Origin of the sequence: Bradyrhizobium liaoningense (assembly GCF_018130955.1) — a bacterium.
GTDB lineage: Bacteria > Pseudomonadota > Alphaproteobacteria > Rhizobiales > Xanthobacteraceae > Bradyrhizobium > Bradyrhizobium liaoningense_C.
In genome coordinates this window covers 1-45,444 of sequence record NZ_JAFCJM010000053.1, presented here as the reverse complement: position 1 = coordinate 45,444, position 45,444 = coordinate 1, and the positions used below count along the sequence as shown (strand labels likewise).

At 64.3% G+C, this 45,444-nt stretch carries 59 protein-coding genes; 22 read left to right on the top strand and 37 right to left on the bottom strand.

What is annotated here, in order from left to right; translation table 11 throughout:
* The first annotated feature begins 161 nt into the window (after positions 1 to 161).
* Both JQ632_RS30360 and JQ632_RS30355 read left to right on the top strand, forming a co-directional pair.
* Positions 162 to 851: a lectin gene (locus JQ632_RS30360; RefSeq protein ID WP_212406328.1), complete on the top strand. Its 690-nt coding sequence runs from the start codon at positions 162 to 164 to the stop codon at positions 849 to 851.
* Positions 852 to 980: 129 nt separating this feature from the next.
* On the top strand, positions 981 to 1,685 hold the full coding sequence (locus tag JQ632_RS30355) for a glutathione S-transferase (protein ID WP_212406323.1): 705 nt from the start codon (positions 981 to 983) through the stop codon (positions 1,683 to 1,685).
* Between the two features lie 76 nt (positions 1,686 to 1,761).
* On the opposite strand, the gene JQ632_RS30350 is transcribed toward JQ632_RS30355, so the two are convergent.
* Entirely contained in the window at positions 1,762 to 1,938 is a 177-nt protein-coding gene (locus JQ632_RS30350) for a hypothetical protein (RefSeq protein WP_212406322.1), read from the bottom strand.
* Between the two features lie 156 nt (positions 1,939 to 2,094).
* Positions 2,095 to 2,574, bottom strand: coding sequence for a hypothetical protein (locus JQ632_RS30345; RefSeq protein WP_212406321.1), 480 nt, complete (start codon positions 2,572 to 2,574; stop codon positions 2,095 to 2,097).
* Between the two features lie 242 nt (positions 2,575 to 2,816).
* On the opposite strand from JQ632_RS30345, the gene JQ632_RS30340 reads away from it, so the two are divergent.
* Positions 2,817 to 4,472 carry a fumarate hydratase gene (locus tag JQ632_RS30340; RefSeq protein ID WP_212406320.1) on the top strand — a complete coding sequence of 552 codons (1,656 nt, stop codon included), beginning with the start codon at positions 2,817 to 2,819 and terminating at the stop codon, positions 4,470 to 4,472.
* A gap of 97 nt (positions 4,473 to 4,569) precedes the next feature.
* Here the strand turns inward: JQ632_RS30340 and JQ632_RS30335 are convergent, their stop codons facing one another.
* From JQ632_RS30335 to JQ632_RS30305, 7 genes are all read right to left on the bottom strand, one after another.
* Entirely contained in the window at positions 4,570 to 5,565 is a 996-nt protein-coding gene (locus tag JQ632_RS30335; RefSeq protein ID WP_212406319.1) for a DUF3616 domain-containing protein, read from the bottom strand.
* A 143-nt stretch (positions 5,566 to 5,708) separates the two neighbouring features.
* Complete coding sequence (locus JQ632_RS30330; protein ID WP_212406318.1) at positions 5,709 to 6,644, bottom strand: SH3 domain-containing protein; 936 nt, start codon at positions 6,642 to 6,644, stop codon at positions 5,709 to 5,711.
* A 24-nt stretch (positions 6,645 to 6,668) separates the two neighbouring features.
* A complete protein-coding gene (locus JQ632_RS30325) occupies positions 6,669 to 6,965 on the bottom strand; it encodes a hypothetical protein (protein WP_212406317.1) in 297 nt (98 codons plus the stop codon).
* 197 nt (positions 6,966 to 7,162) lie between these two features.
* Positions 7,163 to 7,717: an inner membrane-spanning protein YciB gene (locus JQ632_RS30320; protein ID WP_212406316.1), complete on the bottom strand. Its 555-nt coding sequence runs from the start codon at positions 7,715 to 7,717 to the stop codon at positions 7,163 to 7,165.
* An 11-nt stretch (positions 7,718 to 7,728) separates the two neighbouring features.
* Positions 7,729 to 8,304, bottom strand: a complete 576-nt coding sequence (locus JQ632_RS30315) for a hypothetical protein (protein ID WP_212406315.1) — start codon at positions 8,302 to 8,304, stop codon at positions 7,729 to 7,731.
* 148 nt (positions 8,305 to 8,452) lie between these two features.
* Positions 8,453 to 8,866, bottom strand: coding sequence for an MAPEG family protein (locus JQ632_RS30310; RefSeq protein ID WP_212406314.1), 414 nt, complete (start codon positions 8,864 to 8,866; stop codon positions 8,453 to 8,455).
* A 97-nt stretch (positions 8,867 to 8,963) separates the two neighbouring features.
* Positions 8,964 to 10,361, bottom strand: coding sequence for a carotenoid oxygenase family protein (locus JQ632_RS30305; RefSeq protein WP_212406313.1), 1,398 nt, complete (start codon positions 10,359 to 10,361; stop codon positions 8,964 to 8,966).
* A 108-nt stretch (positions 10,362 to 10,469) separates the two neighbouring features.
* Between JQ632_RS30305 and JQ632_RS30300 the strand changes: the two genes are divergently transcribed.
* On the top strand, positions 10,470 to 11,219 hold the full coding sequence (locus JQ632_RS30300) for a TetR/AcrR family transcriptional regulator (protein WP_212406312.1): 750 nt from the start codon (positions 10,470 to 10,472) through the stop codon (positions 11,217 to 11,219).
* Between the two features lie 10 nt (positions 11,220 to 11,229).
* Here the strand turns inward: JQ632_RS30300 and JQ632_RS30295 are convergent, their stop codons facing one another.
* A complete protein-coding gene (locus JQ632_RS30295; protein WP_212406311.1) occupies positions 11,230 to 11,832 on the bottom strand; it encodes a hypothetical protein in 603 nt (200 codons plus the stop codon).
* 165 nt (positions 11,833 to 11,997) lie between these two features.
* Here JQ632_RS30295 and JQ632_RS30290 point away from each other — a divergent pair, with 165 nt between their 5' ends.
* On the top strand, positions 11,998 to 12,552 hold the full coding sequence (locus tag JQ632_RS30290; RefSeq protein ID WP_212406310.1) for an SET domain-containing protein: 555 nt from the start codon (positions 11,998 to 12,000) through the stop codon (positions 12,550 to 12,552).
* A gap of 11 nt (positions 12,553 to 12,563) precedes the next feature.
* Here the strand turns inward: JQ632_RS30290 and JQ632_RS30285 are convergent, their stop codons facing one another.
* The 4 genes from JQ632_RS30285 to JQ632_RS30270 all read right to left on the bottom strand — a co-directional run bounded on the left by JQ632_RS30285 (position 12,564) and on the right by JQ632_RS30270 (position 15,879).
* Positions 12,564 to 13,505, bottom strand: coding sequence for an ABC transporter substrate-binding protein (locus tag JQ632_RS30285; protein ID WP_212406309.1), 942 nt, complete (start codon positions 13,503 to 13,505; stop codon positions 12,564 to 12,566).
* 188 nt (positions 13,506 to 13,693) lie between these two features.
* The gene (locus tag JQ632_RS30280) at positions 13,694 to 14,935 is read right to left on the bottom strand and encodes an MFS transporter (protein WP_312015679.1); all 1,242 of its coding nucleotides are present in this window, start codon (positions 14,933 to 14,935) and stop codon (positions 13,694 to 13,696) included.
* 280 nt (positions 14,936 to 15,215) lie between these two features.
* Positions 15,216 to 15,614 carry a hypothetical protein gene (locus JQ632_RS30275; RefSeq protein WP_212406308.1) on the bottom strand — a complete coding sequence of 133 codons (399 nt, stop codon included), beginning with the start codon at positions 15,612 to 15,614 and terminating at the stop codon, positions 15,216 to 15,218.
* Between the two features lie 34 nt (positions 15,615 to 15,648).
* Positions 15,649 to 15,879 carry a hypothetical protein gene (locus tag JQ632_RS30270; RefSeq protein WP_212406307.1) on the bottom strand — a complete coding sequence of 77 codons (231 nt, stop codon included), beginning with the start codon at positions 15,877 to 15,879 and terminating at the stop codon, positions 15,649 to 15,651.
* Positions 15,880 to 15,979: 100 nt separating this feature from the next.
* Between JQ632_RS30270 and JQ632_RS30265 the strand changes: the two genes are divergently transcribed.
* Both JQ632_RS30265 and JQ632_RS30260 read left to right on the top strand, forming a co-directional pair.
* Positions 15,980 to 16,795: a helix-turn-helix domain-containing protein gene (locus JQ632_RS30265; RefSeq protein ID WP_212406306.1), complete on the top strand. Its 816-nt coding sequence runs from the start codon at positions 15,980 to 15,982 to the stop codon at positions 16,793 to 16,795.
* A gap of 44 nt (positions 16,796 to 16,839) precedes the next feature.
* Entirely contained in the window at positions 16,840 to 17,664 is an 825-nt protein-coding gene (locus tag JQ632_RS30260; protein WP_212406305.1) for a helix-turn-helix domain-containing protein, read from the top strand.
* Here the strand turns inward: JQ632_RS30260 and JQ632_RS30255 are convergent.
* Entirely contained in the window at positions 17,652 to 18,449 is a 798-nt protein-coding gene (locus tag JQ632_RS30255) for a thioesterase family protein (RefSeq protein ID WP_212406304.1), read from the bottom strand. The two genes, JQ632_RS30260 and JQ632_RS30255, sit on opposite strands and share 13 nt — an antisense overlap.
* Before the next feature lie 176 nt (positions 18,450 to 18,625).
* Here JQ632_RS30255 and JQ632_RS30250 point away from each other — a divergent pair, with 176 nt between their 5' ends.
* Positions 18,626 to 19,291 carry a DsbA family oxidoreductase gene (locus tag JQ632_RS30250; protein WP_212406303.1) on the top strand — a complete coding sequence of 222 codons (666 nt, stop codon included), beginning with the start codon at positions 18,626 to 18,628 and terminating at the stop codon, positions 19,289 to 19,291.
* Between the two features lie 6 nt (positions 19,292 to 19,297).
* Here the strand turns inward: JQ632_RS30250 and JQ632_RS30245 are convergent, their stop codons facing one another.
* The 7 genes from JQ632_RS30245 to JQ632_RS30215 form a co-directional block, all read right to left on the bottom strand.
* Positions 19,298 to 20,491: a GNAT family N-acetyltransferase gene (locus JQ632_RS30245; RefSeq protein WP_212406302.1), complete on the bottom strand. Its 1,194-nt coding sequence runs from the start codon at positions 20,489 to 20,491 to the stop codon at positions 19,298 to 19,300.
* 117 nt (positions 20,492 to 20,608) lie between these two features.
* Positions 20,609 to 21,106 (bottom strand): DUF6789 family protein, encoded by a 498-nt coding sequence (locus JQ632_RS30240; protein WP_249152638.1) that lies wholly within the window; start codon positions 21,104 to 21,106, stop codon positions 20,609 to 20,611.
* The gene (gene ccoG, locus JQ632_RS30235) at positions 21,103 to 22,542 is read right to left on the bottom strand and encodes a cytochrome c oxidase accessory protein CcoG (protein WP_212406301.1); all 1,440 of its coding nucleotides are present in this window, start codon (positions 22,540 to 22,542) and stop codon (positions 21,103 to 21,105) included. Before ccoG ends, JQ632_RS30240 begins: the two co-directional genes overlap by 4 nt.
* Positions 22,543 to 22,575: 33 nt before the next feature.
* Positions 22,576 to 22,965: a DUF302 domain-containing protein gene (locus tag JQ632_RS30230; RefSeq protein WP_212406300.1), complete on the bottom strand. Its 390-nt coding sequence runs from the start codon at positions 22,963 to 22,965 to the stop codon at positions 22,576 to 22,578.
* Between the two features lie 24 nt (positions 22,966 to 22,989).
* Positions 22,990 to 23,193, bottom strand: a complete 204-nt coding sequence (locus JQ632_RS30225; RefSeq protein WP_212406299.1) for a DUF2892 domain-containing protein — start codon at positions 23,191 to 23,193, stop codon at positions 22,990 to 22,992.
* Between the two features lie 19 nt (positions 23,194 to 23,212).
* Positions 23,213 to 23,665 carry a thioredoxin TrxC gene (gene trxC / locus JQ632_RS30220; RefSeq protein ID WP_212406298.1) on the bottom strand — a complete coding sequence of 151 codons (453 nt, stop codon included), beginning with the start codon at positions 23,663 to 23,665 and terminating at the stop codon, positions 23,213 to 23,215.
* On the bottom strand, positions 23,662 to 24,948 hold the full coding sequence (locus JQ632_RS30215) for an NAD(P)/FAD-dependent oxidoreductase (RefSeq protein WP_212406297.1): 1,287 nt from the start codon (positions 24,946 to 24,948) through the stop codon (positions 23,662 to 23,664). Before JQ632_RS30215 ends, trxC begins: the two co-directional genes overlap by 4 nt.
* A gap of 119 nt (positions 24,949 to 25,067) precedes the next feature.
* On the opposite strand from JQ632_RS30215, the gene JQ632_RS30210 reads away from it, so the two are divergent.
* The 4 genes from JQ632_RS30210 (at position 25,068) to JQ632_RS30195 (ending at position 30,080) form a co-directional block, all read left to right on the top strand.
* The gene (locus JQ632_RS30210) at positions 25,068 to 25,367 is read left to right on the top strand and encodes an ArsR/SmtB family transcription factor (protein ID WP_409363519.1); all 300 of its coding nucleotides are present in this window, start codon (positions 25,068 to 25,070) and stop codon (positions 25,365 to 25,367) included.
* Positions 25,368 to 25,490: 123 nt separating this feature from the next.
* Positions 25,491 to 26,492, top strand: coding sequence for an efflux RND transporter periplasmic adaptor subunit (locus JQ632_RS30205; RefSeq protein ID WP_212406295.1), 1,002 nt, complete (start codon positions 25,491 to 25,493; stop codon positions 26,490 to 26,492).
* Positions 26,489 to 29,713, top strand: coding sequence for an efflux RND transporter permease subunit (locus tag JQ632_RS30200; protein ID WP_212406294.1), 3,225 nt, complete (start codon positions 26,489 to 26,491; stop codon positions 29,711 to 29,713). The genes JQ632_RS30205 and JQ632_RS30200 overlap by 4 nt, the downstream gene beginning before the upstream one ends.
* A 10-nt stretch (positions 29,714 to 29,723) precedes the next feature.
* A complete protein-coding gene (locus JQ632_RS30195; protein ID WP_212406293.1) occupies positions 29,724 to 30,080 on the top strand; it encodes a carboxymuconolactone decarboxylase family protein in 357 nt (118 codons plus the stop codon).
* Between the two features lie 65 nt (positions 30,081 to 30,145).
* Here the strand turns inward: JQ632_RS30195 and JQ632_RS30190 are convergent, their stop codons facing one another.
* The 7 genes from JQ632_RS30190 to JQ632_RS30160 all read right to left on the bottom strand — a co-directional run bounded on the left by JQ632_RS30190 (position 30,146) and on the right by JQ632_RS30160 (position 35,288).
* On the bottom strand, positions 30,146 to 30,472 hold the full coding sequence (locus JQ632_RS30190; protein ID WP_212406292.1) for a hypothetical protein: 327 nt from the start codon (positions 30,470 to 30,472) through the stop codon (positions 30,146 to 30,148).
* 223 nt (positions 30,473 to 30,695) lie between these two features.
* On the bottom strand, positions 30,696 to 31,109 hold the full coding sequence (locus JQ632_RS30185) for a DUF3830 family protein (RefSeq protein ID WP_212406291.1): 414 nt from the start codon (positions 31,107 to 31,109) through the stop codon (positions 30,696 to 30,698).
* Complete coding sequence (locus JQ632_RS30180; protein ID WP_212406290.1) at positions 31,102 to 32,370, bottom strand: allantoate amidohydrolase; 1,269 nt, start codon at positions 32,368 to 32,370, stop codon at positions 31,102 to 31,104. Before JQ632_RS30180 ends, JQ632_RS30185 begins: the two co-directional genes overlap by 8 nt.
* 55 nt (positions 32,371 to 32,425) lie before the next feature.
* Complete coding sequence (locus JQ632_RS30175) at positions 32,426 to 33,157, bottom strand: amino acid ABC transporter ATP-binding protein (protein WP_212406289.1); 732 nt, start codon at positions 33,155 to 33,157, stop codon at positions 32,426 to 32,428.
* Positions 33,144 to 33,794 (bottom strand): amino acid ABC transporter permease, encoded by a 651-nt coding sequence (locus tag JQ632_RS30170; protein ID WP_212406288.1) that lies wholly within the window; start codon positions 33,792 to 33,794, stop codon positions 33,144 to 33,146. Before JQ632_RS30170 ends, JQ632_RS30175 begins: the two co-directional genes overlap by 14 nt.
* Positions 33,791 to 34,459: an amino acid ABC transporter permease gene (locus JQ632_RS30165; RefSeq protein ID WP_212406287.1), complete on the bottom strand. Its 669-nt coding sequence runs from the start codon at positions 34,457 to 34,459 to the stop codon at positions 33,791 to 33,793. The genes JQ632_RS30170 and JQ632_RS30165 overlap by 4 nt, the downstream gene beginning before the upstream one ends.
* Positions 34,460 to 34,490: 31 nt before the next feature.
* On the bottom strand, positions 34,491 to 35,288 hold the full coding sequence (locus JQ632_RS30160; RefSeq protein ID WP_212406286.1) for a transporter substrate-binding domain-containing protein: 798 nt from the start codon (positions 35,286 to 35,288) through the stop codon (positions 34,491 to 34,493).
* Positions 35,289 to 35,439: 151 nt separating this feature from the next.
* Between JQ632_RS30160 and JQ632_RS30155 the strand changes: the two genes are divergently transcribed.
* Entirely contained in the window at positions 35,440 to 36,339 is a 900-nt protein-coding gene (locus JQ632_RS30155; RefSeq protein ID WP_249152637.1) for a LysR substrate-binding domain-containing protein, read from the top strand.
* Between the two features lie 21 nt (positions 36,340 to 36,360).
* Here the strand turns inward: JQ632_RS30155 and JQ632_RS30150 are convergent, their stop codons facing one another.
* Positions 36,361 to 36,765 (bottom strand): hypothetical protein, encoded by a 405-nt coding sequence (locus JQ632_RS30150; protein WP_212406285.1) that lies wholly within the window; start codon positions 36,763 to 36,765, stop codon positions 36,361 to 36,363.
* Positions 36,766 to 36,924: 159 nt separating this feature from the next.
* Here JQ632_RS30150 and JQ632_RS30145 point away from each other — a divergent pair, with 159 nt between their 5' ends.
* Positions 36,925 to 37,149 carry a hypothetical protein gene (locus tag JQ632_RS30145; RefSeq protein WP_212406284.1) on the top strand — a complete coding sequence of 75 codons (225 nt, stop codon included), beginning with the start codon at positions 36,925 to 36,927 and terminating at the stop codon, positions 37,147 to 37,149.
* 144 nt (positions 37,150 to 37,293) lie between these two features.
* On the top strand, positions 37,294 to 38,715 hold the full coding sequence (locus JQ632_RS30140) for a caspase family protein (RefSeq protein WP_212406283.1): 1,422 nt from the start codon (positions 37,294 to 37,296) through the stop codon (positions 38,713 to 38,715).
* Between the two features lie 112 nt (positions 38,716 to 38,827).
* Here the strand turns inward: JQ632_RS30140 and JQ632_RS30135 are convergent, their stop codons facing one another.
* Positions 38,828 to 39,085 (bottom strand): PilZ domain-containing protein, encoded by a 258-nt coding sequence (locus JQ632_RS30135; protein WP_212406282.1) that lies wholly within the window; start codon positions 39,083 to 39,085, stop codon positions 38,828 to 38,830.
* 186 nt (positions 39,086 to 39,271) lie between these two features.
* Here JQ632_RS30135 and JQ632_RS30130 point away from each other — a divergent pair, with 186 nt between their 5' ends.
* A complete protein-coding gene (locus tag JQ632_RS30130; RefSeq protein ID WP_212406281.1) occupies positions 39,272 to 39,565 on the top strand; it encodes an HdeA/HdeB family chaperone in 294 nt (97 codons plus the stop codon).
* A 93-nt stretch (positions 39,566 to 39,658) separates the two neighbouring features.
* Here JQ632_RS30130 and JQ632_RS30125 read toward each other — a convergent pair whose 3' ends face one another.
* Positions 39,659 to 40,123: a PaaI family thioesterase gene (locus tag JQ632_RS30125; protein WP_212406280.1), complete on the bottom strand. Its 465-nt coding sequence runs from the start codon at positions 40,121 to 40,123 to the stop codon at positions 39,659 to 39,661.
* Between the two features lie 444 nt (positions 40,124 to 40,567).
* On the opposite strand from JQ632_RS30125, the gene JQ632_RS30120 reads away from it, so the two are divergent.
* Both JQ632_RS30120 and JQ632_RS30115 read left to right on the top strand, forming a co-directional pair.
* The gene (locus JQ632_RS30120; RefSeq protein WP_212406279.1) at positions 40,568 to 40,861 is read left to right on the top strand and encodes a hypothetical protein; all 294 of its coding nucleotides are present in this window, start codon (positions 40,568 to 40,570) and stop codon (positions 40,859 to 40,861) included.
* A 293-nt stretch (positions 40,862 to 41,154) separates the two neighbouring features.
* Positions 41,155 to 41,385, top strand: coding sequence for a hypothetical protein (locus tag JQ632_RS30115; RefSeq protein ID WP_212406278.1), 231 nt, complete (start codon positions 41,155 to 41,157; stop codon positions 41,383 to 41,385).
* On the opposite strand, the gene JQ632_RS30110 is transcribed toward JQ632_RS30115, so the two are convergent.
* From JQ632_RS30110 to JQ632_RS30095, 4 genes are all read right to left on the bottom strand, one after another.
* Positions 41,354 to 41,566, bottom strand: coding sequence for a hypothetical protein (locus JQ632_RS30110; RefSeq protein WP_212406277.1), 213 nt, complete (start codon positions 41,564 to 41,566; stop codon positions 41,354 to 41,356). The two genes, JQ632_RS30115 and JQ632_RS30110, sit on opposite strands and share 32 nt — an antisense overlap.
* Positions 41,567 to 41,642: 76 nt before the next feature.
* The gene (locus JQ632_RS30105) at positions 41,643 to 41,876 is read right to left on the bottom strand and encodes a DUF6894 family protein (RefSeq protein WP_212406324.1); all 234 of its coding nucleotides are present in this window, start codon (positions 41,874 to 41,876) and stop codon (positions 41,643 to 41,645) included.
* 215 nt (positions 41,877 to 42,091) lie between these two features.
* Positions 42,092 to 42,280 carry a hypothetical protein gene (locus JQ632_RS30100; RefSeq protein ID WP_212406276.1) on the bottom strand — a complete coding sequence of 63 codons (189 nt, stop codon included), beginning with the start codon at positions 42,278 to 42,280 and terminating at the stop codon, positions 42,092 to 42,094.
* Between the two features lie 274 nt (positions 42,281 to 42,554).
* Positions 42,555 to 42,956, bottom strand: coding sequence for a hypothetical protein (locus JQ632_RS30095; protein WP_212406275.1), 402 nt, complete (start codon positions 42,954 to 42,956; stop codon positions 42,555 to 42,557).
* Between the two features lie 8 nt (positions 42,957 to 42,964).
* On the opposite strand from JQ632_RS30095, the gene JQ632_RS30090 reads away from it, so the two are divergent.
* The 4 genes from JQ632_RS30090 to JQ632_RS30075 all read left to right on the top strand — a co-directional run bounded on the left by JQ632_RS30090 (position 42,965) and on the right by JQ632_RS30075 (position 44,620).
* Complete coding sequence (locus JQ632_RS30090; RefSeq protein ID WP_212406274.1) at positions 42,965 to 43,192, top strand: DUF2798 domain-containing protein; 228 nt, start codon at positions 42,965 to 42,967, stop codon at positions 43,190 to 43,192.
* A 647-nt stretch (positions 43,193 to 43,839) separates the two neighbouring features.
* The gene (locus tag JQ632_RS30085; protein ID WP_212406273.1) at positions 43,840 to 44,004 is read left to right on the top strand and encodes a hypothetical protein; all 165 of its coding nucleotides are present in this window, start codon (positions 43,840 to 43,842) and stop codon (positions 44,002 to 44,004) included.
* A 95-nt stretch (positions 44,005 to 44,099) separates the two neighbouring features.
* On the top strand, positions 44,100 to 44,279 hold the full coding sequence (locus JQ632_RS30080; RefSeq protein ID WP_212406272.1) for a hypothetical protein: 180 nt from the start codon (positions 44,100 to 44,102) through the stop codon (positions 44,277 to 44,279).
* A gap of 44 nt (positions 44,280 to 44,323) precedes the next feature.
* Complete coding sequence (locus tag JQ632_RS30075; protein WP_212406271.1) at positions 44,324 to 44,620, top strand: hypothetical protein; 297 nt, start codon at positions 44,324 to 44,326, stop codon at positions 44,618 to 44,620.
* Between the two features lie 627 nt (positions 44,621 to 45,247).
* Here JQ632_RS30075 and JQ632_RS30070 read toward each other — a convergent pair.
* Positions 45,248 to 45,444, bottom strand: a 197-nt coding sequence (locus JQ632_RS30070; RefSeq protein ID WP_212406329.1) for a hypothetical protein, incomplete at its 5' end; no start/stop codon positions are given.

Sequence of the window (45,444 nt, the reverse complement as noted above, 5' to 3'; positions counted from 1 at the left end):
AGCGAACCGCCGTATACGGACCCGTACGTACGGTGGTGTGGGAGGGGAGGAGCTGCGAGGCTCCCCCCTATCCCGATTCCGTGGAGCCGCAACGGAATAATGCTTGCGGCGGCGGGTTCGTGTCAGGCGGCAATCATGGCGAACAACAACCGGAGGAAGAGATGACCCGCTACGGCAAATTCGTGCAGCCCTTCTGCCTTGCTCTCGCCGTCTCGACGCTTCCCGTGCTGGCCGCTGGCGCGGCGCAGGCGCAGTCGGCCGACATGAGCTTCTTCGTGACCTCGAGCGGGCCCGGCAAGGGCGCTGATCTTGGCGGCCTCGATGGGGCCGACGCACAGTGCCAGAAGCTCGCGCAGTCCGCCGGCGCCGGCGCCAAAACCTGGCACGCCTATCTCTCGACCCAGGCCGCCGACGGCAAGCCTGCCGTGAATGCGCGTGACCGCATCGGCAAGGGACCCTGGCAAAACGCAAAGGGCGTGGTCATCGCCAAGGACGTCGCCGACCTGCACAGCCCGGCCAACAACCTCACCAAGCAGACCGGGCTGAGCGAGAAGGGCGACGTGACCAACGGCGCCGGTGACACGCCGAACCGGCACGACATCCTCACGGGCTCGCGGCCGGACGGTACGGCCTTCCCGGTGGGCGAGGACCGGACTTGCAAGAACTGGACGAGCAGCACGCAAGGCGCTGCGATGCTCGGCCATTTCGATCGGCGGGGCCTGCTCGACGATGAGCCGTCAAAATCCTGGAACAGCTCGCATCCCTCGCGCGGCTCTGAAGGCGGCTGCTCGCAGGCCGACCTCAAGAGCACCGGCGGCGACGGGCTCTTGTATTGTTTTGCAGTGAACTGACCGAAGGCAGCTCTCACCGTCGTCATTGCGAGCCAACGGGTCCGCACTTCGCGCGGACCCGTCTGCTTGCAATGACGGATTCTGTGGCGGCGTGCTACATTTTCGGCAACGCTTTCACGGATGCCCAGCATGAAATACGAACTGTACTACTGGCCCGAAATTCAGGGCCGCGGCGAATATGTCCGTCTCGCGCTGGAGGAAGCAGGCGCCGCCTATGTCGACGTCGCGCGCGGGTCACGCGGCACGGCGGCGATGATGAGGCTGATGGATGGGCGCGGTACGCCGCCCTTCGCGCCGCCGTTCCTGAAAGCCGGCAAGCTCGTCATCGGCCAGACCGCCAACATCCTGCTCTATCTCGGCGCCCGGCATGGCCTCGCACCGAAGACCGAGCCCGGCCGATTATGGCTGCATCAGCTGCAGCTCACGATCGCCGACTTCGTGCTTGAGGTCCACGACACCCATCATCCGCTCGGCCCCTCGCTCTACTACGAGGATGCGCGGCCGGAAGCAAAGAAGCGCACCGTCGAGTTCTGGGACGAGCGCGTGCCGAAATATCTCGGCTATTTCGAGGGGGTGCTCGACAGCAATGGCGGCGCCTACGTCACCGGACGCAAGCTCACCTATGTCGATCTCTCGCTGTTCCAGATCGTCGCCGGCCTGCGCTATGCGTTTCCCAAACGCATGAAGGCGTTCGAAGGCGAGATCCCGGGCCTCGTCGCGCTCCACGACCGCGTCGCGGCGCGGCCGAACATCAAGGCCTATCTGGCAAGCGACCGGCGCATTGCCTTCAACGAACAGGGCATCTTCCGCCGCTACAAGGAGCTCGATCGCTGAACGAGCAAATCCGGCGCGCGGGCTCGCGCCCGCCGGCCGGATTTCAATCCTGTCGTCGAAGCTTGCCTGCGCGACGTCAGGCGATCTGGTCGATCCGTGTGCCCTGTCCGGGCGGCAGCGGCGCGGACGGCGGCGGCTGATAGGCCTTCTCGGCTTCCTTCTGCGCCTGGTCGTTCTGCGCCTGGTTCGTGGTCGTGTCGTAGCTCGGCACCACGACGACGATCGGCGGCGGCGCAACGCTCGAAACACTCATTGGTCAAACCTCACACATTGCAACACGTGAGACTGACCAGAGGGACGCCAACGATCCCTGAAATGAATCGTTAAAATGCCAGCGAATTTGTGCGGCGTGAGAAGCTATGGTGAAGATCAGGTAGGCTCTCACCACCTGTCATTGCGTGGCGGCCCGCTACTCGTCCTTGCCGCGCGTGATCGCGATCGCTGCGTCAGTCTTGGTGCGTGTGCATTCCATGTTGAGCCGGCGATAGCGCATCGAGACCTTGTCGCCGCGCAAAATGCCCATGCGCTTCAGGCAGCGCGTGGCGCCGGTCGTGGTGTCGTCCTTCGTCACCGTGAAGATGATCGCAGCCGCAGCACCCACCAGATCATAGAACTGCTGCGTCGGTCGGCGCTCGCCCTTGGCATAAAGTTCGTTGGAATAGCTTTGGCCGTTGCCGCGGCAGCCGAGCGACAACTCCTTCGCCGCCGGATGCGTGAGGTAGACGATGTTGGCGGCCTTGAAGTTGACCTTCAGCCCGTCGATGTTGTGCGCGAGCTGTTTTGCGATGTCGTCGCACTGATCCGCGCGCGCGGGCGAGACGAGGATTACAAGGCCGGAGATTGCGGCGGCGACGAGGATCGCGCCGCGAGAGTTCAATTTCAAAATCATGATGAGGAGCCCCTTCGGCCGGTATAAAAGCGTCGGCGGGCCAAGAGTGCAAGAGTGTGGGGTGGGCTGGGCAGGGGTCGGATCGGACCGAGATTCGACGGTCATTGCGGGGCAGGGGGCATTCGCGAATTCGATTGCTGGAGGGCGTCCGAATACCTTCCCTTTGTGGGAAAAGGGCTTAGAAGGGTTCAAAGATTGGCGCCTTTTGCCGCGCCTTGACGGCTCCAACCCGAGACCAGACCATGAACGCTCCGACCGCCTTTCCCGACCAGTCAAAGCCCGTTCCGCCCTACAAGCACACCCCGCTGTTCCCGCTCGGCAAGGACGAGACGCCCTACAAGAAGATCTCGAGCGAAGGCGTGCGGGTCGAAAAGGTGCTCGGCAAGGACATGCTGGTGGTGTCGCGCGAGGCGCTGCGGGCGCTGTCGGAAGCGGCTTTCGGCGACATCAACCACTATCTGCGTCCCGGCCACCTCAAGCAACTCCGTGCGATCCTGGAGGACGGCGAGGCGAGTCCGAACGACAAGTTCGTCGCGCTGGACTTTTTGAAGAACGCCAACATCGCCGCCGGCGGCGTGCTGCCGATGTGCCAGGACACCGGCACCGCGATCATCATGGGCAAGAAGGGCTGCAACGTCATCACCGACGGCGACGACGAAGCCGCGCTGTCAGAGGGCGCGCGCGACGCCTATTTGCGCCGTAACCTGCGCTATTCGCAGGTCGCGCCACTCTCGATGTTCGAGGAGAGGAACACCGCCAACAACATGCCGGCGCAGTGCGAGATCTACGCCGAGGGCGATGACGCCTACAAGTTCATGTTCATGGCGAAGGGCGGCGGAAGCGCCAACAAGAGCTTTTTGTTCCAGGCAACGCCGTCCGTGCTCACAAAGGACCGGCTGCTTGCGTTCCTGAAGGAAAAGGTGCTGACGCTCGGCACCGCGGCGTGCCCGCCCTATCACCTTGCGATCGTGATCGGCGGCACCTCGGCCGAGCTGTGCATGAAGACGGTAAAGCTGGCTTCGGCCCGCTATCTCGACGCGCTGCCGACCCAGGGCTCGCCCGACGGCAACGCCTTCCGCGATGTCGAGATGGAGCAGGAAATCCACAAGATGACGCAGTCGCTCGGTGTCGGTGCGCAGTTCGGCGGCAAATATTTCTGCCACGACGTGCGCGTGATTCGCATGCCGCGTCACGGCGCCTCGCTCCCGATCGGGCTAGGGGTGTCCTGCTCGGCCGACCGCCAGGTGCTCGGCAAGATCACCAGGGACGGCATCTATCTCGAGGAGCTCGAGCACAATCCCGCGCAGTACCTTCCGCAGGTCGAGCAGTCGCTCGGCGGCGAGGTCGTCAAGATCGACCTCAACCAGCCGATGAAGGACATTTTGGCGACGTTCTCAAACTATCCGATCAAGACGCGGGTCTCGATGACCGGCACCATGATCGTGGCGCGCGACTCTGCGCATGCCAAGCTGCGCGAGCGGCTCGAGCGCGGCGAGCCGCTGCCAGACTACTTCAAGAACCACCCCGTCTATTACGCCGGCCCCGCCAAGACGCCCGAAGGCTACGCCTCCGGTGCATTCGGCCCGACCACCGCGGGGCGCATGGATTCCTTCGTCGACCAGTTCCAGGCCGCCGGCGGCTCGATGGTAATGGTGGCGAAGGGCAACCGCGCGCCCGCCGTGCGCGAAGCCTGCAAGAAATATGGCGGCTTCTATCTCGGCTCGATCGGTGGAGCTGCGGCAAACCTCGCCGAGCACTGCATCAAGAAGGTCGAGGTGCTCGAATATCCCGAGCTCGGCATGGAAGCCATCTGGCGCATCGAGGTCGTCGACTTCCCGGCCTTCATCATCATCGACGACAAGGGCAACGACTTCTTCAAGGAGTTGAACCTGGGCTAGAGCATGATCCGGAAAAGTGTGAAGCGGTTTTCCGAAAAGATCATGTTCAAACAAAAGCCTAAAGCGCGATGACGATTCATCCAAATCTCATCGCGCTCTACCGCGGCACCCGATATTCGGCCGGGGCGCCGTTCTCCGGGCCGTCGAACATCACGAGCACGCGCCACGGCTGTCCCGCGGCGTCGCCGAGCACCAGCAACGTCTCGGCCTTGGCCGTCGTGTCGGCGGCCTTGAGCGGGTGGCTCGTGCCGAGCGTCCCGCTCTTGGGATCGTAGAACACGACCGAAGGCGTGATAGGTTGCTCGTTGACCGGCCCGGTCAGCAGCAGCAGGCCACCCGAGACGGCGGCGATGTCCCGGATGCCGACGGTGGTGCCAAGCGGCACCGTCTTGAGTTCGGCGTTCAGCGGCGCGTGCTCGCTGAAGACGGCCAGGGCATCCACGACCAAGATATAGGCGTTGCCGTTGTCGGAGGGACCACGGAAGCCGAGATACATCAGGCCGTCCTTCACCGCGATGCCCTCGATGTTGGCGCCGTTCTCGCCGAGCGGCTTGTCGTAGGCGGCGGGAAGCTTGTCCTTGATCGCTTCGCGTAACCGCATCACGGATGCTTCGACGCCGATGACCTCGTCGTCGGAGATCGGGAAGGGCGGCTTTCCCGTAGCCTTGTCGACGGGAATCCGGAAGACGTGATAGCTCGTGGGATTGCTGTCCTCGGGATGATGGCGTTTGCGGCCGTGCGATCCCATGACATAGAAATAACCGTCGTCGTAGGCCGCGCCTTCTGCATCGGGATCGCCGCTCGCCTGATCGCTGAGCAGCTTGATCACCTTGCCCGGGTTGATCGTCGTGCCTTCGATGGCGAAGAACTGCGCATATTTCTTCTCGTCATTGACGATGAGGCAGGACGTCGGCATCGCGCAGGCCGCGCCGCTGAGGTTGGTGCGGGCATCGGTGCTCTTCTTGAACGGCTCCGTGAGCTGCCACGCCGGCGACTGCGGCTCGAGCATGTCGGCGCTGACCGGCGATGCCGAGGCAAGAGCAACGATGGCCGCCAACAGATGAATCCGGCTGCGTGCGGTGAGGGGTGACATGCAAATTCCCCTTGATTGGTTGAAATTGTATCGGTCGCAACTAAAAATTCTGGGTTGCATGGCCGATCCTGCGCCCGAAGCCGGGTGCGGTCAACGACACGAATACGTGTGCGCCGTGGCCAAAGACCGCAGACGGATGTCGCCTAGCTGCAATTCGTGACCTGGTTGGAGCACAGCGCCCGCCACCAGCCGCGCACGCCGTCATGGCTCTCGACCAGGCCCCAATAGCCGCTGCAGGCGAGAAGGCGTTTTGGCCCGCCGTCGGTGTCGAGCGGGCCGCCGAGATCGCGCTGCGCCGGCGTCCATTTGGCATCGACGAAGGGCGCGGCAAACAATCCGCCCATACGGGTGTAGCCGTTGGCAAAGGCCGCGCCGACCTTGCTCGCGGCGACCCAGCCGCGCCCCGCATAGGGTTTTGGTGCGTTGCGCGGATATCTTGTCTCGTCCTCGTAGTCCTTGCCCGGTGGTTTTGCGCCTTCGATCAGGAACCAGCCGTCTTTGAAGCCGATGATGCGGAATTCGGTCAGCCAGCCGCCTTCGGGCGTGTTCTCGGCGCCGCCCATCTTGAGGTGATAGGGCGGCGGCAAGGTGCCGAGAACATGCGCCGTCACCGACGGTCCGGCGCGCACGTTCAGGCCCCTCGGGTCCTTGTCGACGGACCACGCGCCGAGATCGCAGGGCTCGGTGCCCTCGGGAAGCGTCGCGCGCTTCGCCGCAAGCTCGGCGTGAGACTTGTCGTACTCGCTTCCGTCGCCGTCGGAATCGCTTGTCGCGCGCACGGGATCGGTGCGCGGCTTCAACTCGGCCGTGACTGCGCGCGTGCCGTCACTTGTGAGCTTGACGACAAGCACCTGACGCGGCGCGAAGACGCTTCCAGGCGTCTTCGGATCGTTCGAGCTTGCGGGATCGACGGCGAGGTAGCCGGTCAGGGCCGTCGTATCGGTGCGATAGGCTTCGCCAGCCACGTAACCTGCGGGCACCAAAGCGAGCACGCTTGCGCGCCACGCCGGTTCGTTGCCGCCTGCGCGTGCCGTCGCGACGGACAGCACCGCCGCGGCGATGAGAGCGAGAACGCGCATGATCGTGTGAAGAGCTGCGGAGACTTAGGCCCGCGTGCCCGTGAACGGGAAGCTGCCCATCGGACCGATGCCCGCCTCGCCGCTCATGCTGTCGCCGGCGACCTTGCCAATGAACTCGAGCGTCAACGGCATCGGATTGGTGATCGAGACCTTCCAGTTGACGGCATCGCCGCTGATGGCGCCGTCAAAAATCTCGGCCGTGTCGCCGTCGGCGCCTTGTGTGCCGGTCAGCGTGCCGCCGGAGCTCTTCAGGCTCAGCGTCGTCTGGCGCTCGCCCATCGGCGTCGTCAGCGTCACATTCCAGTTTCCGTCTACGGCCATTCCTGTCTCCCAACTTTTTACCCGGCAGTCCGCGATGAGCCGCGGCGAGGCCAGTGACGCCTATAGCCCAACTCGCGCGGCGTGCCTAACGCTTTGGAGAGGGCTCAGCATAGCGTTTTCGAGCGAAGTGGAAACCGGTTCGCGTGAAGAAAACGCGTCAAGACAAAAGCTAAGGTCTGGTGCGCCAGTACCAGACTTCAGGCGCGGGCGGCGGCGCGCATCCGGCTGCCGACGATGAGGCGGAAGGCGACGTACTGGATCCCGAACGCCGCGAGCTTGGTCCCGACCAGGACCACCGAGATGTAGAAGGCCCACAGCTTCATGTCGCCGGTCATCGCAACCGCAACCGTGCCGGCTGCAAGCACAAACATCAGTGCGGACCAGGCGTAGCCGGCAGCCGTCACATATTCCGGAATGGTCTCGCTCACGATCGGCGGCATGTAGCGCAGCATCCAGCCGCGCTTGAGCATGATGACGCCGATCGCGACATGGCCGATCGCGGGCTTTGCCAGCACGAAGCGTGGATCGTGCGTGAGCAGCGTCAGGCTGCCGAGCACGATGACGAGGCCCAGGCTTGCCCAGGTCATGTAGCTCAGCGTCTGGCCTTTGTACCGGGACCAGGCCACCTGGCCGATGGCGCCGAGGATCGCGACGGCGGTGGCAAGGATGACGTTGTCGGTCGAAAGATAGATGACCAGGAAGACGATGGTGGAGAGGAAGTCGGAGACGAGGCGGCGGAATACGTCTTTCATCGTCTGTCCTGTCAGCGCGGGTGGGGCAGGGCGTCCGGGGGCGTACAGTACTTGATCCTGCGGTACTCAGGATACCATTTTGTGAAGTAGATGGCGCTGTTGCGGGCGGCAAACGCGATCGCCAGGCTGGTCCAGATCGGCAGGCCAGGGATGTAGAGCAACACGAGGTTGGCCGCCAGCATCGCCAGCGCGGCCACCGTCCAGGCTGCGGTGATGATGTAGTTGGCGCGCAAGAAGCCCGGCATCGCCGCGATCTCGGCCGGAACGGCCTCCACCGCATATTGCAGCGTGAAGGGGCGGCGGATCAGTATCGAGCCGAGCGAAATGACGAAGATGCCGACGTCGACGGACACCTTCACACCGAGCGTGCCCAGCGCCGGATCGACGAGGACGAGATAGAGGCCGATCGCGGCGAAGATGATCGCCGATCCCGCGGCCAGCATCTTCACGGAGCGGCCGTACCAGAGGTCGACCGCGATGGTGGCGAGGCAGATCGCTGACGCGGTGACCACGCTCAGCAGCGCCGATGTCACGAACATCAGGAAGGTGAAGGCGCCATAGGGCGCAAGGATCAGGAAAATCGCCATGGGACGCCTCGGGTCAGGCAAATCTTGACAGTGGAAAGATTGATAGTGCAGGTCCGTGGTCCGGTCAAGGAAAATCTTTACAGTGTCAAAATGATGTGAATGATGCTCGAAATATCAAATGATATCATCATCTTGCATTGAGGTTGCTTCAACCCATGGTGCCCGCCATGAGGCGCGCCAGGACAGTGACCGCGCAGCTCACCAGGAGGCCGATGGTGATGAGAATGCCACCTCCGCGGCAGATCAGGAACATCGGCGAGTTCAGCGCCGCGTACATGCCGAGCGGATGGAGCAGGCGGGACACGAGCAGCGCACCCATCAGGAGATGAATGCGAACGGGCGGCGTGCCCGACATTTCGATCAGGGCGACCATCAGCGCGATGATCGGCATATATTCCATGAAGTTGCCGTGCGCGCGGATCGCGCTGCGTAAGCCGCTGTTACCGCCGTCGTTGAAGGCGGTCTGGTTGCTCAATCGCAGCCGGATCACCTGAAGCGCGAGGACCGCGTAGAGCAACGCGAGGATTGCGAGATAGCCGGCGGTGATCGACGGCATGTGCATGCGGACCTCCGTTGCGACCTGCGTGCCATTTTCGAAGGACGAATGCTGTCATTCCACATTGCGCACTTGCGCAATGTGGAATGACGACGGGAGAGGGCTACTGTGCCCCCACCCAATTGCCGTGAAAGCCGTCGGGCACGCGGTGGCCGAGCTGCACCAGCGCCACAGGACCGGCCTCGACGTCGGTGGCGTTGAACACCGCAAGGTCGCTGCGGTTCTCACGGGCGCGCCAGACCACCGCGAGCAGCCAGCCGTCGCCTTCCGCGGCATCCTTGCCGCGTTCGACGAAGACCGGCTCGGAGATGGTGTCGCCGGCCGGCAGCAGATAATGGCCGAGCCGTTTTCCGGCGCCGTCGACATGCACGATGCCGGACAGTGCGCCGAACATCGGCAGCTTCGAGTTGGCACAGGCGTACCAGCCGTGATTGCTCTTCAGCCCGGCGCGGCGGTCGTCGACGCGCGGGAATTCGCCGGTAAGGTCGTCAAGATAAGTCTGCTGGAAGCGGTCGGTATTGCCGGAGAGATCGAAGGTCCAGCGGCAATGGCGTGCGCGCGACTTGTCGGGATCGGTCGGCGAGCCGTCGGGATGCGGGAAGAGCGGCGCTTCCTCGAACTGCATGACGTCGGCGATGATGCGATTTCCCTCTTCCCACGCATTCATGACGTGGAAGACGTAGCAGCTCTCGGCGCGGAACCAGACGATGTCCTTTTCAGATCCGCTGCGCTTCATCACGCCGACATAGGCGCCTTGCTCCGGCTCCCAGGCGTAAGGCGGCTTGCCGCTCATTGCGCGCTGCATGCTGCCGGTGATGGGGAGGATCGGAAACAGCACGTGATTTTCGGTGACGATGAAGTCGTGCACCATGCTGGCGTAGGGCGCCTCGAACCGCGTGAAGCGCGTCACCTTGCCGCTCGCGTCGATCGAACCGTAGGAGAGGGCGGGCGTGAGGGGACCTGCCGCATTGTAGCCGAAGAACACGAGCTCGCCCGTCACGGGATCGACCTTCGGATGCGCCGTGAAGGGACCGGCGATACGGCCCTGGAAGTTGCAATAGCCGCGCGTGGCGAGCGTGCCCGGTTCGATCTCGGTCGGCAGATGCGCCTCTTCGAGCGCGAGCAGCTTGCCGGCGTGGAAGATGATGTTGGTGTTGGCGACACCGCCGTCGGTGAGGTGCGCGGGCGCATCCGGCATCTTGTGGCCGAAGCCGCCGAACAGCGCGCGTCCCGCATCGTGCTCGGCAAGAAACTTTGGCGTCCGGACCCAGCGGTTGCGATAGCTCGCCTTGCCGTTTTCGAGATGAAAGGCGTGCAGCATGCCGTCGCCGACGAACCAGTGCGCGCCGGGTGCGTCGAACTGCGGATTTGGCCCGTTGCGATAGAGCGTGCCGTTGAGCTCCCGCGGCAACTCGCCGACGATCTTGAGGTGAGGCGCGTCGGCCTCGAACGGGATCGGCGCGAGATTGGTCCGGGGCTGGTTCAAGGCGTCATGCTGCACGGCGTATTCCCTCCCTATCTTTACATCGTAAAGATCAAATAGCGTTGCGAGCGGTTCCGGTCAAGCAAAATCTTTACACTGTCAAAATTGCGTCATATAAGCTGGCCTATGGCCAAAGCCGAATCCAAGACCGAAACAGCCCGCCGCCCGCGCGCCAAGAGGGCGCCGTCATCCGCATCGAGCGCAAGGCCGCGTCAGGCGCGCAAGATCAGCAGCGCGAAGTCCGGCAGTGCCAAGACCGAAACGCCTTATCACCACGGCGCGCTGCGCGAGGCCCTCCTCAAGGCGGCCGAGCGCATCCTGGAGCGCGACGGGCTTGCCGGTCTCACGCTGCGCGCAGTCGCGCGCGAGGCGGGTGTGTCGCACGCCGCACCCACCCATCATTTTGGCGACCTCACGGGCCTGATCAGCGAACTTGCGGCGATCGGCTTCCGCAATTTCAACAAGGCGATGGCCTCGGCCTGCGATGCAGCCACGACGCCGCTCTCGCGCGCGCTGGCGCGGCCCAAGGCGTATGTCGCCTATGCGCAGGCCCATCCCGGCATGTACGGCATCATGTTCCGCACCGAGCGGCTCGATTACTCGCGGCCGTCGCTGCACGAGGCCGCGGAAGCCTCCTTTGCGGGCCTCACCAACGCCATCGCGGCGATGCGGCAGGAGCCGATCATCGGCGAGACGCTGACGCTCGACCAGGCGGCGGCCATCGCGCGCGCCTGGTCGATGGTCCACGGCTTCACCATGCTGCTGCTCGACGGACGTCTTACCGACATCCTGCACCGTCTGCCGCCGGGCACCACGCCCGAGCAGCTTCTGGAAGCGATTTTGAAATCCACGGTGCCGAGGCCCCCGGGCTGCTGATCCCGCGGCTTTAGCGCGCGACCAGCTCGACCGCGCGGCCGCTCGCGCCCATGATCTTGACCTCGTCCTTGCCGCATTTGAAGCCGCGCGCGACCTCATCGGCGGCCTTGCGCGCGAGCTCGTTGGCATTCGGATTGGCGATCGCATCGACATAGGCGACATGGCAGACCGCGCCCGGCGGCAGTCGCGTCACGACCAGCAGCGCCTTGGTGTTCGGCCGTCCCTGCTTGTCGAGATCGTTGCCGTCGGCGATGTGCCAGCGCTGGATGATGGCGAACGGTTTGCCGTCCAAGGCGCGCCATTCGACCGTGTGCTCGGACGAGTTGAACGGGCCGAACCAGACCTCGGCCGCGGGCTCCTTGGCGGCGGCCGTGCGGTTCTTTCCGACCGAGACGACCTCGCGCAAGTCGTCTTCCGAGATGAGCACAATGAGGCCGGCCTTGCCCGGGCAGACGCGGATCGTGCTGTCGTCGACACCGTTGCCGGCGCTTTTGACGCGGCAGTCCTTCGGTGCGGTCGAGGTGTAGCTGCTGCCGAAAGATTGGGCGCTGGCCTGGCCATAACAGCCGCAGGCGAGCAGTGCGAGCAGGCAGGCGACGATGACATGCTTCATGGCGAGCCCCCTTGGGCACGGAACTCTCCTCCATCAGACGTGTTCATTGTGGGGAAGGTTCAAACCGGGCTTCGAGGCACCTGACAGCGGCGCGGAATCGTTCTAGAAGAGCGCCTTCGCTTGAGCCCCAAAGGGCTTCGTTCGCGTTTCTCACGTTTCTCGGTCATGCCCGCCATCTCCACGAACAAACCGTTTCGCGTCGGCCGCTCCAAGACTGGACTTGGTCTCTTCGCCACCAAACCGATCAAGAAGGGTACCCGGATCATCCGCTATTTCGGGCCGATCCTGGATTCGCGGATCAAGGAACAGGACGACATCGAGAACAAATATCTGTTCGAGCTGAACGGTCGCTGGACCATCGACGGCTCGGTGCGCAAGAACGTCGCCCGCTACATCAACCATTCCTGCCGGCCGAACGCGGAATCCGACGTGCGCCCGCGCGAGCGCAAGGTCTTCATCCGCGCCATCAAGAACATCGAGCCGGGTGACGAGATCAACTACGACTACGGCACGGACTATTTCAAAGCCTATCTGAAGCCGATCGGCTGCAAGTGCGATTCCTGCGAGAAGAAGCGCAAGAAGCTGCGGGCCGAAGCTCGCGCCGAACGTGCCAAGGTGAAGGCCCGCGCCGAACGCAAGGCGCAAAAGGTCGCCGGCAAGGGCCCCGCGAAGAAGAAGCTGAACGGCAAGCACTTCAACGGCAAGGTTGGCCGCGTCTAAGCCCGCGAGATCTATTCGATGACCTCGTCGGCCCGGGCCAGCAGGGTCGGCGGAACCTCCAGGCCGAGTGCTTTTCCGGTGGCCATGTTGATGACGAGTTCAAAGGTCGTCGGCAACTCGACGGGCAGATCGCCAGGGGACGTACCGCGCAAGATCCTGTCGACAAAATAGCTGGCGCGCCCATAGTGCGTGCAGAAATTCAGCCCATAGGACATCAGGCCGCCGGCCTCGACGTATTCCCTGACCTGAAAGATCGTAGGCAGCCGGTTCTGCCGGGCGAATTCGGCGATCCGTGTTCGGTAGGCAAAGCTGATCGCCTCTTGTAGGGTTATGAGTGCATCGCAATTCAGGCGCGAGCGATCGGACAACAACTGCTCCAGCTCGGCGGCCGATCGGATTGCAATCGGCTCGACGGTCGCGCCGGATACCTCTCCACTCGCCTTGATCTCCTGGAGATCCAGCATCTTGCCCGCGTTTTCGGGATTGTGCAGCACGCAGAAGCGCGTGAGGCCGGGGACAGCCGCTCTCAGCAGTTCCACCAGCTTCGCGCTTGTCGAGGGGAGGAAATTTGATACGCCCGTGACGTTACCGCCGGGGCGCGCGAGACTGCCGACAATTCCGCTGGCAACGGGATCACTGACAGCGACAAACACGACGGGAATGCGGCTCGTTGCCCGTTGGGCGGCCTTCGCCCCCGGGGTCGATGTCGCGACGATCACGTCCGGATTCGTCTGGGCGAGTTCGGCTGCATACTGTGCGTATCGATCGACAATCCCTTCGGTCCAGCGGATCTCCAGCTTGAAATCTCGCCCCTCGGTCCAGCCGATCTTTTGTAGCTCGGCGAGGAAGCACGACAGAAGCGCTCGACCGGCGATCGACGATGAGCCGCCGAGAAAGCCCACGCGCGCCGGTGCCGCGCGCTGCGCGCGTGCGCCGAACGGCGCCATGGCCATGACACCAGCCAATCCAATGAACTCACGACGTCTCATTGGGCGCCCGGGAAAACCGTTTCGATGCCTGAACCTAGCAGTTCAGGCTGAAGCGGTGATGCGCGGGATGCTGCGGCGGAATGTCCTCCAGGGGTGGGAGGGAAGGTTGATGGATGGGCCAGCGAGGTCCGCATCCAAGGCCGGGCTGGATGTCAGCCGCTCCTGGCCGCGCGGCGATGCAGGACCAGCAATAGTCCAAACAGCACGGCGGCGGAGACGCCGAGCGACCAGTGGATGCCGATCCAGGCGCCGACGACGCCGACGGTAAGCCCGCTGAACGCACGCATGCCGAGGCCCGCCATGTTGAACAGGCCGACGACGCGGCCGCGGCTGTCGGCCGGCGCATTGATCTGCACCAGTGCCTGCGCCATCGTGTTGAACGACAGCTCGAAGAAGCCGGCGGCAAACAGCAGCGCGATCGCGAGGCCGTAGATGCCGACGGTTGCGAAAGCGAACAGGGTCAGGCTCCAGATGATGGCGAGCAGGATGGCCGTTCGCGGACTGGGTTTCAGCCGGCCCCAGGATTCCAGGGCGATGGCCGCGAGCACCGCTCCGCCGGCGTCGGCCGCGAGCAGCACGCTGTAGGACACGCCGGGGTCGCCGTGCCCGAGATCGCCGGCAAAGCCCGGCATCTGGGCGTGATAGGCATTGCCGATCATGAAGGAGGTCAGCCCGGCCAGCCAGGTCATCGAGGTCAGCACCGGCTGCTTGGCAATGTCGCGGATGGTCCGCACGATGTCGGCAAGCCCGCGCACGGCGAAGCGCCGCGGCGTTGCGCTCTTGCCGCTGGTCGGCGCCCAGAAGAGCCACAGCAGCATCGGCAGGTAGAACAGCGTGTTGAGGATGATGCCATGGGCCGGACCTAGCCCCAGCATGATGACGCCGCCCACCGCAGGGCCGACCAGAATGCCGAGATAGCGCGCCATCGCGTTCAGCCGCACCGCGCTCGGAAGGTCGGCGGGGCCGACGATGTCGAACAGCAGGAGCTGGTTCGGTGTCTGCCAGAGCACGCCGGCGCAGCCGTGGATCACCAGCAGCAGCATCGCGTGCCACATTTGCAGCGTATCGGTGAGGAAGAAGATGCCCCATCCTGCCGATGCCACGATGAAGAGCAGCATGCCGCACTGGATGATGCGGCGCGGGTCGAACCGGTCGGCGAGCCCGCCGACCGCGACGGAAAACAGCAGGAACGGCAGCCAGTGCGACAGCACCGCGAAGCCCCCGAGCGTCGGCGAGTGGAATTTCTGGAACACCACCCAATAGCTGATCACGTGCTCGACATTGTCGGCCATCATCGCCAGCACATAGGCTGCGAACTGGATGCGATATGGCCGTGACTTCATGGCTGCGAAGGAGCCGGACGCAGCCACGGACGCCGAGGGTGGGGGATTCACGCGAACACCTGGGATTGGCCGGGTCCGTGCCGGCAATGGATTCCGCTTGCGCCGATACACGGTCGTTTTCGTGCGCTCAAGGGGCCCCGGGCGCAAACCAGCCCCGCACCGCGGCAGGGCTCCGGCGAAATGCGCCGTGAGGATGAATAACTCCGTATGAAAGCCGAAATGCGAATTGGGAGAGCGACGCTCTTACCCTTGGCTCCGTCATTGCGAGCAGATTCCCCAGCGTCGTCCTGGCGAATGCCAGGGAGACGCTGGAGTATCCTGCGGTGCGCGCTTACGCTGCCACGGCGCTACCGCTCTTGCGCAGGCCGATGAACTGCAACTCGGCGAACACGCCGGTGGCGATTGCTTGCGCCACGACCATGATCACGCCCAGCAGGTTCGGCGACACTGCACTAGAGAGCAGCAGCGCGATGCTGCCGACCGTCCAGAGCGCATTGCCGACCACGACCAGCAGGACGAGCGCCTTCGGCACCGCACCGCGCGAGGCGAGCCAGCCCACCAGCGCGGTGTAGGCGATCAGGAACAGGCCGGTCTCGCGCAGCAGAACTTCCGGCAGGTTGAACAGCGATGCGAAGGCGCCCGCACCGAAGGTGAAGCCGAGCGCGGCGACGCCGCTGAAGACGGCATCGGCGAGCAGGGCGCGGCGCAGGAACGTGGAAGCATGGATCATGGTCAGTCTCCTTTGGGGGCTTCGGGGTGGAAGGTCAGCGCTCGCCGCGCCACCAGGCGCGGACGAGGGCGGCGAGGCGGAACGGACAGAGGCTCCTGCCGACGCTGTGCTCGAACGCCAGCACCTGCGCGACGACGAAGTCGCCGGTCGAGTGCACCAGCGGTTCCGGCATGTTGAGGTGGCGTGCCAGCACGCGGGTCGCGAACTTCACGAGCCAGGGAACAAGGCTGTCGGCGAGGGTGCGGTAGAGCAGCAGCGCGATCATGGTCATCTCCTGATGCTCCAAGGATGCGCCGCCTCGATCCTCAATTCGATTACCTCGCGGGTAATGGAAGGGACGAAATTCGCGTGCTAGGTTTTTGCTCATGAACGCACATGCATCCACGGCCCGGGCCGAAAAATCCCAGCCGATTCACATCGGCGATCACTTGCGCGAATGGCGGCAACGCCGCCGCATGAGCCAGCTCGACCTCGCTGTCGAGGCCGAGGTTTCGGCGCGGCATCTGAGTTTCGTCGAGACGGGGCGTGCCGCTCCGTCGCGCGACATGGTGCTGAAGCTCGCCGAGCGGCTCGACGTGCCCTTGCGCGAGCGCAACGTGCTGCTGGTCGCCGCCGGCTACGCGCCGGCGTTCCAGCAGCGCCCGCTGGAGGATCCCGCCTTGAAATCAGCCCGCCAGGCGATCGACCTCGTGCTCAGGGCGCATGAGCCGAACCCCGCACTCGCCGTCGACCGGCACTGGAATCTGGTCTCGGCCAATCGCATGGTGGCGCCGCTGCTCGACGGCATCCCGCAACGTCTGCTTGGCCAGCCCTTCAACGTGCTGCGGCTTGCCTTTCATCCCGAGGCGCTGGCCTCGCACACCGTCAACCTCGCCGAATGGTGCGGGCATCTTTTGGAGCGGCTGCACCGGCAATGCGAGGCAACGGCCGACCCCGAGCTGATCAAGCTTTATAATGACCTGAAGAGCTATCCGATCCCGGCGCGCGCGGCGCCGCTGTCCAGCGACAACGTCGCGATCCCCTTCAAGATGCGGTATCAGGGCGAGGTGCTGAGCTTCTTCTCCACCACGATGGTGTTCGGTACGCCCGTCGACATCACGCTGTCCGAATTGGCGATCGAGACCTTCTTTCCGGCGGACGAAAAGACCGCGGAGAAGCTGCGGGCGATGCAGCCGCGCTGATCGGTAGCGTTTACAGCCGCGCGGGCCACTCGTAGAATCGAGGAATGGATACCCGCGCTTCCAAAACCTTTCGGCCCCCCAATCCCGTCGGTGATCTCCTGCGCGGCTGGCGCACACGCCGTGCATTGAGCCAGGCGGAGTTGGCCTTTGAGGCGGGGATCTCGATCAAGCATCTGAGCTATGTCGAGACCGCCAAGGCAACGGCGAGTAGGGACATCCTGCTGCAGCTTGCTTCCGCGCTCGACCTGTCGCTGCGCGATCGCAACGCGCTGCTCGAGGCCGGCGGTTTTGCTCGGCAATATGGCGAGCGCGATCTGTCCGCGCCGGAGCTCGCCGACGCGCGGCGCGCGATCGACCTTCTGCTCAGCCGTCACGAACCGTTTCCGGCGATCGTGACCGACCGGCGCTGGAACGTGATGCAGGCCAACCACGCAGCCTTGCGTTTGATGACCATGCTGCTCGGCGAAGAGCGCATGCAGCGGCCGCTCAACCACATGCGCATGTTCCTTGCGCCGAACGAACTCAGGCCGTTTGTCGAGAACTGGCCGAATGTGGCGGCAGCACTGTTGTCGCGGGCGCGTCACGAGGCGATGGCGGCACCGCTCGACGAAGCCCTGCAATCGACCTGGCGCGACCTGACGCGCTTGCCGGATCTTCCGGCGCCCCAGGTCGAGGAGGGCGCGGCACCCGGGCCGCTCTGCGAGGTACGCTTGCGCAAGGGCGACGTCGGCATCGGACTGATCGGCGCGGTGCTGACGCTGGGCACGCCGCAGGACGTGACGTTGCAGGAACTCCGCGTCGAGATGTTCATGCCCGCGGATGCCGCGTCCGAAGCCACATTGATCGCGCTCGCCGCTCAGGACGCCTGAGCCTGCACCTGGCGACGCTCAAAACTCATCGCCTGCATCACCTCGGCAAACGGTCCCTTGCGATCGCTGAGCGTCGCCGTGGTGAGACCCGCGCCATTGGCGCCGACGCGCGTGGCGGCGCGGATCAGGATCCATTCGTCCTCCGGCGCGCGGAAGAAATACAGGCTGATCTCGGGATTGATGAAGGTCCATTCGCGCATGTCGACGATCTGCGCAACGCCGCTGGAGAAGTCCGCGGCCTGCACTGCCTGGATTAGCGGCGTGTTGCTCTCGCCCTCGACCAGCGCCGCATCGAGCCGCATCCAGGCGGCTGCGGGACCCGGCTTCTCCAGCGCGCCCTCGATCAGCCGCACCGAGACGTTCTGAAAGTAGCGGCTCCATTTCTGCGCAAAGGCCGGCGGCGGTGTGCCGGCCTCGGGGGCCTTGTCGGCCGCGACCGTCCTGGCGAAGGGATCGACGGGCGACTCGCTGCTCTCTGCCGTGAGCAGCGCCGTGCAACGGCCGATCTCGGTGTCGCCGTCCATCAGCCGCACCTGCACGGTCTTGGCCTTGCGGCCGTCGCGCAGCAGCTCCGTCCTGGTGGCGAAGGCGCGCAAGCCCGCGGGACGCCAGAGGTCGAAGGTCAGTCGGCGCACGGCAAAGCCGGAGTCCCCGGCGAGCCGCTCGACGTCGCGGGTCATCAGCGCGGTGGTCGCGCTTCCCTGCAGCATGTCCGGCGACCACGGTCCGCCGGCAAGCTCGGTCGCGCGGAAAAGGCTGCCTTCCGGCTTGAAAATGGCGGTCATCGCGGTCTCCAGTTGGGCTCAATCGTGGCTGCGAGTATCGGGGCCGGCAGGACGGGTCACAATAACCGCAGAGGTGCAGTCGTGAGCCATGCGGAACCCGCGTCTTGCACGGTATCCGGTTCGGCTTATCTTGGGACCATCAATCGCGCCTCTTCAACAGAGCCTTGGAGACACCCATGAGCACGCTAAAGCCGCTGAAGATCGACGTCGTCTCCGACGTCGTGTGCCCGTGGTGCTATATCGGCAAGCGCCGCATCGAGAACGCGCTGGCGCTGGTGCCTGATGTTCCGGTCGAGCTGAATTTCCGCCCGTTCTTCCTCAATCCCTGGGTGCCGCGCGAAGGCATCAGCCGCGAGGATTATCTGACCCAAAAGTTCGGCTCGGTCGAAGCCTATAAGGGCATCGCGGGCCGCGTCGTCGCGGCCGCTGGCGAGGAGGGGCTGACCTACCGGCCCGATCTGGTCAGGCGCCAGCCCAACACCATCGATTGCCATCGCCTGATCCACTGGGCCGGCGCGATCGGCAAGGCGCCCGAGATGAAGCAGCGCCTGATGGAGCTCTACTTCCGCGACGGCGGCGATCTCACAGATGTCAATGTGCTGGTGCAGGCAGCGGCCGATGTCGGCCTCGATGCCGACGACGTGCGCCGGCGGCTTGCCACCGATGAGGACGTCGCGCGCATCTCGGCCGATGCGCAGGAAGCCGCCGAGAAGGGCATCTCGGGCGTGCCGACCTACGTCTTCGCGCAGAAATACGCCGTGTCAGGCGCGCAGGATCCGAACCTGCTCGCGCGTGCCATCCGCCAGGTCTCGGCCGAGATCAACGCAGAGGCGGCGGAGTAGTCGCCGCTATCTGCGGAGCAGGCGAACGGCGCGCCGCGCAATGTCCAGTGCAAATTCGCGCCCGACCAGCGCCGCATGGATCAGCGCGACTGTCGGATCGTTCCGCCGCAGCGGGATCAGCACGTCGCCGATCGCAAGGCGGCCGCGCCAGATCGGATTGATCATGGGGTGATCGGCGCTGGCGGTGGAATCCGCACTGGCAATCGCGGGATCGGCGCAGAGGTGACGGGTCAGCTCACAGGTGAGCTGCACGCCCGGTGAATATTTTGCGAAGCGCTCGTCGATGCCGAGCTTGAAGAAGAACGCGCGCGCCTGATGCCGCAGCACGATGCCCGCCGCAATCGGCGTGGCGCCGGCGCGCAGGGTCACGATCTCGCATTGCCCGGTCTCGGCCAGCGCCGGTACGGCGCGGCGGATGAACGCGGCGTCGCCGGCGTCCTGCGCGAGCGCAGTGCCGCGCTTGCCCTTCCAGCCGCTGGCCTCGAGCTTCAAGAACGTCTCGAGCGCGGGCCCGACATCGCCAGGCGTGCGCGCGATCTCGAATGTGACGAGGCCATGCCCTTCGAGCCGATGACGCTGGCGGCGCAGCTCCTTCAACTTCTTGCCGCCGAGCGCCGCGCGCAGCAGCGCCTCGCCGTCCTGCGTGGCGTCGAGAGCGGCGCGGATATAGGAGGTCAGCACCTGCGGTTGGAGACCCTCGCGGACGAGGCTCTCCGTGATCGATTTCATCGCCGGGCCGTCGAGCGCCACATCGCGCAGGATCAGCGCATGCGCGCCGGCCTGGCGCGCCTGCTGAAGGAGCTGCGTCGCCGCGTCATCAGCCGCGCCGCGATCGAGCGGCGGACTGCACAGCGTGCCATAGGGATGCGCGCTTACCAGCGCGGGCAGGGGAATCTTCCACGCGCGCCACAGCGACACCACCGGCAACAGTCCGGTCAGCCGGCCCGACGCCGCATCGAATGCGCAGAGCGCGTCGGCGCCGGCGCGACCGCGGGCCGTGGCGCTGACCGCGCGCTCCCAGGCGGGCAGATAATAGCCGTTCGGCTCGATCGCCCGTTCGCTGAGCGCCTGCCATTGCGAGAGGTCGACGGAGGCGAGGGGAATGAGCGGGGCGGCGCCTTGTGGACTATGCGCGCGCGAAGCCGTGGCATCTTTCGCCGATGCAGGATTGATCGCAGATCGATGCGCGATATCGACCACGTCCCTGATATCCCCGTTCGCGCGGCCGGGCACACCTCCCTGACCGCGTCACGTGACCTTTCTAGCGCAAAGATTGGAAAATGCCGTTGGCGGCAGACGTCAATTCGAACGGTAATGTTAACCGCGCGTTGACCGTGTTCGATCGAGCGCCGCGTAGGCGATGCCGACGAACACGCTATAGGCCAGCACCATCGCGAGCGAGAAGGCCGCTGGCCACAGTCCGAGGCCCGCCTCTGACGCGAACAGGCCGCGGCCGAGCATCGGGAACAGGAACAACCCCATCGCGAGCCAGCCGAGGACGCCCAGCACGAGCCCTTTTGCCGCTCCGCTGCGGCCGGGCAGCCGCGCGTAGATCAAGGCAAAGACCAGGCTGATGACCAGCGTTCCGTTGACGAATGACAGCACCCAGGGAAGCGCCGGCTGCACGGACTCGCCGAACACCTCGCCCAGGACGCGCTGGAGGTCCTGATAGGGCTGGAACGTCGGCAGCCAGCCCATCCGGTCCTTCAGGAACATCAGCGTGCCGTGCGCGATGTTGCCGCACAGGCCGGCGACGATGGCTCGCCAAAGTCGATCGGCGGTCAACAGCGGCATCGCCATGGCGACGCCGCTCATTGGTCGGACGGCACGAAATGGTCGCGGGCGCTCGCGGTCTGCCCGCTGGCGATGTCGGTCATCTCGATTGCGACGTCCACCGCACGTTGCGGCACCTGCGCGGGTCCGACCTGTACCGACATCCTGACCTCGCGGGTCTGATCCTGCCCGACCTCGACGACCAGCCGGCCGTCGGGCTTGCGGTCGATGCCCGCGATCCGCACCGTTGCGCCGGGCAGGCCGGTGACGTCGAGCGCGAAGCTGCGTTCCGCGCCCTTGTTGAGCAGGCGCACCGTGTAGTCGTTGCGGACACCGCCGTCGGAGAGTTTTACGAGCAGCGGGTTGCGCTCGTGCAGCACGTTGACGTCCATCGTGCTGCGGGTGGCGAGCGCGTAGAGCATGATGCTGCCGACGATGGCGATGGCGGCGACGTAGATCAGCGTGCGCGGACGGATGATCCGGTAGATCGGCGCCTTGCCCTCGCGACGGCGCTGCATGTTGATGTCGGTGTCGTAGCCGATCAGGCCGGTGGGGCGGCCGATGTCGCGCATGATGTTGTCGCAGGCGTCGATGCACAGCCCGCACTGGATGCAGCCAAGCTGGATGCCGTGACGGATATCGACCCCGGTCGGGCAGACGTTGATGCATTGGTGGCAGTCGACGCAATCGCCGGCAACCTCGCCCTGGAGGCGCGCCGCTTCCGCCTTCTTCACCGACATGCGCGGCTCGCCGCGGTCTTTGCGATAGGTGACGTTGAGCGCCCATTCGTCGGTCAGCGCGGCCTGGATCCGCGGCCACGGGCACATGTAGATGCACATCTGCTCGCGCGCGTGACCGGCGAAGACATAGGTCGTCGCGGTCAGGATGCCGATCCAGAGATAGGCGATGAACGGCGCCTGGAAGGTCGCAAGCTCCTTCACCAGCGTCGGTGCGTCGTCGAAGTAGAGCACCCAGGCGCCGCCGGTCCACCACGCGATCATGATCCAGAGGAAATGCTTGAGTGCGACCCTGCGGGCATGGTCGAAGGTCCAGCCGCGCTTGTCGCCGATCATGCGCTCGCGCCGGTCACCCTCGACCCAGCGCTCGACCGCGTAGAACAGGTCGGTCCACACCGTCTGCGGACAGAGGTAGCCGCACCACAGCCGTCCCGCGACCGCGTTCATCAGGAACAGCGTCATGGCGGCGATGATGAGCAGTCCAGTGAAGTAATAGACCTCCTGCGGCCACAGCTCGATGAAGAAGAAATAGAAGCGGCGATGCGGGAGGTCGACCAGCACGGCCTGGTTCGGCAGGCCGGGTCCGCGATTCCAGCGCACGAAGGGCAGCAGGTAGTAGACCCACAGCGTGATGCACAGGAGCGTCCATTTGATGCGGCGGAACCGCCCGTGAACCGACTGCGGATAGACCTTCTTTCGCTTCTCGTAGAGCGGGCCTTCGATCAGGGTGTCGTCAGACATGGGCTCAAATCCTTGCAATCGGCGTCGGCACGCTCAGGCGATTTCGGCGACGACCTGCTTGAGCAGCTCGCGCACCTGGTTTGCTACCGCGCCGAGCTGCGGGTTCTCGATCGCGGCCATCGACGCGACGGGGTCGACCGCCGAGATCTCGACCTTGCCGCCGTCGCGCTGCTGAACCACGACGTTGCAGGGAAGCATCGTCCCGATCTTGTCCTCCAGCGAGAGCGCCTGGTAGGCGAGTTTTGGATTGCAGGCGCCAAGGATCAGATAGGGCCGGAACTCGGCCCCGATCTTCTTCTGCAGCGTGTCCTTGACGTCGATCTGGGTCAGCACGCCGAAACCGTGGTTCTTCAACGCCGCGGTCGTCGCCGCGACCGCCGCGTCGAACGGCAGGTCGACGGTCTTCGAGAAATGATAGGTCATGTACTGTCTCCGTTGGCGCGCGCGTCAGGAGAACGCGCAGCCGCCCTGTAGGCCGAGCTTCTTGAAGACCATCGCCGCCGGGCAGAAGCCGGTGAACGAGGCCTGGATCATGTTCAGCCCGGCGAAGGCCGTCAGCAGATACCAGTAGGCGTTGACGTAGGTGCCGAGCGCGAGGCCGAGCAGGACGACGAATCCTGCGAAGGCGAGAACGGCTTTGTCGACATTCATGGGATACTCCTCTTCAAAGTTAGTGAATTTGCGAATTTGCGAGACCGGCTTCGGTCCAGGCGACGATGCTGCGTGCATCCATCGCGCCGGCGTGGCGGGCGATCTCGCGGCCGCCGCGCATCAACAGCAGGGTGGGGATGCCCGAGATGTTGAGGCGCGACGACAAGGCTTGTGCATTGTCGGAGTTGAGCTTGAGGACCCGGACCCGCGGCTCGAGCTCGCGCGCCGCGCGCTCGAACATCGGGGCCATGGCGCGGCAGGGGCCGCACCAGGGCGCCCAGACGTCGACCAGCACCGGAATGTCGCTGTTGGCGACGTGGCGGCCGAAGGCGTCTTCGTCGACCTCGATCGGGTGTCCGGTGAACATCGGCTGATGGCAGGCGCCGCAGCGCGCGGCTTGCGGCGCGCGCTCGGCGGGCAGGCGGTTGGTCCGCCCGCAATGGCCGCAGACGATCTGGTGGGTCGCACTCATGTGCCGGTCCTGACCTCCTTGATCTTGGCGATGTTCAGCTTGTCGAGCAGAAAGCGCTCGTAGAACGGCTCGCTCTCGCCACGCCGCATCTTGCGGAGGAAGTATTTTTCGAAGGCGACCTTGGCGTAGTGCACCCACTCGCCCTTGGACGACCAGTTGACGTTGCGCGGCGGAATCTGCGGCTGCGCCAGGAAGGCGACGCCGGAATCGCCGAAGTCGGCGAGGCAGATCGCATTCCAGGTCGGCACCGCTGCGGGCTCCTTGCCGCGCAGCAGGGCGCCGATGTTCATCGCGGTCGCCGTCACCATGGATTCGATCATGAAGCCGGTCTTGGGAACGCCGACCGGCACCGGCGTTGCCCCGACCGGCGCGATCGCGACGCAGACGCCGACAGCGAACACATTTTGGTAGGAGGGATTACGCTGATGCTTGTCGACAATGACGAAGCCGCGCGGATTTGTCAGTTTTTCGATGCCGCGCACGGCTTCGACACCGCGGAACGCCGGCAGCATCATGGAATAGACAAAAGGCAGGTCGTGCGCCTTGTGCGCGGTGCCGTTATCAGCAAATTCTTCCACCGACATCATGCCCGGGCCGATGCTTGCTACGCGTGCATTGGTGATCCACTTGATGTGTTTCTCGCGCATCTCGCTTTCGAGCAGGCCCTTGGTGTCGCCGACGCCGTCGAGGCCGAGATGGCCGATATAGGGCTCCGAGGTGACGAAGGTCATCGGCACCCGGTCGCGCAGCTTGCGCCGGCGCAGCTCGGTTTCCAGGATGAATAAAAATTCGTAGGCCGGACCGAAGCAGGAGGCGCCTTGCACGGCGCCGATCACGACAGGGCCGGGATTGGCAGCAAGCTGCTCGAACGCGCCTTTCGCGTGCGAGGCATGATCGACGTGACAGATCGACTGGGTGTGGCCTTGCGGACCGAGCCCCGGAATCTCGTCGAAGGCAAGCTCGGGTCCGGTCGCGACCACCAGAAAGTCATAGTCGATCGAGGTGCCGTCGCCGAGCTCGACACGGTTATCTGCCGGATGCACGCGCTTGGCGCCCTGCGTCAGCAGGCGCACACCCTTGCGCTTCATGATGTCGGCGAGATCGATCTCGATCTCGCTGCGCTTGCGCCAGCCGACCGCCACCCAGGGATTGGAGGGGACGAAATGATACACCGCGCCCTGCGAGATCACGCTGAGGCGATCGTCCTTTCTCAACTGGGGCAGTAATTCATAGGCCATCAGCGTTCCGCTCAGACCGGCTCCGATTACGACGATTTCCGCCATGGGATGTGACCTCCGTTGAACAAAATGCGCCGCCGGTTCTCGTCCCGGCTGTTCTTCAGTGCTTGACTATATATTCGCAAGTTCGTATATACGCAAGTATGAAGATAGATAGCGAAGTGATGGAGCAGGCGGCCGACCAGGCGAGCGAACTGCTGAAGGCGCTCTCCAACCGGCACCGGCTTCTGATCATCTGCCAGCTCATCGACGGGGAGCGTTCGGTCGGCGAACTCGCCGAGTTCCTGTCCCTGCGCGATTCCACGGTCTCCCAGCATCTTGCGCTCCTTCGCAAGGATGGCCTGGTGTCCGCGCGGCGGGATGCGCAGACGATCTTCTATTCGATCGCGAGCGAGCCGGCGCGCGAAATTCTGAAGACGCTCTATCAGGTGTTCTGCGCACCGAAGTCCGCAAGGACGCGATGAACGATACGAGCGATTGAGCCGCGGCGCGTTGAGCGAGATCAACGCTGCCGCCCTGCAATGCCGATGAAATGAGAGGACGCCGCAATGCGGCGCGATAGTTCCATGATCACGCGGATACGCCCCATGCGACGCGTTGTGCGCTTGCTGGCACTGGCGACGGTATTTGGCACCGCTTTCGTTCCGGCCCGCCTTGCGGCGGCCGAACTTCTCACCGTGGCGCAACAGACCGTCGCTGACGAAAAGGCCGTGTTCGCGACGGTGGAGAGCATCAGCGTGGTGCCGGCGCGCGGCCGCATCGGCGGCACCGTGGTCCAGCTCAAGGTGAGGGAAGGCGACCGCGTCACCGCCGGTCAGGCGATCGCTGCGATCGGTGACGACAAGCTTGCCCTCCAGATGAAGTCGCTCGACGCGCAGATCGAGGCGCTGCAGGCGCAGGCGAGCCAGGCGCAGCTCGATTTCACTCGCATCGAGGGATTGGTCGAGCGCGGCACGCTGCCGCGCGTCAAGCTGGACGAGCAGCGCACGGCCCTGAACGTCGCCGAGAACGGCCTGCGGGCCAAAATCGCCGAGCGGGCCGTGGTCAATCAGCAGCTCAGCGAAGGCCAGGTGCTGGCGCCGTCGGATGGCCGCGTGCTGAAGAAGCTCGTCACCGTCGGTTCCGTCGTGCTGCCCGGCGATGCCATCGCCACCGTCGCCCAGCAGAACTTCAAGCTGCGGCTCCGGGTGCCCGAGCGGCACGCACGCGCCCTCAAGGCCGGCGACAGGGTCCGGGTCGATGGCGCGGAACTCGGCGGCGAGGCGTCCAAATGGGGCGTGATCGAGTTGGTCTATCCGCAGATCGAGGAGGGGCGCGTCATTGCGGATGCGACGGTGGAGGGTCTCGGCGAATATTTTGTCGGCGACCGGCTTCGGGTCTGGATTTCCGGCGGTTCGCGACCGGCCTTCGTGATCCCGGCAAGCTATGTGAAGACGCGGTTCGGCATCGACTATGTCCAGCTCCGCAAGGCTGACGGCACGGTCGAGGTGCCGGTGCAGCGCGGTCGCGACATTCCGACGCCTGCGCTTCCCGACGGGCTCGAGATCCTGTCCGGCATCCGTGCCGGCGACCAGCTGGTGCGGCCGTGAATCTGGGACTCTCAGGACGGCTCACCAAGGCGACCATCGCATCGCCGCTCACGCCGCTGTTCCTGATCGCAGCGCTCGTCGTCGGCCTTCTTGCCGTCGTCGTGATTCCGCGCGAGGAGGAGCCGCAGATCAGCGTGCCCATGGTCGATATCCGCATCAATGCGGACGGCTTGCGTGGACCCGACGCCGTCGAGCTGGTGACAAAGCCGCTGGAATCGATCGTCAAGGGCATCGACGGTGTCGAGCACGTCTATAGCCAGACCGAGGACGATCGGGTGATGGTCACCGCGCGCTTCCTGGTCGGCACCAAGTTCGAGGACGCCATCCTGCGTGTCCACGAAAAAATCCGCGCCAATCTCGATCGCATCCCCGTTGGGATTCCGGAGCCCCTGATCGTCGGCCGCGGCATCAATGACGTGGCCGTAACGGTGCTGACGCTGTCGCCGAAGCCCGAAGCGGCCGAGCGGTGGACCGACAAGGATTTGTTCGAGCTCGCCGACAAGCTCCGTGCCGAGCTCGTGAAGGTCGACAGCATCGGGCTGACCTACGTCTCCGGCGGCGCCGCGCAGCAGATCCGGGTCGAGCCCGATCCGGAAAAGCTGTCGCTTCATGGCGTCACGCTGCAACAGCTCGTTGCCAAGGTGAAGGACGCCAATCGTTCGTTCCTGGCGGGGCAGGTTCGCGAGGCCGGAATCGTGCGCAATGTTGCCGCGGGGCAGACTCTTGCAGGGATTCCCGATATCGGGCTGCTTCTGATCTCGACCCGCGACGGACGCCCGGTCTATGTCAAGGACGTTGCCGCCGTCATCATCGGCCCGAATACGATCGAGCACCGGGTCTGGAACGACGCGCGGGACGAGAAGGGGCAGTGGACGCGAGTACCTGCGGTCAGCCTCGCGCTCGCCAAGCGCGCCGGCGCCAATGCCGTGGTGGTCTCGGCCGACATCGCCCATCGCCTGGAAGGCCTGAAGTCGCGGCTCATTCCCGACGACATCCAGGTCACGGTGACGCGTGACTATGGCGAGACGGCCAACGAGAAGGCCAACGAGCTGCTGTTCCATCTTGGCCTCGCGACGATTTCGATCGTCGTGCTGATCGCGATCGCGATCGGCTGGCGCGAGGCGGTCGTGACCTTCGTCGTGATTCCGACGACGATCCTGCTCACGATGTTCGCGGCCAACCTGATGGGTTATACCATCAACCGCGTCAGTCTGTTCGCATTGATCTTCTCGATCGGCATCCTCGTCGACGACGCCATCGTCGTGGTCGAGAACATCGCGCGTCACTGGGGCATGCGCGACGGCCGGCCGCGCTTGCAGGCGACCATCGAGGCCGTCGCCGAGGTGGGCAATCCCACCATCGTTGCGACGCTCACCGTCGTCGCCGCCCTGTTGCCGATGCTGTTCGTGTCCGGGCTGATGGGCCCCTACATGGCGCCGATTCCGGCCAACGCCTCGGCTGCGATGCTGTTTTCGTTCTTCGTCGCCATGGTGGTCGCGCCGTGGCTGATGCTGAAGCTTGCGCCGAGGGGCGAGGTGACCGCGGCTCATGCAGAACACGATGAAGGCCGCCTCGGACGGCTCTACCGGCGCTTCGCCACGCCGGTCGTCCGGAGCAGGCGCTCGGCCTGGATCTTCCTGCTTGGCGTCGGCATCGCCACGCTGCTGTCGATGGCGCTGTTTGCGACCAAGTCGGTGACGGTCAAGCTGCTGCCTTTCGACAACAAGTCCGAGATCGCTGTCATCGTCGACCTGCCGGAAGGCGCGAGCCTGGAGGCGACCGAGCGCACGCTGTTCGGCGCGGCCGAGATCGCACGGCAACTGCCGGAAGCGACCTCGCTGCAGTCCTATGCCGGCACGCCGGCGCCGTTCAATTTCAACGGCCTGGTGCGGCACTATTATCTGCGCGAAAAACCCGAGCTCGGCGAGCTCCAGGTCAATCTGACGGCGCGCGGTGAGCGCAAGCGGGCGAGCCACGACATCGCGCTCGAGCTGCGCGAGAGGCTGAAGGCGCTCGATCGTCCCGATGGCACCAGCATCAAGGTGGTCGAAGTGCCGCCCGGACCGCCGGTGCTCTCCACGCTGCTGGCCGAAATCTACGGCCCCGACGCGGCGACGCGCCGTGCCGTCACGGCCGAGTTGAAAAAGGTCTTCGCCGAGGTGCCCTTCATCGTCGACATTGACGATTCCGTTGGCGCAAGGAGGCCGCGGTTGCGGCTGTCGATCGACCAGGATCGGCTCGAATTCTTCGGCGTCGAGCAGCGCGACGTCTATGACACGATCCAGGTCCTGTTCGGCGGCACCTCGGTCGGTTACTCGCATCGCGGCGAAGACCGCAATCCCATCGAGATCGCGGTGCATCTGCCCAAGCGCAACCTGGTCTGGGATGAGGCGCTGGCGTCGACGCCGGTTCCCGCCAACACGCTGCCGGGAAGCAAGACGGTGGTCGAGCTGGGCCAGGTCGTGAAGGCGACGATGGAAGAGGGCTCGCCGGTCATCTTTCGCCGCGACGGCCGCTTTGCCGACATGGTGATGGCCGAGCTCGCCGGCCGCTTCGAGGCGCCGCTTTACGGCATGCTGGAGGTCGCAAAGCAGGTCGACGCGCATGACTGGGGCGGCGTGCCGAAGCCTGCGATCAGCCTGCACGGACAGCCGGCGGATGAATCGCGTCCGACGCTGCTGTGGGACGGCGAATGGGAGATCACCTGGGTGACCTTCCGCGACATGGGCGCCGCCTTTGGCGCCGCGATCCTCGGCATCTATGTGCTGGTCGTGGCCCAGTTCAGGAGTTTTCGCCTGCCGCTCGTCATCCTGACGCCGATCCCGCTGACACTGATCGGAATCCTGATCGGGCATTGGCTGTTAGGCGCGCCCTTCACCGCCACCTCGATGATCGGCTTCATTGCGCTCGCCGGCATCATCGTGCGCAACTCGATCCTGCTCGTCGACTTCATCCGCCACAGCGGGGCAGAGGGCAGGTCGCTGCGCGAGGTCGTGCTGGAGGCCGGCGCCGTGCGCTTCAAGCCGATCCTCCTGACCGCGCTCGCGGCGATGATCGGGGCGGCGACCATCCTGCTCGATCCGATCTTCCAGGGGTTGGCGATTTCGCTGCTGTTCGGTCTGGCGTCATCGACGCTGCTGACCGTCCTGGTCATCCCCGCGATCTACATCGCGCTGCGCGCACCGCGCGAAGCGCCCCACGCCACTGTCGAACCGAACTGACGAGGATAAGATGGACAAGAACTATCCCGAGATCACCAGGCAGATATCGGCCAATCTGAAAAAGCTGCGCCAGGGCATTCCTGATACGATGCAGGGGTTTTCGGCGCTTGCCAAGGCGGCGACCCGCGAGGGCTCGCTCGACAAGAAGACGAAGGAGCTGATTGCACTTGCGATCGGAATTGCCACGCGCTGCGACGGCTGCATTGGCTTCCATACCGAGGCACTGGTCAGGCTCCATACGACCCGCCAGGAGTTCGAAGAGACGTTGGCCATGGCCATCTACATGGGCGGCGGGCCGTCGCTGATGTACGCCGCAGACGCGATTGCCGCCTACGAGCAGTTCCAGCAGCAGGTAGTCGCTGCCTGACGGCACGCGGGAAGGATCGGACGACGCGAGCCGTCCGATCCGGTTCCATCAATCCGGGGATGGGCTTACCAGCGGTCGTCGACACCAACGCCGACGCTGACGCCGGGGGCGCGAATGCCGACGCCGGCGCGCGGGCGGTCGTCCCAGTCGCGATAGACGCGGCGCTCATAGTAGCGGTCGCGCGGTACGTAGTTGTAGGAATCGCGCACGATCACGCGCGCACCGCCACGGGTGCGATAGCAGTTGCCGGCGTCGTCGCAGACGAGTCGCACCTGCTGCACGAGATCCGGATTGGTGTATTCGCTGGTGGTGTAGATATCGGTCGCCTTTGCGGCGCCGGTGGCTGCGAGCGCGCCAACACCCGCCAACAGTGCGATTGCAACTGTCCTCATCAATCTGCTCCTTCGTCCCGAAACTGCCCTCGCGAGGGACAAGACCGGTAGAGGGCATTCGTTCCCCGAAGGAAGTTCCGACGTGACCTCGTTGAGCGCGCTGGTTCCTTGCGACGCCAGTTCCAGCTAGAGCGTTTTCCAGCGAAATGGATACCGGTTCGCGTCAAGAAGACGCGTCAAAAAAGAATCGAGAGCCCCGCTCCGATTCCATCGGAACGAGGCTCTAGACTGATTCGAACACGATCTTCTGCGCGCCGTGCCACAGCACCATCTTTCCCAGCGCGGCGAGATTCTCGAGGCCCGAGGTCAGGGTGATGAAATGATTGCCGGCGAGCTGGCCCATCTTGCTCGCGAACCGGACACCGCCATAGCCGAGCAGGATTTCGGTCTCGCTGATGCCGCCGGGATAGAGAATGATCTGTCCGGGAGCCGGATAGCTGGTGTGATTTTCATAGTCGACGCCGAAGGCGAGGTCGCCCAGGGGAATCCACACGCCTTCGCCGCTCCAGCGGACGTGGATGACCTGGCTTTCGAACGGCAGATGCTTGCGGAACGCCGCGCAGGTTTTCGGTGCGAGCTCGCTCTCGAACCTGGCGCCGAACGTGAACGGTCCAGCCGTGATCCGAAGATCATTCATGATTTTTCTCCTTCTTGCGACGCTCGTCGCGAAAATTCTCGATGACGTCCAGGAGCACGCGCGCGGCGGTCTCTACGTCCGCGTCGTCGACATGCTCGTCCGGATGGTGACTGACGCCTCCGCGGCAACGCACGAAGATCATGCCGATATCGGCGATGTCGGCGATCGCCATGCCGTCATGCCCCGCGCCGCTGGGCAGCGTCATCGGCGTAAAACCGCAGCGCAGGATCGCTTCGGAGATCTGCGTCGCGAGCCAGGAGGCGCAGGGAGCGCTCCGCCCCTCATGGGTCACGTCGATCTGGGGACGCAGGCCGCGCGTCTCGGCAATACGTTCGATGGTTTTGACGGCCGAAGCGACGGCGAGACGCCGGTGCTCATCCGAGGCGCATCGCATGTCGATCGTGAAGATGGCGCGCCCGGGAATGACGTTGGAGGCGCCCGGGTCGGCCTTCAGGTAGCCCACAGTGCCGAACAGTCCTATGTCGTTGCGGCACTGCGTCTCGATGGCGACGATGCATTCGGCGGCGCCGGCGAGGGCGTCATGGCGCATGGCCATCGGGACCGTGCCAGCGTGGCCGGCCATTCCCTCGAGCGTCACGTTCAACCGGGTCGCGCCGCTGATCGCGGAGACGACGCCGACAGGCAGCCCCTGGGCTTCCAGCACTGGGCCCTGCTCGATGTGGAGCTCGACATAGCCAAGAAACTCGGAAGGCGCACGGGCGGCAGCGCCAAATTGGTCGGGATCAAGCCCGAAGCGCTGCATGGCCTCGCGAAGCGACACGCCGTCGCGGTCGCGTGCCCTCAGCGTGCCTTCGTCGAACGTTCCGGCGATCGCGCGGCTTCCCAGCAGTGTCGATGCGAAGCGCACGCCCTCCTCGTCGGCGAAAGCTGTCACTTCGATCGCAAAGGGCAGGCGCTTGCCATGCCGGTTCAGCTCGGCGACGCAGGCGATGGCCGTGATGATCCCGAGCGGGCCGTCCCATTTGCCGGCATCACGCACCGTGTCGTAGTGCGAGCCGAGCAGCAGGGCAGGGCGCCGTGGCTCCTCGCCCTCGTAGCGGCCCACGACATTGCCGACCGCGTCGACCCGCGCCGACATGCCGGCCTCGCGCATCCAGCTCGCGATGAGGTCGGCGGCGCGCTGGTGCTCGGGGGATAGATAGACGCGCGTCAGCGCGCCCCGGGTCTCGGAAATTCCGCTGAGTTCCTCGATGCGGGCAATGATGCCCATACCGAGACGCGGTGATGCTTGCTCGTGCATCTGGGGCTGCATTCCTGGCTGTGCGTTTCTTCTTGAGAGCCGATCGACGCCGTCGTCAGTGCAGGGACGCACCGATGAATTGCACCAGTTCCGGTGTCGTCGGGCCAGCAAAGAGCTGTTTCGGCGGCCCTTCCTCGTGGACCTTGCCCTGGTGCATGAAGACCAGCTTGGTCCCGACGTCCCGTGCAAATCGCATCTCGTGGGTCACGAGGATCAGGGTCATGCCGTCCTTGGCCAGCGCCTCGATCACACGCAGAACCTCGTTGACGAGCTCGGGATCGAGCGCGGAGGTGATTTCGTCGCACAGCAGCACGTTCGGGCGCATCGCCAGCGCGCGTGCGATCGCAACGCGCTGCTGCTGGCCACCCGACAGTTGCGACGGATAGTTGCCGGCCTTGTCGGCAAGCCCGACCTTGGCGAGCATTTCCCGGGCGAGCTCCTTGGCGCGGATCTCGCTCTCCCGATTGACCACGCGAGGAGCGAGCATGACGTTCTCCGCCGCGGTCAGGTGCGGAAACAGGTTGAACTGCTGGAATACCATGCCGACGTTGCGGCGGAGATCGCGCAGATCGGCGCGCGCGGCGGCGACATCGATGCCATCGACCGAAATACCACCCGCGTCGTAGGTCTCCAGCCCGTTGATGCAGCGGAGCAGGGTGCTCTTGCCGGACCCCGACTTGCCGATGATGGCGACCACGGCGCCGCGCGCGATCTCGACCGAGACGCCCTTGAGCACCTCGACTTCGCCAAAACTCTTGCGCACGTTCTGAATGCTAACGAGCGACATTGAACGTCCTTTCCAGGCGGTGGGCGAACCACGACAGCGGGAAGCACAGCGCGAAGTAGATCAACGCGACGAGCGAGTAGACGAGGAACGGACGGAAGGTCGCGTTGTTGAGCATGGTACCGGCCTTGGTGAGGTCGACGAAGCCGATGATCGAGGCGAGCGCGGTGCCCTTGACGACTTGAACGGAGAAACCGACCGTCGGCGGGATCGCGATCCGGAACGCCTGCGGAAGGATCACATGCCACATCTGCTGCATGTAGCTCATCGCCAGCGTGTCGGCGGCTTCCCACTGTCCCTTCGGTATGGCCTCGACGCAACCGCGCCAGATCTCGGTGAGGAACGCGCTTGTCCAGAACGTCAGTGCGAGCCAGGCCGCGAGCCATGGGCTGACCTCGATGCCGAACAGCGCGACCCCGAAGAAGAACAGGAAGAGCTGCATCAGGAGGGGAGTGCCCTGGAAGAACTCCACATAGGCTTTCGTCGTCCATTCGAGCCATCCGATTCGCGAGACCCGCGCGAACAGGAGCGCAAGACCGACGAGGCCGCCGCTTGCGAATGCGACGAGCGACAACGCTATCGTCCAGCGCGTCGCCAGCAGCAGGTTGGACAGGATCACCCAGAAAGAGAAATCGCTCATCGGCCGGGTCCCCGGAAGACAAGGCGTCCGATGCCGCGCAACGCCGCCCGCGTGACGATCGCCAGCAGCAGGTACAGGCCCGCGACCACCAGATAGACCTCGAAGGCGCGGAAATTGCGCGACTGGATGAAGTTTGCCGCGTAGGTCAGATCCTCGGCCGAGATCTGCGAGACGACCGCCGATCCCAGCATGACGATGACGATCTGCGACGACAGTGCGGGATAGATCTTCTCGAAGGCCTGCTTGAGAACGACATGGCGCAGCACTTGGAGCCGGCTCATGGCCAGGCTTGCGCCGGCCTCGATGTGTCCCTTCGGCACGGCCTGAATGCCGGCCCGGATGATCTCGGTCGAGTAGGCACCGAGATTGACGGTCATCGCAAGTACTGCGGCGGTCGTCTCGTTGAGCTTGATGCCGGCGGCCGGCAGGCCGAAGAAGATGAAGAACAACTGCACGATGAACGGCGTGTTGCGGATCACCTCGACATAGGCGCCGGTCAGTCGATCGAGCCAGCGCGGGCCGAAGGTGCGGGCCGAGGCCCCGAGCGTGCCGAGTGCCGTGCCGGCGACCGTCGACACGATCGTCAGCAGGATGGTGAAGACCAGTCCCTTCAGCAGAAGGTCCCAGTAGGGCAGCAAGTCCGCGAAATGGAGCTTGTAGGTCATCGCCAATCCGCCCCGTGCGCCGGAACCGAGGTCAGAAGCCCTGCGGCAGGGAGGCTTTCAGCCACTTCTGCGACAGCTTTTCGAGCTCTCCGCCGCTCTTGGCCTTTGCGATGATGTCGTTGACCTTGGCGAGCAGGGCCGGCTCCTCCTTGTTGAGGCCGACATAGCAGGGCGAGTCCTTGATCACGAATCTCAGGGTTGGCGCGCGGCCTGAGTTCTTCTCCGCGATCGCGGCCGCCACCGTGTTGCCGGTCGCGATCAGGTCGACCTGGCCGGCGATGAACGCCGCGATGGTCGCATTGTTGTCCTCGTAGCGCTTGATCGTCGCGCTCGATGGCGCGGTCTTCGACAGCTCCTGCTCTTCGATCGACCCGCGGGTGGCACCGACGGTCTGTCCGGCGAGATCCTCGATCTTGGCGATCTTGGCGATCTTGCTATCCTTGGTGCCGTAGACGCCGGAGAAGAACGGCGCATAGGCTGCGGAGAAGTCGATGACCTTTTCGCGATCGGGATTCTTGCCGAGGCTCGAAATCACCAGGTCCGCCTTCCGGGTCTGAAGATAGGGGATGCGGTTGGCGCTGGTGACCGCGATGATCTCGACGCGCACGCCAAGGTCCTTTCCGATCAGGTTCGCCATGTCGATGTCGTAACCCAGGGGCTTCAGATCGGGGCCGGCCGAGCCGAACGGCGCAAAATCCTGCGGCACGGCAACCTTGATGACGCCGGCCTTCATGATGTCGGCGAGCGCGTCGGCATGGCTGGGCTTCGCCAGCGGGATGGCGGCGAGGAGCAGGGCTGCTGTGATGGCCAGGGACTTCATTCGCGTCATTGCGCTCTCCTAGAGATCTGCGTCCGTCAGCTCCCGCAGGCATCCTGGTGTGAGCGGCGCCGCGCGGGAAAAATGTCGCCGGCAAAGTTGCAGACGCGCGAACCTTGGTCCAATATATTGTTAGTCGATATTGATATCTTATGGATATGGATTGCCGATCGAGCTCCGCCACCTCCGCTATTTTGCCGTCGTCGCCGAAGAGCTGAGCTTCACGGCGGCCGCAAACCGGCTGCGCATATCGCAGCCCCCGCTCAGCCAGCAGATCCGGGATCTGGAGGACGAGGTCGGCGCGGCGCTGTTCCAGCGCACCAGCCGTCGGGTCAGGCTGACGGCAGCCGGAGACTCCTTCCTGGTGCATGCGCGCGCGATCCTGGCGCAGGTCGATAGCGCGCGGCGCGAGGCGCAGGCGATCGGGGCCGGCAAGACCGGCCGGCTGCTCATCGGTACGACGGGCTCGATCCTGCGCAGCGGGCTCGCCGATCTGCTTGCCGCCCATCGCCACGAATATCCCGAGGTCACGAGCACGTTGATCGAGCAGGCGCCGGCGCTGCAAATCCGCGCGCTGCAGGAGCGCTCGTCGGATATCAGCTTCATTCGCCTGCCCCCGGCGGTCGATGGGCTCGTCGCCACGCTCGCCTGGAAGGAGGACGTCGTGCTCGCGATGTCGCGCATCCATCGGCTCGCGAACCGCAAGCGGCTGGTGCTCCGGGACTTGCGCGACGAGGAGTTCGTCGCGCTGGTGCCTGAGAGCTCGGATTTTGCGCGCTCGATCCAGGAAAGCTGCGTCTCGGCCGGATTTTTGCCGAGGGTGGCGCACGAGGTCGTCGATGCGCAGTCGATCGTCGGACTGGTCTCGGCCGGATTCGGCGTCGCGCTGGTGCCGGCATCGATCTCGCGCTTCACCAACCGGGAGATCCTGTTCCGCCGGCTGGCGGCATCGACGCTGTCGGCGGACGTCTACATCGTGCGTCGCGACGAAGAGCACTCGCAAGTCGTCCGGACTTTCATCGAATTCAGCCGGAAATATGCCGCCCGGCGCGCTCCGGGTTAGCGCAAGCCGCGCCGTCGCATCCTAGATCGGCGCATAAGTTTCGGATCCGCAGGTATCGTCAGCTTCCGCGCGTCGCCGGTCGACGATCTTCCCGCCCGCGATCGTGACGATATAGGTCTGCGTGCCCAGCGGCGTTCCGGTTGCCGATGTGAGCTGGGCGCGCACGCAGGAGGTCCAGCCCGGCCTGCGCACCTCGTGATGGGCGGGCGCGACCTGTACGTCGCGCGGATAGGACGCGGCGAGGAAGACGAAATCGAGCTGCTCGCGCACCAGCTTCCTGACGTCGGGCGGCGGCTCCGGCGGCGGCTGCTCGACCTCCTTCATACGCATGAACTCGGGCACCGGCGCGCGGCTGTCGGCAAAGCCGCAACCGCCCAACGCAAGCGCGCCGGCGAGCAATGCCGCAAGAGCAACAATCCGCAACATCCGTGGAGACCCCCTGCGCCGCCACAAATATTCATGAAGATGACCGATCAAAGCCCCGGCCGATCAACATTTGCTGATGCAAAAAGCGATGTTGGCGGGGGATTTGCGATTACGGGATTGCAGGCTAGGTTTGTACCCCAGGTGTGAGGGATTGCCGAGATGCGGGTTTTGGTGGTGGTTGTGGCGGCGCTGCTGGCGTTGACGGCGCAGGTCCAGGCACAGGGCAGGCGCCCGCAGGACGCGGCGCCCAAGGCGGAGCCCAAGAAACCCGTGGTCGACGAGAAGGCCTACAAGGCCGCGCTCGAGCGCATTCCCGAGCCCAAGGACAAGTACGACCCCTGGGGCGGGGCGCGTCCGGCCGAGACGCCCAAGAAACCGAAGTGAAGCCGAAGTAGCCGGGGGCCGAGCGACGGGGCGGCTCGCACGAAGAAAGCGTTTGAGACGCAGGAGATTGGCCTGCCGGGTTGAACCTTGCCCTCAAGCACCGTGACCAATCCGGCAAGCCCAGATGTGTTGCCGGAGGTTGCCATGTCTCGCCGCGCCCTTCTCAAATGGCTCGTTCCCGCCGCGATCCTGCTCAGCCACTCACCGGCATGGGCCGAAAACCGGCTGGCACTGGTGATCGGGCAATCCGCCTACAAATCGGTGCCGGCGCTGCCCAATCCCGCCAACGACGCCAAGGCCATGACAGAGCTGCTGTCGGCCTCGGGGTTCCAGGTCGTCTCGGCCTCCGATCTCTCGCAGAACGAGCTGCGCGCAAAAGTCGGCGAGTTCGCAAGCGAGGTCGCGGCGAAGGGCGCCGACACCGTGGCGCTGGTGTTCTACGCCGGCCACGGCCTCCAGGTCGACGGCGAGAATTTTCTGATCCCGGTCGACGTCGATCCGAAGCGCGAGGCCGACATCGCGGTGCAGGCGGTGCGGCTCAACGACATCCTCAATACGCTGAACTCGGTGCCGACGCGCATGCGCATCGTGCTGCTCGATGCCTGCCGCAACAATCCCTTCCCGACGCTGAAGACCGCTGGCAACGGCCTTGCGATCGTCGATGCCAAGACCGGCGTTCCCGGCACCTTCGTCTCGTTCTCGACCTCGCCCGGCGCCGAAGCCGAAGACGGCAGCGGCGCCAACAGTCCCTACACCACGGCGCTGCTGACCGCCGCCAAGGACCCTGCGCCGATCGAAGAGACCTTCAAGCGCGTCCGCGTCGCCGTGAACAAGGTGACCGACGGCCGGCAGACGCCGTGGGACTCCTCGTCCCTGACCGAGGATTTCCGCTTCGCGGCCCCAATGACCGCGAGCGGGCAGGGCGGCCCAAAACTGGCCGCCACCAAGCGCACGGTCGAGGAATGGACGCGCGACTTGAAGGGCAAGCCTGTCGAGGCCGCCAACGAGATCATCGTCGCCGATGGCACGGACGAGGCCTATGAAGCCTTCGCCACGCTCTTTGCCTCGACGCCGCGCGGCCTGCAGGCGCGCGACTGGCTCAATCGCCATCGCCGCATGGTGGCATGGAATAACGCCGTGCTGATCAACACCGCGGCGAGCTATCGCGCCTTCCTCGCGCAATATCCCGACAGCGATCTCACGGCGACCGCACGCAGGCTCGAGGAGCGGCTGCGCAACAAGCCGATCCCGGCGCTTGCGCTGGCGACGCCCGCGACCAACGCTGCGCTGACTTGCCCGTGCAATAACCAGCCGCAACCGGCGCCGTTGAAGAAAGCGGATACGCCGACCAAGAAGCCCGACACCACCAGGCGCGCGGGCTCGCGGCCGCCCGCCCAGGTCTACGATGATGTCGTCGTGGTGCGCCGTCCGCCGCCGGTCGTGTATGAGCCGGCCGGCCCGCCCGTGGTCTATGAGCGCAGCCCGCCGGTATCGATCGGCATCGGTGTCGGTGTCGGCGGCGGCTATGGTCCGCGCGACAGCTACCAGGGCCGTCGCGGATATTGACGCGCAGGCACACCGGCGACCGCGTCATCCGCGAATTCGCCATGAGGCGTTGATGGTCGGCTGGCTGCGGGCGTAACCGTGCGATGCGCGTGTGCGCGCTGCGAACCGCCGTTCACATCGTCGCGCTTGACTGCACGAAGGCGAGCCCGATCCGCCTGTCGGTGCGCCAGACAGTACGACAATTGCGTACGAACTGGTCGCGCTTGATCGACAGCGTGAACGACGCCGGCAACGCGACTGTTGCGTCGAGGTCGATCGCGGCGCCGCCGGTCGACATGTTGCGCACCGTGCACGCGACGTCGCTGCCTTCGAAGGTGATCGTTCCACCCTTGAAAACACGGTATCGCTGCGCTGTCCGTTTCTCGTTCATCGATTTCGATCCGTCATCTCGCCTCCTAAACTAGTGCACGGGAATTACGTAGAAATAAATTCAATATGCTCTGCACTTGCAGGGCGCTTAAGACTTCGTTTACGACAATGCGCGCGTGCATTCGCATGCTCCGAAAGCTTGTGAATGGCCGTTCAAATAGGGCGCCTGGCGCCGATGGAGATACTCATGAAGATCACCGTTTCGATTCTTTTCGCTGCCGTTCTTTCGCTGTCGTCCGTTCCCGCTCACGCCGCCAAGCTCGACCTCGCTACCATGAGCTGCAAGCAGTTCCTCGAGAGTGGCGACGACACCATCAAGATGGTGCTCACCTGGATGGACGGCTGGTACAAGGGCGACGAGGACAACGCCATCATCGACACCGACGTGTTCGTCGACAACGCCAAGAAGTTCGGCAGCTATTGCGGAAAGAATCCGAATGTCAGCATCGTGACCGCGGCTGACGAAGTGCTCGGCAAGTAACAAGTAAGAAGTAAGCCTGGGGGCGCGACCATCGTCGCGCCTTCACGCTCCGCCTCGCGACAAACGCGGAACGCGTTTGCGCGGAGATCGTCGCTATCCCGGCAACATCGCAAAGGCGCTCGACACCATCGCCACCGGCTTGTTGTCGGTGGCGGCGAGAAGCGTGACGCGGCCGAAGCTCATGGTGCGCCCGAGCCGCACCACCCGCGCGTCCGCGAGCACGTCCGACGACGAGACCGCGCGCATGAAGTGCGTGGTCTGGTCCACGGTGGTCATCGGACGATAGCCGCGATTGGCGGCGAGGATCGCAATCACCATCGAGGTGTCGGCGAGCGCCATCAGCGCCTGGCCGCACACCACGCCGCCGTTGCGGCAGAGGCGCTCGGAGAACGCCATGCGCAGCAGTGCGCCCGGCTGCCAGTCCGTGGCATCCGGCGGTGGTACGTAGTCGATGCTTTCGACCGAAAGCCCGAGATCCTGGACCCACGGCGCAAACACGTCGCCGAGCACGCGTCTGGCTTCCTCGATGTCAAACTCCGTTGCGGTCGGTGATGCCATGAGCCCGGTTTCCTCATTCGTTGCTGGATGTTTCGGCCATTGTGCCCGGATTGGCAGGAAAAAGTCATCTGGTCCGGCCATCTGCGGCGACGTCACCCCGGCTTGAAAATGCCCGACTTCGCCCTCTATGATGCCGCGCTTGGGAACAGGGTGGACGATGTTGCGACGACTGGTCTTGGTTTTTTGCCTGGCGGCGCTGGGCCTCGCGCTCAACGGCTGCACCAAGTGCGGCCCGATCTGGGACGATTGGATGCAATCGCCGAAATCCTGCAGATCGGACCGTTCCTAGTGCATGATCCGGAAAAGTGTGCAGCGGTTTTCCCTCGCGACAAACGCGGAACGCGTTTGCGCGGAGATCATGCTCAAACAAGGAGCTAAAGCGCGATATCACGCTTTAGGGGGCGTCTGACCGATCCCTCTCTCGATGATTCAAGGAGTGACATGATGAAGGTTTTTCGTATGGCGGCTGTGCTGGCGTTGCTGGCCGGGCCGGCCTACGCGCAGCAGATGCCCAACATCAACCTGATGCAGGACGCGCCGAGCAAGACCGACGACGAGAAGGCGGCCGACGCCGAGCGCGACAGGAAGTACAAGGACACGCTGAAAAAGATCCCGGACGCCAAGGCCTCCAACGATCCCTGGGGCGGCATGCGCTCCGATCCGCCGAAGGCCGCACCGCCCGCGGCGGCCAAGTCGACGGCAGCCAAGAAGACCAAGACGGGCGCGACCACCAACTGACCCCTCGAGGGTAGTGGCGGTTGGTTGAAGCTTTCGTCTACGGGCTCGGTTCACCTCTCCCGTAGGGAGAGGTCGGATCGCATCGAAAGATGCGATCCGGGTGAGGGGTTACGGCGTCCATGGACGATGCTTCGCATCGACACGCGCAATCCGACCTCTTCCCGTTGGGGAGAGGTGAACCCGGGGCAACCGACTGCACTTGATCTGATCCCGCTCTAAGACGTGCGGCCGGACTCCTCCTGGCGCTCCGATCTTCCTATATTGGGTTGGTCGTATGAGGTGGGAGTTTCGGCATGGCGTCTCGCCCGCGTGATCTTGCCGACCGGATGGCGCGCCGGCGCAAGGCGGGCGACGGCTATTTGCGCGAGACGTTCACCTTGCCGCGGGCGGCGGCGAGGGCGAAGGCACAGGCCTTCTTCGCGCGCTATCCCAAGGCCGGCTACATGAGCGAGGTCGAGAGCTGGCGCGAACTGCCCGACGACCGGATCGAGTTCACGATGCGGCGCTTGCCGAGCGCCGATTGACCGGCGCGGCGACGTCGCCGAGCAGCTTGCTGGTGCGGCGGTTGATGAAATGGATCCGCGCGCACGCCTTGCACGAGACGGTCTCGTAGCTGCACGTCGGCGCCTCCGGCGTGACCTCCTCGGCCAGCCAGTGCTGCACATACATGCCCGTCGCGGGACAGCGGAAAACGATATTGCCCATGGCTTCTCTGTGCCATGCGAGGCGAGAGGCGTGTTGATGTCCGTCAAGTTTTCGCGGAGATCAATCTAACAAGCGCCTAATCGAAGGATTCAGCAATGATGCTGATGCGGAACACCGGCTTCTTGGCCTCGTCCAGGAGCTCCATGTTCCATTCCGAGTTTTCCTGCAGCTTGCGCGAGATGCCGGCGGCCATGTCGGCGCAGACGCTGGTCATCTCCTTCCATGCCGCTTCGCGGTCGGCGCATTCGGTGGCTTGGTCCGCGGAGCCGGAATAGCGGCCATTGCGGATCCGAAAGAAATAGAGCGGCATGCTGACACCAACGCGCGTGATGGCGCCCCCGAGGCCATGGGCGCGCAGTGCAATCCCAAACGGCATGCAGATCAACTCCGGAACTCTACGGGCTTTTGCGGGGTTTTGCCGAGCGCAGGTATCGATGCACCAGAGCCCGACGCAACCTGCGCTCCACAGTCGGCCTGTTGCGCGCGCGATCGCGTTTGCACGCGAAGAGGATACCTAGAGTCACTCTAGGCCAGCTTCCGTGCGAGCGCCTTCAATTCGCGGTCGATCCGAAGCTGCACCCGGCGTATGGCCAGGAGGTCGATCTTCGTCTCCGTCCGGCCGGTCTTGACCTTGTCGCCGATTCGGAATTGCCACTGCCAGACCCCCTGTGTGGCTGTCCTGGCGACAGTGAACTCGATGCCCCTGTGATTCATGGCCTACCTCCACGATTCACGCCCTGATGACGTCAACATATTGAACGCAATGATATTCCGGCGACAACTTAAATTTAGTGGCTAAGTCGCAGACCACCCATCGCTATCCCGGATTCATGTGCGGTCTGAAACCAGCGGGGCAAGACTTCGAAATATCGGCCATGGCGCCGCGACCCGCAGATTTCGCATGCAAGCCGGGAACCATCGGCGCCCGTCCTGCTTATCGGTGGGTCATGTTCACGTCCCGAGATCCCAAACGGGCCCCGTCATCTGGTCACTGTTCAGGGCAATGAAGCTGATCGTCGAATTGCTCAGGCGCGTCTGGCAACGCAGCCAGATCGACACGGATGCGTATGCCATTCGCAGGAGCGACGGCGGCGATCACTCCAGCATGGCCGATTTCGTTCGCATTCTCCAGATGCATGATCGCGACCGCGGCGGGTCCAGCCGTGCCTGATGGGTCAGCATGCGTGCCGGAACTTTGTTCTGGGCCGGAGAACCACGGGAAAAAGCGCTGACGAGGGCGGCGTATCGGTTCCATCGCCGGCCGGATGCGCGCGTGCCGCTCATCAGCCGACGGGAAAACCGGTTGCCCTGATGTTGTGAGCCTGACCGCGGCGACCCGATCGCCTCCCTGACGGCACGTGCCTTGCTTGACCGACGCATCAGACAGCAAGGCCGCCTATGCTCGGTATTCCCCGCCGCTACAGCCATTTCGTCTTCAGCGTGATTCAGTCCGGCCTGACTTGCGCCATCGCCTCGGCGGTCGCGAGCTACCCTGCGCTGGCGACGCAGCAGTTCGTCGCGCACTGGCTGCTCGCCTGGCTGGTCTCCTGGGCGGCGATGCTGCCGGTCGTGCTGCTCGCAGCCCCCATGATCCGGTCCGTCTCGCTGCGGCTGACGCGGGAGTAGAGCCTGATCCGGAAAAGTGCGAAGCGGTTTTCCGAAAAGATCATGCTCAAACAATGAGCCTGATCCGGACCCGGAGGGCTGCGCAAAGTGCGAAGCGGTTTTCCCTCGCGACAAACGCGGAACGCGTTTGCGCGGAGATCATGCTCAAACAAAGAGGATTGGCCGCCCCAAAAAAAGCCCCGCCTGGGGAGAGCCGGGCGGGGCAAAAGGTTATTGGAGGCTGAGGTGCTGGGCTGCAACACCATAGCGACCTGACCCTACCCGGGTGAGCTTACATGGAGCTGACAGGGGAGGCACCAAAACGGGTCGCTCCATCCGTCTGCACGAAAAAATCCCAGTGAAAAATCCCAGTGAATGCCGGACGCTTACCACGCAAACAGCAGGATTGCGGTCAAAACCACCGGCAATAGTCCGAGCGCGACAATATACAGCCGAAATACCGCGTCATTCCGGAACATGGGTATCACGATACGCGCCGACGAATCGCAGGCCCAGTGCAGTTTGTGCCACCGCCTCGGCCTTGAGGGCCGAGGCTGACGGAGTTGGATGTTGCCTGGCCCAAGCAAAATGGTGTCAACTTGCGGTTGTTGTCAGACCGCCTTCCTACCCAGGGAATCCGGCGTGAACGAGACCGCGAGAGGGCGAGCATGAACGAACCAAAGAAGGACGTGAGCTGTCCGGAATGCGACGGCACCGGGCAGGAGCGCGGCATGCGTCCGGTGCAGCTTGGCGAGAAGATCGAGTTTCGCCCTTGCACGAAGTGCGGCGGATCGGGCCGCTTCGCGGTGCCAAGCGGTGCTGGCGGCGGCTAGCTCCTGGAGGTCGCGACCATGGCGACCTCACTTTTTGGCGAAGTGGGGACGGCCGACGGGTCGCCTGCTATCTTGAGGGCAGATCGGAGCCATCAATGCCGACCTGGCTGATCTTCCAACTCTGGGCGTTGGCCTGCATGCCCGCCGCATTCGACATGGCGCGCGACCGCGGCCGATCGACCAAGGCGTGGCTCATCATGGCCCTGGTGTTCGGACCTCTGGCGCTTCTCCTGCTGCTTGCCTTGGGTCCGGCCCGGAGAGGATCGGTTTCGTAAGGCGATCGCCGGTTGAATTGTGTACGCCTTCTGGAAGGGGGCAGATGACAGTTTCGGGCATATCCGTGTATCGGGGCGGTACTGTCGACGAAGTGGCACCTCTGGCCAAAAAGTTGAAAGCCATCTATCTCAGATACGGGGTCGTCTATCGGCTGAGCCGCTTTCAAACCGGCCCAAATGTCGGAGATTGGCTTGTCGTCGTGCAGTATGCCGACCAGGCCGCCTATGAGAAGGCGCAGGCAGCGCTTGCGCAAGACTCCGAATGCCAACAGGTCTTTGTCGAGATCGCACAGTTCGCGAAGCGAATGAGCCGGGAGATGGTTGTCGATCTCGAGCTTTGATCGCGCTGTCCTGTATTCTGGTAATCGGGATTTATGTTATTCCATAGAGCATGATCCGGAAAAGTGGGCAGCGGTTTTCCGAAAAGATCATGCTCAAACAAAGAACTAAAGCGCGATGACGATTCAACCTAAAGCCATCGCGCTTTAAGTTAACCCGAGACGCCGGAGTAGATGCGGTCAGCAGACATCCAACGCCGTCCTGACTTGGACGTTCGAGACCACAAATCAGGACAGCGATCCATACGGTATTCTACCGGAGTCGCGTCGGCCGTCGGATACCACTAACGTGGCTTCCGCCGGGGCTGGCATTTCGCATCCCGAACAAGAATTTCGACCGGCAAGGGGTCGCTAAGACGCGGCCCCTTTTGATTCCGGGAGGCCTTACCGTCCTAATGCATGCTGCGCATGACGCAGTACGGCCGCTGTGCTGTCAGTGTAGCGGCCATGGTTCCAGCGTTGGTCCGCTGCATAGGCGGCAATGGCAGCGAGGACAATGGCTAATCCGATCCTGCCCATGCTCTGGCAACGGATCGAATAGCCCCTGAGTTCCATCTAATTTGGACGGTCCCAAAATCAGCTTAGGAGACTGGGGCTCAAATACGAACAGTACCGCCAACTGAGGCGGCCTCAATTCATCTTGCGGCGTAGCTTCTGGATGATCTTGCGGAGGTCGTTCGCATACTCCTCAACGATCCGCCGCGCTTCCTCCAAGCGAGAAGATTCAGGTTCCTTGGCGTCGCCGCGGTCGTAAGCATCCGCCCAAGGCCGCGGAGCCTCTTCTTTTTGATCGGAGCCGGTGCGGCGAGGACATGGCTCCGGTGCGA

Excerpts from the sequence above, each read along its gene's own strand:
- JQ632_RS30310 (WP_212406314.1), bottom strand. The coding sequence starts at position 8,866 with ATGCACATGCCGTCGATCACCGCCGGCTATCTCGCAATCCTCGCGTTG.
- JQ632_RS30170 (WP_212406288.1), bottom strand. The coding sequence starts at position 33,794 with ATGAGCGATTTCTCTTTCTGGGTGATCCTGTCCAACCTGCTGCTGGCG.
- JQ632_RS30255 (WP_212406304.1), bottom strand. The coding sequence starts at position 18,449 with ATGACCGCCATTTTCAAGCCGGAAGGCAGCCTTTTCCGCGCGACCGAG.
- JQ632_RS30195 (WP_212406293.1), top strand. The coding sequence starts at position 29,724 with ATGGACAAGAACTATCCCGAGATCACCAGGCAGATATCGGCCAATCTG.
- JQ632_RS30205 (WP_212406295.1), top strand. The coding sequence starts at position 25,491 with ATGCGACGCGTTGTGCGCTTGCTGGCACTGGCGACGGTATTTGGCACC.
- JQ632_RS30110 (WP_212406277.1), bottom strand. The coding sequence starts at position 41,566 with ATGGGCAATATCGTTTTCCGCTGTCCCGCGACGGGCATGTATGTGCAG.
- JQ632_RS30140 (WP_212406283.1), top strand. The coding sequence starts at position 37,294 with ATGTCTCGCCGCGCCCTTCTCAAATGGCTCGTTCCCGCCGCGATCCTG.
- JQ632_RS30325 (WP_212406317.1), bottom strand. The coding sequence starts at position 6,965 with ATGGCCGTAGACGGAAACTGGAATGTGACGCTGACGACGCCGATGGGC.
- JQ632_RS30265 (WP_212406306.1), top strand. The coding sequence starts at position 15,980 with ATGAACGCACATGCATCCACGGCCCGGGCCGAAAAATCCCAGCCGATT.
- JQ632_RS30215 (WP_212406297.1), bottom strand. The coding sequence starts at position 24,948 with ATGGCGGAAATCGTCGTAATCGGAGCCGGTCTGAGCGGAACGCTGATG.
- JQ632_RS30210 (WP_409363519.1), top strand. The coding sequence starts at position 25,068 with ATGGAGCAGGCGGCCGACCAGGCGAGCGAACTGCTGAAGGCGCTCTCC.
- JQ632_RS30340 (WP_212406320.1), top strand. The coding sequence starts at position 2,817 with ATGAACGCTCCGACCGCCTTTCCCGACCAGTCAAAGCCCGTTCCGCCC.
- JQ632_RS30145 (WP_212406284.1), top strand. The coding sequence starts at position 36,925 with ATGCGGGTTTTGGTGGTGGTTGTGGCGGCGCTGCTGGCGTTGACGGCG.
- JQ632_RS30230 (WP_212406300.1), bottom strand. The coding sequence starts at position 22,965 with ATGACCTATCATTTCTCGAAGACCGTCGACCTGCCGTTCGACGCGGCG.
- JQ632_RS30250 (WP_212406303.1), top strand. The coding sequence starts at position 18,626 with ATGAGCACGCTAAAGCCGCTGAAGATCGACGTCGTCTCCGACGTCGTG.
- JQ632_RS30185 (WP_212406291.1), bottom strand. The coding sequence starts at position 31,109 with ATGAATGATCTTCGGATCACGGCTGGACCGTTCACGTTCGGCGCCAGG.
- JQ632_RS30175 (WP_212406289.1), bottom strand. The coding sequence starts at position 33,157 with ATGTCGCTCGTTAGCATTCAGAACGTGCGCAAGAGTTTTGGCGAAGTC.
- JQ632_RS30105 (WP_212406324.1), bottom strand. The coding sequence starts at position 41,876 with ATGCCGCTCTATTTCTTTCGGATCCGCAATGGCCGCTATTCCGGCTCC.
- JQ632_RS30345 (WP_212406321.1), bottom strand. The coding sequence starts at position 2,574 with ATGATTTTGAAATTGAACTCTCGCGGCGCGATCCTCGTCGCCGCCGCA.
- JQ632_RS30260 (WP_212406305.1), top strand. The coding sequence starts at position 16,840 with ATGGATACCCGCGCTTCCAAAACCTTTCGGCCCCCCAATCCCGTCGGT.
- JQ632_RS30355 (WP_212406323.1), top strand. The coding sequence starts at position 981 with ATGAAATACGAACTGTACTACTGGCCCGAAATTCAGGGCCGCGGCGAA.
- JQ632_RS30240 (WP_249152638.1), bottom strand. The coding sequence starts at position 21,106 with ATGAGCGGCGTCGCCATGGCGATGCCGCTGTTGACCGCCGATCGACTT.
- JQ632_RS30300 (WP_212406312.1), top strand. The coding sequence starts at position 10,470 with ATGGCCAAAGCCGAATCCAAGACCGAAACAGCCCGCCGCCCGCGCGCC.
- JQ632_RS30100 (WP_212406276.1), bottom strand. The coding sequence starts at position 42,280 with ATGAATCACAGGGGCATCGAGTTCACTGTCGCCAGGACAGCCACACAG.
- JQ632_RS30130 (WP_212406281.1), top strand. The coding sequence starts at position 39,272 with ATGAAGATCACCGTTTCGATTCTTTTCGCTGCCGTTCTTTCGCTGTCG.
- JQ632_RS30150 (WP_212406285.1), bottom strand. The coding sequence starts at position 36,765 with ATGTTGCGGATTGTTGCTCTTGCGGCATTGCTCGCCGGCGCGCTTGCG.
- JQ632_RS30115 (WP_212406278.1), top strand. The coding sequence starts at position 41,155 with ATGGCGTCTCGCCCGCGTGATCTTGCCGACCGGATGGCGCGCCGGCGC.
- trxC (WP_212406298.1), bottom strand. The coding sequence starts at position 23,665 with ATGAGTGCGACCCACCAGATCGTCTGCGGCCATTGCGGGCGGACCAAC.
- JQ632_RS30125 (WP_212406280.1), bottom strand. The coding sequence starts at position 40,123 with ATGGCATCACCGACCGCAACGGAGTTTGACATCGAGGAAGCCAGACGC.
- JQ632_RS30165 (WP_212406287.1), bottom strand. The coding sequence starts at position 34,459 with ATGACCTACAAGCTCCATTTCGCGGACTTGCTGCCCTACTGGGACCTT.
- JQ632_RS30085 (WP_212406273.1), top strand. The coding sequence starts at position 43,840 with ATGAACGAACCAAAGAAGGACGTGAGCTGTCCGGAATGCGACGGCACC.
- JQ632_RS30320 (WP_212406316.1), bottom strand. The coding sequence starts at position 7,717 with ATGAAAGACGTATTCCGCCGCCTCGTCTCCGACTTCCTCTCCACCATC.
- JQ632_RS30335 (WP_212406319.1), bottom strand. The coding sequence starts at position 5,565 with ATGTCACCCCTCACCGCACGCAGCCGGATTCATCTGTTGGCGGCCATC.
- ccoG (WP_212406301.1), bottom strand. The coding sequence starts at position 22,542 with ATGTCTGACGACACCCTGATCGAAGGCCCGCTCTACGAGAAGCGAAAG.
- JQ632_RS30290 (WP_212406310.1), top strand. The coding sequence starts at position 11,998 with ATGCCCGCCATCTCCACGAACAAACCGTTTCGCGTCGGCCGCTCCAAG.
- JQ632_RS30330 (WP_212406318.1), bottom strand. The coding sequence starts at position 6,644 with ATGCGCGTTCTCGCTCTCATCGCCGCGGCGGTGCTGTCCGTCGCGACG.
- JQ632_RS30295 (WP_212406311.1), bottom strand. The coding sequence starts at position 11,832 with ATGAAGCATGTCATCGTCGCCTGCCTGCTCGCACTGCTCGCCTGCGGC.
- JQ632_RS30275 (WP_212406308.1), bottom strand. The coding sequence starts at position 15,614 with ATGATCCATGCTTCCACGTTCCTGCGCCGCGCCCTGCTCGCCGATGCC.
- JQ632_RS30075 (WP_212406271.1), top strand. The coding sequence starts at position 44,324 with ATGACAGTTTCGGGCATATCCGTGTATCGGGGCGGTACTGTCGACGAA.
- JQ632_RS30190 (WP_212406292.1), bottom strand. The coding sequence starts at position 30,472 with ATGAGGACAGTTGCAATCGCACTGTTGGCGGGTGTTGGCGCGCTCGCA.
- JQ632_RS30315 (WP_212406315.1), bottom strand. The coding sequence starts at position 8,304 with ATGGCGATTTTCCTGATCCTTGCGCCCTATGGCGCCTTCACCTTCCTG.
- JQ632_RS30350 (WP_212406322.1), bottom strand. The coding sequence starts at position 1,938 with ATGAGTGTTTCGAGCGTTGCGCCGCCGCCGATCGTCGTCGTGGTGCCG.
- JQ632_RS30090 (WP_212406274.1), top strand. The coding sequence starts at position 42,965 with ATGCTCGGTATTCCCCGCCGCTACAGCCATTTCGTCTTCAGCGTGATT.
- JQ632_RS30270 (WP_212406307.1), bottom strand. The coding sequence starts at position 15,879 with ATGATCGCGCTGCTGCTCTACCGCACCCTCGCCGACAGCCTTGTTCCC.
- JQ632_RS30120 (WP_212406279.1), top strand. The coding sequence starts at position 40,568 with ATGAAGGTTTTTCGTATGGCGGCTGTGCTGGCGTTGCTGGCCGGGCCG.
- JQ632_RS30285 (WP_212406309.1), bottom strand. The coding sequence starts at position 13,505 with ATGGCCATGGCGCCGTTCGGCGCACGCGCGCAGCGCGCGGCACCGGCG.
- JQ632_RS30225 (WP_212406299.1), bottom strand. The coding sequence starts at position 23,193 with ATGAATGTCGACAAAGCCGTTCTCGCCTTCGCAGGATTCGTCGTCCTG.
- JQ632_RS30080 (WP_212406272.1), top strand. The coding sequence starts at position 44,100 with ATGCCGACCTGGCTGATCTTCCAACTCTGGGCGTTGGCCTGCATGCCC.
- JQ632_RS30180 (WP_212406290.1), bottom strand. The coding sequence starts at position 32,370 with ATGCACGAGCAAGCATCACCGCGTCTCGGTATGGGCATCATTGCCCGC.
- JQ632_RS30135 (WP_212406282.1), bottom strand. The coding sequence starts at position 39,085 with ATGAACGAGAAACGGACAGCGCAGCGATACCGTGTTTTCAAGGGTGGA.
- JQ632_RS30160 (WP_212406286.1), bottom strand. The coding sequence starts at position 35,288 with ATGACGCGAATGAAGTCCCTGGCCATCACAGCAGCCCTGCTCCTCGCC.
- JQ632_RS30360 (WP_212406328.1), top strand. The coding sequence starts at position 162 with ATGACCCGCTACGGCAAATTCGTGCAGCCCTTCTGCCTTGCTCTCGCC.